The sequence below is a fragment of the Pseudomonas onubensis genome (assembly GCF_965653655.1).
GTDB lineage: Bacteria > Pseudomonadota > Gammaproteobacteria > Pseudomonadales > Pseudomonadaceae > Aquipseudomonas.
This window is the reverse complement of record NZ_CBFHAZ010000041.1, coordinates 1-49502: the sequence shown is the minus strand read 5'-3', so window position 1 is coordinate 49502 and position 49502 is coordinate 1. Positions and strand designations below refer to the sequence as shown.

Below are 49502 nucleotides of genomic sequence, written 5' to 3'. Positions count from 1 at the left end.
GGGGTAAACCGGCAGGGATGCCGGTTTAGCCGCGCTGGGCCAAGGATGGCCCATCGCGGCGGCCCCCCAAATCACTGGCGGATTGCGGGCATGCCGAGCCATAGCGAGGCACCGAGTGTTGGGGCGAAGACTTTTTGGTTACTTTTGTGTCTTTACAAAAGTGACCCGCTGTAAGAGCGGAACCATAAGCCGCCGTTACCGCAGCAACGGATATGCCCCCCGACCAATCACAGGCAACCCAACTCCCACACTTAAACCGCGTACCGCACAAAAACTCGCACTATCTCGCGTACCAACTAAGCTCAGGCTCCAACAAAAAAACCAGAGCTTGCCGCCATGGCCCATCCCACCGAGACCTTCCGCGCCCGCTACCGCGCCGCCGTGAGTGCCCGTTACAACCCTTGGCTGCATGCCAGTTTCGTGCTCGGCTACGGCGTTGTCTGCAGCGCCCTGGCCTGGTCCTCCACCGCGCACATCACCGCGCTCCAGTGGCTGAGCGTGCCGCTGACGCTGGTGTTCTTCAACCTGTGCATCTACCTCGTACACCGCCACCTCGGCCATCACAAACACAGCCTGGCCCGGTTGTTCTATGCGCGGCACACGGGTGACCACCACAGTTTTTTTACCCCCGGCCACATGACCTACGACAGCCCCCGAGACTGGCGCGTGATTCTGTTCCCGGCCTGGCTGATCGTGCTGCACAGCCTGGCGATCACCCTGCCCGCCTGGTGGCTGCTAAACCAGTTGAGCGCCAATGTCGCCGGGCTGTTTGCAGGGTGCATGATCCTTGGGTATTTACTTTACGAAGTGTTTCACGCCTGCGAACACCTGCCCGCCGAGCACCCGGTGGCACGCCTGCCATGGATTCGCCAGATGCACCAGTTGCATGCCCTGCACCACCGCCGTGAGCTGATGCAGGGGCGCAATTTCAATATCGTCCTACCACTGATGGATTACCTGTTCGGCACCCTGCACTGGGAGCCGAACGCCCACGACAACCAGGAATAGTCATGAGTACCCGCCCCAAAAAACTGCGCCATTTACTGTTCGTACTGCTGCTTGCAGTCATCGCTTTTCTGCTGCTGATGCCGACCAAAGTGCAACCGGTGAACTGGTCGCCACCCAAGGCGCCTTCACTCAAAGACGGCGCCTACGCCGAGAACCAGCGGCTCAAGGGCATTGAAAAAATCGGCGCCCCGGACATTGCTGGCCCCGAAACCTTGCTGCTCGACCCCCAGGGTTTTCTGATCAGCGGCCTGCAGGACGGGCGCATCATCCGCACCTCGCCAAACAGCCACACCCTGGAGGTGCTCGCCAACACCGGCGGCCGCCCGCTCGGCCTGGCGTTGCACCCCGATGGGCGTTTGATCATTGCCGATGGGGTCAAGGGGTTGCTTGCCTTGGATGCCAACCGCCAACTCAAGCTGTTGAGCAGCAGCGCTGACGGCGTGCCGTTTGGTCTCACCGATGATGTGACCGTCGACGCCGGCGGGCGCTATGCCTACTTCAGCGATGCGACGAGCCGCTGGGGCTATGGCCAGGACGGCACAGCGGTGATCGAACATGGCGGCGACGGGCGGTTGCTGCGCTATGACTTCAGCAACGGTACTACCGAGGTGTTGCTGGACCGGCTGCAATTTGCCAATGGCGTAACGCTCGGGCCGGATGAAAACTACGTGTTGGTGAACGAAACGGGCGCCTACCGCATCAGCCGTTACTGGCTCAAGGGCGAACGCAGCGGCACCCACGACCTGTTTATCGACAACCTGCCGGGCCTGCCGGACAACCTCAGTTTCAACGGCCGCGATCGCTTCTGGGTCGCGCTGTATTCGCCGCGCAACCCGTTGCTGGATGGTTTCGCCGGCTACCCGTTGTTGCGCAAGGTGATGGTGCGCGCATTGATGGTGGTGCCCAAGCCCATCGAGCGCAAAGCCTTTGTGCTGGGGCTGGACACCGATGGCAAGGTCATCGCCAACTTGCAGGATGGCACGGCGGGCAACTACTCGCCGATTACCACCGCACGCGAATACGGCGACTGGTTGTACCTGGGCTCGCTCACAAGCACCAGTATGGCGCGCCTGCCGTTGAAGCTGGCGTTGGCTGGCGAATAACAAAAAGGGGCAGCCTGTTCAGGCTGCCCCTTCTGATTTACATCACGGTATCAATGGATGATGTCTTGGGTGCAGATGTGCCCAAAGGTCACATACTGCACGTTATCACCGCCGACACCCACGCCCGGGAACTCGTCCAGCTCGATACGCCAGCCGCCGAAGTTGAAGGTGGTGTCCCAGGTGTACTGCACGCCGGTGCTGCTGTCCGGGTACTGCACGCGGTTTTCGCCAAAGCAGGTACCGAGCGCGGCACTGGCCTGGGATGTGCCGGCACTGTTGGTGGTGGCCTTGAAGTCGGTCCAATGGAACTCGGTGCCCTCAAAGCGCTTGTCGACACGCAGCACAGGTGTGACGCCCAGCAGCGGCGCACCCGTGGAATCGGACCAGTTGGTGGTCCAGTTCAATGTGCGCCCCGCCTGGGTCGCCATCCAGAATATGGATGCCGGTACCCGCACGATATTGTCGCCGGTTACCTGCGAGCTGTTCAGCCGTGGCGCAGAGCCGAGGCTTAGTTTGTAGTACTTGCTCGGGTCCTGCGTCACGGCCGGGTTGGCCCGCACACGTACCTTGACGGTGGTACCCGGCGTGACGCTCGGGTAAGTGGAGGTAGAACCGGCTGGCACGACGATCCAGTTGACGCCATCAAAGCGCTCGAAGATCCACTGGTTACGGCTGCCACTGTCATCGCCTGCCAGGTACATGCTCACGGCCTGGCCACGCACCGCCTTGAAATCGAAGTAATCGACGTCGTTGGCGTTGTCGAGGTTGCCGCTCACCTTGTTCATCGAGTCCGGCAGCGCAAAAGCGTCTTGCGGCGTGTCGTTGGGCTCGAAGGCATCAATGTTGGTGTCCGCTGCTACGCCAAAACTGAACTGCGCGTTGGTGGCGGTCTTGGCCACCATGTACCAGTAGTAGTCACCGGCCGGCAGCACGCCGTCGATGTATTCATCGGCATTGCCGGCGTTATCGGCGGTGGCCAGCAGTTGCAGGTTGCCTTGGCCGTCGTCGCGGAACAGGCTCAGCGACATGTCGGCGCCGGCACTCTGGTTGATCAACTGCACCAGCACCCGCGCGCTTTTTGGCAGGTTGAAGTGGTAAGGGAAATCCTGGCCCGTTTGCACTTCACTGATGGTGTAGAGGGTGTTGATATCCAGGGTCGGAAACAACGGCACAAAGTCGGCGACCGCTGCACTTTTCAGCTCGCTCTGACTCGGTTTTTTCAACTCACCGACAGCGCTGTTAAAGGGTACGGATTTGGCAGCCTTGGTAGCCGCCTTGGCCTTGCCGTCCCGCGCATCCAGCAGCTTTTGCCGCAACTCGTCCGGGATCGGCACCGCAGTGAGCGTGCCGCCAGGTTTGAGCGCGTCAATCTCGCCTTGGCTGACTGTGCCTGGGGTAAGTTTGGGAAGGGTCAGGTCGGCCAGGGCAGAGGCCGAGATAAAGCAGGAGGCCATCATGGCCGCGCCCAGCATAAAGGCTTTGGTTGATTTCATTTTTTATCCATCCATAGTTAAAAAATTGAAGCTCAGGTGAGCGGTGACATCCGGTCACCTGGGATGGAATGTAGAACAATACTGTATATCTGTACAGTATTTTTTAGGCGAATTTTCATGCTCTACCATTTCATCCAAATACACCAGGCGGTTGCACTGAAAAACCAAACCATTCCAGACAAATAGGGCCAAAGCGCCCAACGCTTCAAGCTCAAGGGAACTCCAGCCAGCTCTGCCCGGGTGACATAGCCCCTTCTCACGCACAGATTTGGCAAGAACAAAAAGCCTACGATCAGGCTCGTGCGCTTGAACCTGTCTCTGGCGCGATTTCGCCACCAATAACGCTTGTTGTCACATACCATTGTGTTACCGCTGAAACAGCTCTCCAGTTCATCTAGCTTTGTGTTCTCGACGAATACCATTAGGCCGTATGAAACGCCTGGTGATACTGCGAGAACAATCACACACACCGTGTAGAGGGTCGTGCTCATATACTCTCCGGTTGATAAATCAGATCACCGACCATTTCGCCCCCGAGCCCACCGATGCTCCCACCCACAGCACCTCCGGCAGCGCCCCCGAGAACCCCACAAATCAGTTCGCCTCTCCCTTTGAGCGCGATCCCCATGACCATCGAACATACACGGCGTGTCACCTTTGCCCCCAAGGCACCGCCGCGCGCAGCGCCTGCAACACTGCCCAGCAACTTCGCCGGTTCCACATATTTCGCTCGCCGACACAGCGCCTCCCTTCCCGTCATACACGCCTCCTTGACCTCCAATCCTGTCACCCCCACATCCATGGCCAACCCCACATAAGTCCCCTTCCCCAACCACTTCGACACCTGCGCCACGTCCCCGACCCGCTGCGCATACCCCGCAATCTCACCCTTATGCAGAAAGCTTTTGGTCGATATCCCCAACACTTTCTTCAACGATTGATTGCCTCGCAACCCCGTGCCAAACCGCGCCGCGCCTTGCAGTTGCGCGTCCAACTGCCGAAACAGCCCTTGGCGCTGGCGAGCAAACTCTCCCCGGTCCAACCCACCGCCCTTCAACCGCTGATGCAAGCGCTCAATCGCCTCCAGGGTCTGCGCCACTTCATCCAGATGCCGCGCCCACGCCGAAGTGGCGCTGCCGATACCAATCGAACCATTCGCCAGCAAGCTCTGCAGCAAGTCGTAGTTATTGATTATCGCCGAGCCGGCCGATGGCTCCAGCCGCCAGCGGATCTGCTCGCCATAACGCATCAACCAGGCTTCTTCACTGCGACAGCTGAAGCTGAAGTCGTCAGGGATAATCACCAGTTGCCCCGGAGTTACCAAGCCAGTACGCAAGTGCCGGTTCAACACGTCAAAGTGATCAGAACGCTGACGATTTGGCGCCCCGCCGATCGCCCTGGATTTCAGACTGTTGTAGTCCGTTGTGCGGTCATTGATGAATCCCTGCGCCATGCCTTACATCCCGGATGCAATTAAGATGGCGTCGGAATATAGGCAAGCGCAGGCAGCCCGCACACAAGGGCAGGCGCGGAATATCACATTTGGGAAGTTGCCTACTCGGCAGAGAAAAATCGCCTACAAAAACCCGCGATTAATACCCGGTCATCTCCAGATACCCCACACCACCGTCAAACTGCACCGGCCCTTCCCAGTACGGGATACTCAGGTTCATCCATGCCTTCGGGTTGACGGCCTGGGGCGTGATGTCCAGTTGTTTGCCGGGGATTTTCAATGACCAGCGCGTGGGGACAGTGCGCCCGTCAATCTCGGTGGTGGCCAGCGGTGTAAGTTGAATATCGGCGTTATGCAGGGTCTGGGTGTGCCCTTGTTGGTCGATCCAGGTGCCAGTCAGGTAACCCGCGCCGTCCTTTTGCCGCACGCGAAACAGCATCAACTGCTCGCCACGGTCCAGGTGCAGGGAGAACCAGTCCCAGCCGGTTTGGCTGGCGGCCAGGGGTTGGCTGCTCCATTCGCGGTCGAGCCAGGCCGGGCCGCTGACCTGGTAGGTGGTGCCGTCGAGGGTGACGTTGCCCGTTGCGGTAAAAAACGGCTGGCTGTAGTAGTAGGACGCCTGGCCTTGATCGGATTTACGGCTGTAGCCGTTATCGCCTTGCAGCACCAGCGGGCGGCTGGAGGTCAGGTGCAAATCGTAGGCAAACTGTGGGCCTGCGGCCTTGAGTTGCGTATCGGCCAAGGCGCTGGCGGCACCGGGCCGGGTGGCAAAGCTCCAATCGTCGAGCCAGGCAGTGAACGGCGCTGCCTGGGCGCCTGCCTGGCCCACGCCACCGCGAGCGTAGCGCTCAGCGGCGTAATGCCGGGTGGTGGACGTGACGGCGGCGTGGCCCAGCCAGATGGTCGAGTCGCGCCAGCCCGCGAGCACCGGCCCGGCCTTCAGCGCGTTGCGAAACAGTGTCCATTGCACGCCGAACACATGGCCTTGGGCATCCTTGAGGTTGGCGGTGACGTACCACCATTCGATGCGAAAGCCTGGGTGCGGGCCGTGGTCTTCGGGAAAGCTGAATACCTTGCCAGGCACCACCTGGGCAAAATCCGCCGCTTCGCTGCCAAGGCCGGCGAAGCTTTCCGGCGGCGCGGGGGCTTTGTCGCAGGCGGTCAATAGCAACACGGCGGCCCACCACCAGGCTTTAATCTTCATTGGCAAAGGTCCTCAACAAATCCGCCGGGCGGCTGCGGTACAACTGCCACAGTGGCCAGGCCGAGGCGAGCAGCGTGGCAAGCATAGCCAGCCCCAACAACTGCGCCAGCTGCCACGGGAACACTTGCAAGGGCAGGCGCCAGCCGAACGCCTGCACATTGATCACCGCGTCCAGGCACCAGGCCAGCAGCAGGCCCAAGGGTAAGGCCAACACCAGCGTCAACACCGCCAGCAGCCAGGTTTGGCCGAGGTTGAGCAGCATCAGTTGCCGGCGCGTCACGCCCAGTGCCCACAGCGGTGCGAGTTGGCCAAGGCGGCTTTGGCTCTGGGTCAGCAGGCTGATAAACAGCGCCACACCGGCAACACCCAGGGTCAGGCTGTTGAGTGCGGCGGTGGCGGCGAAGGTGCGTTCGAACACCTGGCTCGACCAGCCTTTGAGTTGCTGCTGATCGACGATACGGCTGTCCTCCAGGGCAAAGTCGTGCCGCACCTCCTGCACCAGTGCCGGTACATTGCCGGGCAGTACGCGCAGGTTGAAGCGCGCCGGTGCCAGGCCCGGCCAGTGCGCCAGCAAGTGTTGCGAATTCACCAGCAGATGGCCCTTGGGGTTGCCGTAGTCGGCATAAACCCCCACCACTGTTGGCGACCACACGCCTTGCGGCGTGGGCAGCTTGATCGCGTCGCCCAGGCCCACCTTCAAGCGGCGCGCCAATTGCTCGCTGAGCATCACGCTATCGCCCTGCAGCAGTTGGTCCCACGGTGCGCTGGCGGCTTGCAGCAGCGGCCAGTGCTGGCGATAGGTCGGGTCATCGACCACCCCGAACACATCCGCCGGCCAGCCCTGTAATTGCACCGCCACTTGCCAGGTAGGCAGCACCGCCTGCACCAGCGGTTGCTGCGCCAACCAGCTGGAAAGCTGCTCGGCCTGGGCCGGGTTTTGCGGGTTGAGGTACAGCTCGGCGGTAAGGCGTTGTTCCAGCCAGTTATTGAACGTCTGGCGAAACCCCGAAGTCATGGAGCCTGCACCAATATTCGCCGCCAGCGCCAACAGCAACGCCATCAACGCCAGACTCAGGGCCGGCAACTGCTGGCGGCAGTCGGCAAGGAACCACTGGCCCAATACTGAACGGCTACGCCCAAGCACCGCCGTCAACAGGCCATTGAGCACCACCGGCAGGCCGAGCGCCGCGCCCAGCAGCAACGTTGCCATCAGCACAAACCCGGCGGCGAGGCTGTTGCCCCACCACAACGCCAGCACGGCAATTGCCAACGCAGTAGCCGCCACCCAACCCTGACGTCGCAGCCAACGCCCGTGCGCCTCATGCCAGGCCTGGGCATTGGCCAGCGCCAGCAAAGGCAAACGCGCCGCGCGCCACAGGCTGCTGGCACCCGCCAGCAGCGCGCCGAGCAGGCTCAAGCCCAAGCCGGCCAACCACCACCACGGGCTGAGGCTCAACTGGCCCGCCACCTCGGCGCCATACAGGCCGCGCAGGCTGGCGGCCACATCCGGCAGTAACAGGCTGGCCAGCAGGTAACCACTGATCACACCCAGCACGCCGCCCAGCAACGACAACACCCCCAGCTCAACCGCCAGGCTGACGATCAGCAGACGCGCGCTGACCCCGCAGGCACGCAAGGTGCGCAGCAAGCCACGGCGTTGCTCCAGGGCCAGGCCGATGGCGGCGTGGACAATAAACAGGCCGACCACAAAGGATAAAAAGCCCAAGGCATCGAGGTTCAGGTGAAAACTCTCGGTCAGGCGCGAGAGGTTGTTGTCCTCGCCTTGCTTAAGTTGCAGCGCGGCGGGCGGCGTCGGCTGGGTGGCGGCAAAGGCCTTGTCCACCAGCAGGCGCGACAGGCGCCCCGGCATGTCCAACAACGGTTGGGCGAAGCCGATATCGGTCAGCAGCAGGCCGGGGGCCATGTCGGGTTGCACCTGCAACGGCGGCAACCGCAGCCCGCTCGCCGTCAACGGTTGCGCACCGGCCTGCAACCCCAACGCCTGCAAGGTTTGCGCGGCGATCCAGGTTTGCCCGGGCGGGTTGAAAAACCCGAGCATCTGCGCCTGGCTCAAGCGCTGCCCCGCCACCGCACCGCCACCGGGCAAGGACAACGGCTCGATGCCCATCAATTGCAAACGCAGGTCTTCATGCCCCTTGAGCTGCAGCCGCCCCTGCACCACCGGCGACACCGGCCAGCCGGCACGGCGCAATTCGGCAAACAGCGCCTGCGGGAAGCTCGCACCGTCCGGCGCACTCAGGCTGGCTTGCGGCTCACCGCCGATCAATTGGCTGGCACGTGCATAGCTGTCGCGCGCCTGGCTGTTAAGGGCTTGCACGCCGGTCAACAGCGCGGTGGCCAGCCACAAGCCGGTGAGCACGCTGAAGAACTGCACCGGGTGCCGTCGCCAATGGCTCAACAGCGCGCGCAGTGCCCAATAAAATACCCTCATCTCAAGCGACCACACGGCCACGCCGCAACACCACCTGGCGGTCCAGGCGCGCGGCGATGCGCGGGCTGTGGGTCACCATCAGCAGGCTGGTGGGGCTGTCTCGCAGCAGGTCCAGCAGCAATTGCAGCACGTCATCGCTGGTGGCCTCGTCGAGATTGCCGGTGGGTTCATCCGCCAGCAACAAGCCGGGGCGCGAAGCCAACGCACGGCCCACCGCAACCCGCTGCTGTTGGCCGCCGGAGAGCTGTTCGGGATACCGTTTGAGCAAGTCGCCCAGGCCCAGGCGCTCAACCAGTTGCGCCTGCCATTGCGAGTCGAAGCGCCCGGCCAGACGTGCCTGGAACGCCAGGTTGTCGTCGACACGCAAACTGCCGATCAGGTTGAACTGCTGGAACACCAGGCCGATTTCGGTACGGCGCCAATGCGCCAGTTGCGCCTCGCTCAACTGGTCCAGGCGTTGCTCACCCACCTGGACAGTGCCGGCGTCCACACGGTCGAGCCCGGCGACCAGATGCAGCAACGTGCTCTTGCCGCTGCCCGACTCGCCCATCAATGCCAGGCTGCTGCGCTCCCCAAGGTAAAGGTCGACACCTGCCAGCACTGGCAGTGGGCCTTGCGGGGTGGCGTAGCTTTTAACAACACCTTGCACCTGCAACATAAACACGCTCGTTTAAAGGACTGCAAACGAGCATAACGGCTGACTGACGAACCCATGCAAATTTTTCACATCGATTTCACTGCCTGCCCACCCTCGCCCCTCTAAATTGCCCGCCATGCGTCGATAGACGGCAACTTGTTAGTTACCGTCCACGGCAACTTTTAACCGTCGAATGTTCAGCCAAAAGACAGCAGCGCTATGACACGCTCCGCTTCAACTACGGGCATCCGTCAGTGCGTTGCGCCTATTTGAATAAAACACTGAAGACAGTGCCCATGGTGAATGATGTGGTTGACCTTACCCTGACCAAACCGCGCTCACGCCGGGGCTATCTCAAGCGTCTGCGAAAGTGGTGGGCGGGCCTTGCCGTTATCGGCTTGCTGCTCGCCGGTTTCCTGGTGTGGCCGTTCTCGCCGCGCGACCTGAGCGTCGGCAATCGACTGCTGACCTCGCAAGTGCTGCCGGCCTGGCGTGATGGCGACCTGATCGTGCTGGTGCGTCACGAAGAGCGCTGCGACCGCTCGGCCAATACCTGCTTCGGCGCACCTGAAGGCCTGACGACCGTCGGCACCCAGCGCGCCGAAGAAGCGGGCAAGGCCTTCAAACTACTGGGCCTGGAAAACACCGACATCGTTGCCAGCCCGGCCTTGCGCACGGTACAGACCTCGCACTTCATGTTCGGCAAAGCCGAGCTGACCCCAGGGGAAAAGACCATCTGCGGCGAGGACATCGATGAAGAACTGCTCAGCCGCAAACGACCGGGTCGCAACCTCGTTTTTGTCACCCACAGTGGCTGTATTGCCGACTTCGAAAGCGCCCTGGGCTATCCCCGCGCAACGTTTGCCGAATACGGCAGTGCCCTGTTTGTGCGCGTACTGGGCAATGGCAAATTCGAGACGCTTGGCATCATGAAAGGCCCCGCCTGGTCCGCCGTACTTAAAAAGCTATAGACACTTTTTTTACCTATAACTTTCTTCATGTTCAGCAAAACGACAGCCCTGTTCTGGCATGTTCAACTGCGCCCGCAACTATTGGACGTCATGATTTTTTTCATCGACTTAGTGAACTTTGTGATTCTTCCTACAAACTTTTACATATCTGCTTACTTCGCCATTAAACGTCAAGGAGTGACGTTTTCATGACACGTCTGCTTAAACCTTTGCCTCTATTGCTACTGGCCTTCGCGGTGTTTTATCTACTGCCCATGGGCCTGCACGGTTTATGGATCCCGGATGAAACCCGTTACGCCCAGATCAGCCAGGAAATGATCCAGAGCGGCAATTGGGTGGCACCGCACTTCATGGGTGTGCGCTATTTCGAAAAACCCGCCGCCGGCTATTGGCTGATCGCCCTCGGCCAGGCGGTGTTTGGTGAAAACCTGTTTGGCGTGCGTGTGGCTTCAGCCTTGACCACCGGCCTGAGTGTGTTGCTGGCCTACCTTATCGCTCGCCGCCTGTGGAACGACCCGCGCAAAAGCTTCGCCTGCGCCCTGCTCTACATGAGCTTCGGGCTGGTGGCCGGGCAAGCGGGGTATTCCAACCTCGATCCGCAATTCACCTTCTGGGTCAACCTCAGCCTGGTAGCGCTGTGGTTTGCCCTCGACAGCCGCACCTCGCGTGCACGTCTGGGTGCCTGGGCAGTGCTGGGTGTGGCCTGCGGCATGGGCTTTATGACCAAGGGCTTTCTGGCCTGGCTGTTGCCCGTGCTGATCGCCGTGCCCTACATCCTCTGGCAACGCCGACTGGGTGAACTGCTGCGCTACGGCCCGCTGGCGATTGTGGTCGCCGCGATCCTGTGTGTGCCGTGGGCCCTGGCCATTCACTTGCAAGAGCCTGATTACTGGCGCTTCTTCTTCTGGCACGAGCATATCCGTCGCTTCTCTGCCGACAATGCCCAGCATGCACGGGCCTGGTGGTTCTTCCTGCCGATCATGGTGGTTGCCTGCCTGCCCTGGGCGGCGTTGCTGCCGACCACACTGATCAAGACCTGGAAAGACAAAGCCCAGCCGGCCATCGTCTTCCTGGCCCTGTGGCTGCTGTTGCCCCTGGCCTTCTTCAGCATGAGCCGCGGCAAATTGCCGACCTACATCATGCCGTGCCTGCTGCCGCTGGCCTTGTTGATGGGCCATGCGTTGATCGACTTGATCAGGCAAGGCAAGACCCGAGCGATCCTGATCAACGGGCTGGTCAACGCCGTGATCGGCCTGGCGGCGATGGTGGTGTTGATCTACCTGCAAATCAGCAACCCGATGTACGGCAACAGCCACGCGGAGATGTTCAGCCTGTCGCTGGCGTTTATCGTATTGCTGGCGTGGATCCTCGCCAACCTGCTGCAAGCGCTGCGCCCGCTGACCCTGTGGGCAATGCCGGCGCTGGGCATCGGCTTGCTGGTGGCGTTACTGCCGGCGGGCATGCCGGCGATGATCACCGATACCGAAATGCCCGACCAGTTCGTGCTTGAGCATCTGGATGAATTGCAACAAACCCATGCTTTGATCAGCAACGAGCTGGGCTCTGCGTCGGCCTTGTCCTGGCGCCTGGGCCGCACGGAAGTGGCGTTTTACGACACCGAAGGCGAACTGCGTTATGGCCTCCAGTATGCCGACTCGGTGCACCGCAAGGTCGACCTGGACAGCGTGCAGAGCTGGCTTGCGCAGGCGCGCCAGCAAGGTTCGGTCGGTGTGCTGATGCGCGTGCGCAGCACCAGCGAACACCGCGAAGAAGGGCAACTGCCACCGGGTGGCAAACGCTATCGCAAAGGCGCCCTGCTCTTGATTATTTATCCGCAGCTTCCCTAACGTTACGCCTGCCTTGAGAGCCGCCCATGAGTTTGTTCAAAACCGAACGCGGCGCCCTGGTGCTGCTGCTGGGCGTCTCGGCGCTGCTCCTGCTGCTGGGCCTGGGCAGTCGTGACCTGTGGGGGCCGGAAACCCGCTGGGCCAATATCGCGTTGCAGATGCTGCAAAGCGGTGATTACTTCGACCCCTACCTCAAGGGCGCGCCCTACTACGACAAACCCCTGCCCTCCTACTGGCTGATCACCGGCTTCGCCAACCTGATGGGCGGGCTTGGCCCCTGGTCGCTGCGCTTGTCGTCAGTGATCTCAGCGTGGCTGAGCATCTGGCTGGTGTACTTGATCGGCGAACGCCTGTTTCGCAAAGGCACCGGGCTGATTGCCGGCTGGATGCTCGCCACCACCTTCTACTTTCTGTTCTGGGCGCGCGTGGCCACCGCCGACATCCTCACCGTATGCGGCGTGCTGGCGGCGGTGTGGTGGTATTGGCGCGGGCCGGAGGACACGCGGCTGGGGCGCTACACGGTGTTTTTCCTGCTGCTGGCCGCCACTTCGCTGTTCAAAGGCTTGATCGGGTTTGTGCTGCCGGGCCTGGTGCTGCTGCCGCACCTGCTCAGCGAGCAGCGCTACAAACGCCACCTCAACCTGCGCCTGCTGATGGCCATGCTGATTGCAGCGGCGTTTTATGCGATTCCCTTCGTGCTGTCCCACCTCTACGGCGCGCCGACTTACGGCGAGAGTGGCCTTGAACTGGTGTTCAAGGAAAACGTGGTGCGCTTCTTCGACCCGTTCGACCACATGGGGCCGATCTACACCTACCTGATCTACCTACCCGCCTACACCTTGCCCTGGGCACCGTGCTGGTTGCTGGGCCTGTGGCTGGCACTGCGCAACTGGCGCCACACGCCACCGAACGTGCGCTGGCTGGTGTGGGGCCTGGGCCTGCTGTTCGTGTTCTTCACCGCCAGCGGCAGCCGGCGCAGCTACTACGTGCTGCCGCTGGTGCCCTTTGCCCAACTCCTGGCGGCCTGGTGGTTGAGTGAACGCCTGGAGCAAAAAACCGCCAGTTGGCCACGTTGGCAAAAAGGCTTTGGCTTCACCGCAGGCTTGCTGTTGCTCGTGCTCGGCGGTATCTATCCCTGGGTCACCGGCAATGGCGGCGTGACCCGCTTCGCCGACGATGTACAAGCCGAAGCGACCAAAAGCGCACCGTGGAATCAATGGCAGATGGTGATGGTAGAAGTCGACAACAAGGTGCCGATGTACCTGCAAAATGGCGGCAAACCGTTCTACTACGTCAGCGAAACCCAAGACTTCCCGCGCCAGGGCGACAGCGCCGCCTTGATGGCCTGGCTGGAAAAAACCAGCGGCCAGGGCTTCGACCCGCAGCACACCATCATCGTCGCGCAGTATTCCAAGGAAGACCCGACACCGCTGGCCTACCTGGGCGCGGATCACACGGTGATCACCACACAGCCGGATAACGGCGAGCGGTTGTTCCAGAAGCGCTCGGGTGGCAGCGTGGCGTTTGTTCCAACGCCACGCTGACGGCATTATCGGCGTCACCCTGCCTGGAATGCCGCTAGCGCTTCTCAAACACGGCATAACCGACATAAGCAAAATCCGACAACCGCCGTGCTTCGGAACCGGGGTAAGTGAAATGCTCGCGCGTCAGGTAAGGCGCAGGAAGGTCAGGAACGTCCTCCACCCTTCCGTCTATTTCGCCGTTACTGGCCGTGGAATGGGCGCCGCCTTGCTGGTCGATGAATTCAAGGACGTGTTCAGCATTCGCGGCACTGGCTGCGCGAACATCGGCGGGTAAGCGGGGGTCGTTCCAGTCACCGCCTACGAGCGCTTTGAAGGCGAGCCGTTCGTTCGCGTCGAGCACGTTATCAAGTGCCTTGAACAAGGGATTCACCGTGATTGCCTGCACCGAGCGTCGGTTACCGGCTGCGCGGCCGTAGGGGGCAGGCCTTGGCCAGACGACTCCGCGACTGCCCTGCCCCAGTACGCGGTAGCCTTGCTCGGCGAACTGAGTCAGGCGGTCAACCTCGGACGCAAACCCCTTTATACCCTGCACGTCCAGGCGCCCATCACCGGGGTAACTGCCTTTGACCCTGCGCAGGCAGGGGTCGTTGTCAATGTGGTGAATCATCCGCGCCAGGCGATACATGGCGTTGGCACGCGACACGGGGTCTGGGTTGGCGGCGGTAAAGTCGCCGACCTGTCGCTTCAGGTGGGTGATCAAACGGGTTTGGCGTTCACGCCTTTGCGGGTTCCAGCCAAAGGCGCGTGACATGATGCCCGTGCCCAGCATGGGGTTGTCCTTGTAGATTTGCGTGGCTGAGCGCAGATCGTCCGCCGGCCGTGTTTGCCCGCGCGTCGGCAGGCTGGAGGCATCAGCCTCCGTGCGAGGAGCAGGCAGCGTCGGCAAGTGCGCCTGTCTGAAAGGCTGAAAGTGTCCAAACGTTTGGGTCATGAGCTGCGTTGTCCATCAAAATCCAACAGCGTCGAAAGGCTGAGGTTTCAGGCGAAACCGCACATTGTGTTGGTAGTGACGGCGCAAAAGGTTCCATCGGAGGCTGCGGTTGATGGCGTTGACGATCGTTCCTACGCGCAGCAAAGGAATGCCTCTTGGGACGCTCCGCGTCCCACCACTTTGGCCTTTGCGCACATGTGACGCGGAGCGTCAGGGGCTGCATTCCCACGCGGAGCGTGGGAACGATCAAATCGGGTCCGGCGGTTGATGGCGTTTGGTCATGGTTTGTAAAAGGCCAGCAAGGCGCGTCCCTTTTAATTGCAGGACGTTTCCTAGACAATCCCTGCCGCCTTGTGCCTGTTGGAATCGATGGCTAGTCTGCGATCCGTCACTGCTTATCAGTGATCGGGTTTAGTCGCCCGACCTTCCAACGCGTGCATGGTCCTCCATGAGGTTTTATGGTGGCTGTGCGCAGGGCACCTTCGGGTGCGCCGGAATTTTCGCGTTGGAGCCGGTCGACTAACCTGCGTACAGCCGCCACCCTCGTTTAGTCGCGAAGGGTGTCCGTCCCTTATCTAACGCGAAGGTACACCATGAAAAAAGTCGTCCCCGACCCACCCCGCAACGCCGACAAAGACCGCGCCGCTTTCAATCGCGCCATCGACCATTACCTGCCCTCCAAAGGTGTTCAAATCGAAGACCTGAGCTTCGAAGATGCCCTGCTCTACACCGCCAGCTTGCTCGACAGCGCTTCAGCGACCGCGCTCAATTGCGGCGATCTGCTGGCCAGCCCCCAGCGGGCGAAGATTCTGGCGGTGTGGCATTTGCTTGAGGTGGCCAAGACCACGGTGGACCGCTCTATCGAGTGCCTGAACCCTTCAAAACCAACTGCCTGACTGTGATCTAAAAGTGTGGGAGCTGGCCTGTCGGGTCGCCGCATCGCTGCGATAGCGGTGTATCAGCGACAGAGGCGTTGTCTGAAATACCGCTATCGCGGGCAAGCCCTAATGCCAGTCAGTTAAAGCTAGAACTGATAACCAGCGACCTGTGGCGAGGGAGCTTGCTCCCGTTGGACTGCGTAGCAGTCCCATGCTTTTAAAGCAAAGAGCAGGGGCCGCTTCGCGCCCCAGCGGGAGCAAGCTCCCTCGCCACAGTTACCGGCAATGTCTTAACTGACTGGCATCAGGGCAAGCCCGGCTCCCACATTACCCACCTCCAGGCTTCAGATCCGCCGGCGGCGGTTGAGTTGGGGGATGGCGGTTTGCGGTACTTCCACGCGCTGTACCTGGGCGGTGGTGCAGGCGGCCAATTGCGCCAACGTCGGCTGGCTGAACAGGGTGCGCGCATCCACTTCCAACCCAGCCTTGCGCATCCGCGCCACCAGGGTCACTGCCAGCAACGAATGCCCGCCCAGTTCGAAGAAGTGGTCGTGACGCCCTACCCGCGCAAGCTTCAATACGTCGGCCCAGATGCCCGCCATCAGGGTTTCCACCTCACCCTGCGGCGCCTCATACGCGCGACTCACCACCGCCTCCAACCCAGGCTCCGGCAGGGCCTTGCGGTCGAGCTTGCCAGCCGGGTTAAGCGGCAGTTCATCAAGCTGCACAAAGGCCGCCGGCACCATGTATTCAGGCAACTGTTCCAGTACATGCGCACGCAAGGCTTCCAGGCCTGGCGCTTGCCCACGCAGGGTAAAGTACGCCACCAAGCGCTCATCACGAATCAGCACCGCGACTTCCCGCAGCGCCGGGTGGGCGGCCAGGCGTGATTCGATTTCGCCCAGCTCCAGGCGCACGCCCCGCAGCTTGACCTGGAAGTCATTGCGCCCCAGGAACTCAAGGTTGCCATCGGGCAAGTAACGCACCAGATCGCCGGTGCGGTACAACCGATCACCGGCCACAAACGGGCTGTCGATAAAGCGCTCGGCGGTCATCTGCTCCAGCCCCAGATAACCCCGCGCAACGCCGACGCCGCCGATATGCAGTTGGCCGCTGACGCCCATGGGCACCGGCGTGTCATGTTGATCCAGCACATACAGGCGGGTGTTGTTGATCGCCCGACCAATCGGCAGTTGCACGGCCGGCACGGCGGCGCCGGGTTCCAGGGTCCAGGCACTGCTGTCCACCGTGGCTTCGGTGGGGCCGTAGACGTTATGCAAGCGCACGTTGGGCAAGCGCGCCTGCACGCCTCGGGCCAGGGCTTGCGTGAGTTCACCGCCACCACACAGCACGTCGGTGAGGCTGGTGCACAGCGCCGATTCTTCCAGTTCCAGAAACTGCTGCAACATCGCCGGCACAAACTTGATCACGCTGATCTGTTGCTCGCGGATCACCTGGGCCAGGTACGCCGGTTCACGGTGCCCATCGGGCCGTGCGAGCACCAGGCGCATGCCATTGGTCAGCGGCCAGAACAGCTCCCACACCGAGCCATCGAAGCTGAACGGCGCACGTTGCAACAAGGCGCCGCCTTCGGCATTCGGGCACAGTTTGGAGCCCCAGTGCATCAGGTTGCTTAAGCCGCGATGCTCGATCATCACGCCTTTGGGCGTGCCGGTGGAGCCGGAGGTGTACATCACGTAGGCCAGGTTGGCGACGCTCAAGCCGGGCACCAACGGGTTACCGACAGGCGCCTGGTTCCAGGCGCAGCGATCGAAGTCGATGACGGGAACCGACACCTCGCCGGGCAAGTCACGGGTGGCCGCATGCACCAATAACGCGACAGGCTGGCTGTCGTTGAGCATGTAGGCCAGGCGTTCGCGCGGGTAGCCAGGGTCCAGCGGCACATAGGCGCCACCCGCCTTGAGGATCGCCAACAAACCCACCACCAGCTCCAGCCCGCGCTCGACGCACAGCGCCACACGCGAATCCGGCCGGACGCCACGCTCACGTAGGTAAAAGGCCAACTGGTTGGCACGCTCGTTGAGTTCGCGGTAGCTCAACTGCCGATCGCCAGCCTGCACCGCAATGGCGTTGGGGATCTGCCGCGCGTGGGCTTCGAACAGAGCTTGGACGGTAAGAGTTTCGGGGTAGTCGGTGTGGGTCGCATTGAACTCCAGCAACAGCGTTTTCAGTTCACTGGCCGGCAGCACCTGTACCTCGCGCAGCGGTGTGGTCGGTGCCTGTTCAAGGGCATCCGCCAGGCCATTGAGCACCGTCTCCAAGTAACCCAGCAACCGCTCGGCACCGACCTTGCGCGGCGCCTTGGCCGTAAGGCGAAAGCCGCTGGCGATGTCGTCGACCGTCAGCATCAGCGGGTAACTGAGGATGTCTTCGCTGCTGAGCAGGGCAATGCCCGGCACCAGGTTCAGGTCTCTGTCCGCCGCCGTGTGCCGGTAGTTGAGCAGGCTGTTGAACAGCGGCGAGGCACCACTGCAACGCTGGGCCAGGGCCAGGGATGCCTGTTCATGGGCAACCAGCGCGCTCAGTTGCGCATGGGTGTCTGCCAGCGCAGCAACCACGCTTTGCCCGGCCAGGCGCACGCGCAACGGCAGGGTGTTGATGAACATGCCCAAGGCCCGGTCGGCGCCCTCGCCGGCTTGTAAACGGCCGAGCAACACGGTGCCGAACACCACATCATCGCGGCCCGCGACCCGGCTGAGTACCTGGGCCCAGGCCAGGTGAAACAGGCTCGCGGCACTCACCCCAAGCGCTCGCGCTAGAGCGCGCAGGCGCAGGTTGAGGGCGTCTGCCAGGGGCCGTTCGGCCGCTTCGATGTCGGCGCGATTGGCCTGACGCTCCTGCAAGCCGAACGCCAGGGTCGGCTCGTCAACGTCGGCCAGGCGCTCGCGAAAGAACGCCTCATGGGCTGCCTGGCGCGCCGCCGAACGCGCCTGCGCGACCACGTTGCGGTAAGGCACCGGCGCCGGTAATTGCGCCTGCTGGCCCAGCAAGTGGGCGCGAATTTCATCCACCAGCACGGTGGTCGAGGTGGCGTCGTTGACCAGGTGATGGAAGCGCAACCTGGCGACCCAGCGCTGGTTGTGCGGCTCCTCGGCGTAATCCAGTGCCATTAATGGCGCCTGGCGCAGATCCAGCGGTGGGTGCTGATCGTGCAGCGGCCCGACGCGCAACTGCACCTGGCGGCACACCACTTGCATCGGCTGTTCAAGTGCATCCCATACCAGGCTGGTGCGCAGGATATCGTGACGGTTGATCACCTGCTGCAACGCTTGGGCAAACGCCTCCAACTGCTCGCGAGTGGCAAAACTGAACAGCGCATGTTGCTGGTAAGGGTCGCGCTCATCCGTGAGGTGGTGGTACAGCAAGCCTTCCTGCAACGGCGCCAGCGGGTAGATTTCCTGCACATTGGCCGCGCCTCCGGGGATGCCGGCGACGATACGATCCAGGCTCGGCTGGTCGAGTTCGGCCAGCGCGAGCATGTCCGGGGTGATGTGGCTGCAACCTGGCGCAATACGATTGCCCGGCACCTGTACCTCACTGCCGCCACTGACCGCCGCCAGCGCGGCAAGCGTCGGCTGGCCGAACAACACCTGCACATCGGCATGCAAGCCGGCCTGGCGCATGCGCTGTACCAACTGCACCGCCAACAGCGAGTGGCCGCCCAGTTCGAAGAAATGGTCATGGCGCCCCACTTGCTGCACCTGCAGCAAGTCAGCCCAGATCTGCGCCAGCAGGCTCTCCGCGCCCTCCTGCGGTGCCTCGAACTGACGCGTGACAAAGGCTTGCTGCGTGGGCGCGGGAAGCGCCTTGCGGTCGAGCTTGCCGTTGGCGGTCAGGGGCATCGCGTGCAACTGCACATAGGCCGCCGGCAGCATGTAATCGGGCAGCGAGGCTTGCAGATGGGCACGCAACGCTTGGATTTCGACGTCGTGCCGGGCGACATACCAGGCCAGCAGTTGGCCCTCGCGACACTGCACCACGGCTTCCTGGACCGCCGGATGGCTGGCCAGCGCGGACTCGATTTCCCCCAGTTCGATACGCACCCCACGGATTTTCACCTGGTCGTCATTGCGGCCCAGGTACTCAAGGTTGCCCTCGGGCAGCCAGCGTGCCAGATCGCCGGTGCGGTACATACGGCCCTCGGTGGACGGGTCATCCACAAAGCGCTCGGCGCTCAGTTCAGGCTGGTTCAGGTAACCCCGCGCCACACCTTTGCCGCCGATATACAACTCCCCCGCCACGCCAATCGGTACCGGGCGCCGCTGTTCATCGAGCAAGTACACCGTGGCATTGTCGATCGGCGCGCCGATGTGCAGCGCATGGCCCGCTTCGACGCGCCCGGAGGTGGCAACCACCGTGGCTTCGGTGGGGCCGTAGTTGTTGATCACGTCATAGGTTTGTGCGCGGCTGAAGCTGCGCAGGCGATCGCCGCCGATCAACAGGGTACGCAAGGTCGGGTGCTGCAAGCGCTGGCTGAAGGCGTACTCGGCCACCGGGGTCGGCAAAAAGCACACGTCCAATGGCTGCGCACGCCACCAGTTGAGCAGCGCGTCAATGTCCTGGGCGTCGTCCTGTACCGGCGGCAGGTGCAAGGTCGCGCCCACGCACAACGCCGGCCAGACTTCCCAGGCCATCGCGTCAAAGCCGAAGCCGGCGACGCTGGCCGTATGGCTGCCCGCGTGCAGGTTGAAGGCGCGGCAGTGCCAGTCCACCAGGTTCGACACGGTGTGGTGCTCGACCATCACGCCTTTGGGCAAGCCGGTGGAACCTGAGGTGTAGATCACATACGCCAGGTTCGACGGCGTGACCGCCGCGGGGGGGCTGTCGCTGCGGCCATGGGTCGGCAGGTCCAAACGGATTATCGGCACGTCGAGCATCGGCAGGCGCGCCAGCAAGTCATGCTGGGTCAGCACCGCTACCGGTGAACTGTCGTGCAGCAGGTAGTTCAGGCGCTCGGCCGGGTGAGCCGGGTCCACCGGCACGTAGCTGGCGCCGGACTTGAGGATCGCCAGCAACCCGGCCACGGTGTCCAGCCCGCGCCGCGCCACAATCGCCACGCGGTCGTCCGGCTGCACGCCGTGTCCGAGGAGCTGGTGGGCCAGGGCATTGGCCTGTTGATCGAGCTGGGCGTAGGTCAATTGCCGGCCCTGATGCACCACCGCGATAGCGTCGGGCGTGCGCGCCGCTTGCGCCTCGATGCGCCGGTGCAAGGTTTGCGGGCTGGCAGGCGTTTGTGCGGTGGCATTCCACTGCTGCAACCGGGCCTGCTCGGCCGGCGTCACCAAAACGAATTCAGCCAGCGTCAACGCGGTATTTGCCAACCCCTGTTCCAGCAGCCAGGTAAAGCGCTGCGCCAGCCCCTGCACCTCGTCCTCGCGAAACCACGCCTCGTTGTACACGCAATGCAGGCAAGCGGTGTCCTGGTAACGGTTGCTGCGCAGGTGGAAGGCAATCGGCAGCAGCTCGTGGTGGTTGGAGACCTTGACCGCACGGGCCTGGACCTGGCCGTAGCGCAGGTCGTGATCGTCCTGCTCAAAGGACACTGACAGGTCAAATAACTGGCCGCGATCGGTACGACGCAGGCCCAGCTCGCGGTTCATCTCGCTCAAGGGAAAACGCTGGTGGCGAAAGTCCTGCTTGAGCTGGTCACGTACACCGCGCACCACGGCGCTGAACGGCAAGTGCGCAGCGAACTGGAAACGCACCGCACTGACCTGGGCAAACAAGCCCACGGTGGAGCGAAAACGGGCGTTGGAACGGTTGAGGATCGGCAGCCCCACCACCCACTCATCACGCTGGCTGGTGCGGGTGAAATACACGTACAGCGCCGCCAGCAACACATGGAACGCCGAGGCCTGGTAACGGTTGGCGACTTGTTCCATGCGGTTGAGCAGCGTCACCGGGAACGGCTCCACCCAGGTGTTGCTCGGCGCCGGGGCGTTGTGGCGCGGCGTCAGCAGCGGCTCGGGCAACACCTGGTATTTGTCCAGCCAATAGGCGCGGTCACGGGCGTAACGGGCCGATTCCTGGTAACGCTGGTCGGTGTCGATAAAGTCGATATACGACGGTGCATGCAGCTCCGGTGGCTGGCCCTGTACGAGGTCGGTGTACAGGCGGGCCAAGGATTGGAGCATCTGGCCAAAGCCCCAGCCATCGAGGATCAGGTGATGGGCCTGGGTGCCGAGGCGGTAGTGATCGTCATCGAGCTTGACCAGGAAAAACCGGAACAGCGGTTCGCCGCTCATCGCATAGGGCCGGGCCATTTGCGCTTGCATCAACGTATGGCTCGCGGCCAGTGGGTCTTGCAGCGCGCAGAAGTCGTGCCGTGCTACCTGCACCGTCAGCGCAGTGTCGAAGGTCTGTCGAGGCAAGCCGTCGGTGTCGGTGTGCAACTGGATGCGCAAGGCGTCGTGCTTGGCCACCAGCAACTCCACGGCGCGCTGGATCAGGTCCGGCACCAGGACGCCGGCAAAATCGACATAGCCGCCAATGTTGTACAGCGGCGAGTCGCCCGCTCGCAGTTGGTCGAGCCAGATGTCCTGCTGGGCGGCAGTCAGGGGGAAGCTTGGGGAATGCTTCATAAGATCCTTCTCAATAGGAGTCAGGCACGGCCGCGCAAAGGCCCATTTCGCCAAAATTGCCGGATTTGAGCATGCAGCTTCGAGGGTGTCTGTCACCCGAAACCCGGACATCCAAATGGGTGGAAACGGGCTTGGCTGATGGTTGACTGCTGGAACGATTAAAGCGCTGTAGGAAATTGGCTACATCTGGCCGTAGTCAGGTTTTTCAAACACGTTCGAATAATCAATTTTTATCTTAGATATCAGATAGATAAAAAACGCTAATGTTTAGCCATGGCTTTTCGTAGGCGGAAAACCTTGTGTGAAACGTCGAATTAATGACGTGGTTTTTATGGCAGCTTGTGTCCCTCGTTTCCGCTACATACGTAGGACAAATCGCTATGGCTAAATAAAATCTCGGACGCCGATGACGTTAAAGAAGAGTCACGTTCAAGGAGTACGGGCGGCCCCACACAGACCCAGGGCACCCGTTGACGGTTTTCGACATCAAGGATGAGATGGCTATGAGTCTGACTTCTAGTATTGGCGGCGCCCACAGCCCGCAGTTCTACGCCGAAATGGGTGAATTGATTTCAAACAGCGGCCAGGAAAATTTCGCCGCCAACATGCTGCAACTGGTGGACAAATGGGTGCCGATTCATTTGGTCGACCTGAGTGAATGGACCCTCGACGAACTGCGTGACAGCGCGGTCGATATCCAACTGCTGGGCAGCGCCGGGTTGAAAAAACACCTGCCGGCGCCCCAGCCTGTGCATGCGCTGAATGACCACCCGCTGCTGCGCGAAATGCTGCGCATGCAAGACCCGTTGCTGATCCAGATGAAGGCCAAGGCCAACAGCGCACACCCGCGCGGCGCCTCGCACCAATGCAACCTGGTGTCGCGCCAGGGCAACCGACGCTGCGTGATTTCGTTTTACCGCCCACCGACCCAACAAGGCTTTTCCCTGGCAGAACTGTCGTTTCTCAAATGCTTGTCGGACACCCTGTTGCCGTTGATGGAACGGCATGCGCAGATTCTGCGCCAGGCGTCGCACAGTCAGGCTGAGCCGGCCCACAACCAGCTGGAACAGTCACACTTGCAGCGCGAGTTCTACAAGCGCTTGTCCCTCAGCGACATCACCCTGTCGGCGCGTGAGCAGGAGGTGTGCCTGGGCCTGCTGACCGGCGGCACCGTGCCGCAAATGGCGGAAAAACTCAGCGTGAAAAACAGTTCGATCGAAACCTACCTCAAGCGCGCCGCCGCCAAGCTGGGCGTGAGTGGGCGCCATGGCCTGGCCAAATGGATGGTTGGCGCCTGATGAAAAAATTCACCCTCACCACCGTTGGCGTGGCCTGGATGCTCGGCGGCTGCTCGCTGATCCCCGAGTATCAGCGGCCCGCTGCGCCGGTGCCGGCGCAGTACCCACAGGGCGGGGTTTACAGCCAGGCCCAGGCCGGCACTGTGGCGGTTGAACCGGACTGGCAGCAGCTGTTCCACGACCCGGCGCTGCAACAACTGATTAGCGCAGCGCTGGCCAATAACCGCGACCTGCGGGTAGCCGCGCTGAATGTGCAGGCGTTTCAGGCGCAGTACCGCATCCAGCGGGCGGACCTGTTCCCTGCGATATCGGCCAGCGGCGCCGGCAAACGCCAGAAAGTGCCGAGCGATGTGACCGGCACCGGCAAGTCGGCGATTACCTCCAACTATTCGGCCACCCTGGGCCTGAGTGCCTATGAACTGGATCTGTTCGGGCGCGTGCGCAGCCTCAGCGAGCAGGCGATGCTCACGTACCTGGGCACCGAAGAGGCGCGACGCAGCGCGCAACTGAGCCTGGTGGCCAACGTCGCCAATGCCTACCTGACCTGGCGCGCCGACCAGGAGCTGCTGACCCTGGCCCAGCAAACCCTGACCGCCAACGACCACAGCTGGCAGCTCACCAGCCGCAGCAAAACCGCGGGCAAGGCCTCGGCCCTGGACGTGGTGCAAGCCCGCACAGCGGTAGAAAGCACCCGCGCCAGTGTGGCCCGTTATGAGCGCCAGGTCGCCCAGGATGTTAACAACCTGGCCCTGCTGGTGGGCGTCCCGGTGGATGAAAACCTGCCGTCGCGCCCGCTCGCCGACGACCTGGTGGCGCGCCTGCCCGCAGGCTTGCCCTCCGACCTGCTGCAGCGGCGCCCGGATATCCTCCAGGCCGAATACCAACTGCAAGCCGCCAACGCCAATATCGGCGCGGCGCGTGCGGCGTTTTTTCCGTCGGTGACGCTCACCGCCAACGCCGGCAGTACCAGCAAGGAACTGTCGGGGCTGTTCAAGGGCGGCGCGGGCACCTGGACCTTTCAGCCGCAAATCAACCTGCCGATCTTCAACGCCGGCAGCCTGCGCGCCAGCCTCGACTACGCCAAACTGCAGAAAGACATTACGGTGGCGCAGTACGAAAAATCGATCCAGACGGCGTTTCAGGAAGTCGCCGACGGCCTCGCCGCCCGGCAAACCTTTAACGACCAGTTGGACGCGCAACGGGATTTTGTCGCCGCCAACCAGGCCTACTACGACCTGGCCCAGCACCGCTACCGCAGCGGTGTGGACAGCAACCTGACGTTCCTCGATGCACAGCGTTCGTTATTCAGTTCGCAGCAGGCGTTGATTGTCGATCGGCTGGCGCAACTGGTGGCGGAGGTGAACCTGTACACGGCGCTGGGTGGCGCCTGGAGCGTCAACCCAAGCCCGACTGCCGCAGCCGGTATTCCCCCGGTGTCACCTGCGCATAACCAAGCAAAAACCGGCTGAAGTACACCGGGTCCTTGAACCCCAGCGGGTAGCAGATTTCATCCGCGCAGCTGCCGGTAAACAGCAGCAGGCGCGTGAGGCTCTCCAACACGGCGGCGCGACCCGCCCTTTGCGCGTTGATTTCGCTGACTGATCGTTCCCACGCAGAGCGTGGGAACGATCAGTTCTGCCAGCGCAACGCCAATGCTGCCGGGCGGTGTACTACCTGCTCCACGGTGACTGTCCACAGCCGTTGGGCGCCCTCGAACTTGGCCACTTCAGGCCCATCAAGAATCAGCGAAGTACGCCCGGCAACCTGCAACACATCGCCGGACTCGAAATCGATAAACAGCAAACCCGCCACCGGGTTGAGCTGTAAATTGCCCAAGGTATTGAAGAACAGGTTGCCGGCAAAATCCGGGATGGTCAGCAGGTTGCCTTCAACCCGCACAAACCCCGAATTACCGCCCCTGTGTGAAACGTCCACCGAGCGTGCGCCGTCCACGTCGGCGTAACTGGCGACGAAGAAGGTGTCGGCATTGCGGATCAGTGTTTGGGCCGCAGCGTCCAGATCGCTGAGGCGCTCGACCGTAGTGCCGGGCTTGCGAGCAATGCCGTCGACGGGGCGCAGCTGGATGTATTTGGGGCAGTTGCCATAGGTGTGCACCACGTCGACCGAAAAGCCTTCGTGGTCCAAACCACCGATGCGGCCGTTCATGCGGTTGCGCCGCCGGGTATTCAGGTCAATGCCGAGCAAACCTACGCTGGCGCCGGTGTGCAAGGCGGCAAGCGCCGGGTCGCTTTTGGACGGCAAGCTGTCGACCTGCAAGGTGTGTGGGTCGGGTGAATGCGCAAAGCCCGGCGCGCCTTCAAGCATGGTCGCCCAGGGAATGCCCTGGGCATCCACCACGCCGAGTATCAGGTAGGGCAATAGCGGGTAAAAGTCCCGATGCTGCTCCGGCAAGTGATCGCGAATCACCTTGAGCCCGACCACGGCCATACGCTCAGCCGCGCCGGCGCTTGCTTGCAAATGCCGTTCGCCGGCGTGCCAGGGAGATTGTTCGACTGGGTTCATGGTGAGCACCTCAGGTTGGATGTGCCAATGCTGCACCCTACCCGCCAACGTGAGAATGCCCACGTTTGGCAATCCACTGTTTCACCTACTGAAATGCCGGATGCTCACGCAGCGCTGCCACACAGTGGTCGACAAAACTGCGCACGCGCATCGGCGCGTTACGACCCTCGCGGTACACCACATGCACCGGCAACGGCGGCGGTTCAAAGTCAGGCAACACCCGGCGCAACTGGCCGTCCAGCAAGTGCTGGTGAACCGGGTAACTCAGGCAACGAATCACCCCTGCACCCTGCACCGCCGCATTGATTGCGCCTTGCACGGTGGCGCAGCTCAAGCGCGCGCGGGCCTTGAGCTGGCAGCCTTGAAAATCCCAGGCCACCGGGTCGGCACTGGCAATCAGCCGATGCTTTTTAAGCTCGCTCGGATGTCGGGGTTCGCCATGGACGGCGAGGTAATCGGGGCTGGCGCACAGGATATGCCGCACCTGCCCCACCGGCCGGGCGATCAGCGATGAGCTGGGCAATTCACCCACCAGGATCGCCACGTCCAGCCCCTCTTCGTGCAGGTTCGGGTAGTAGTCATGGTAGCGCGCCACCAGGCGCATGTCGGGATAGCTGTCCATATAGCTGGCCAATACCGGCGCCATCACATAACGGCTGAACAGAAACGGCAAGAACACCTGCAAATTGCCCTGGGCCTGCACGTGCAAGCCCTTGGCCGAAGCCTCGGCGGTATCGACGGCTGCCAGCAACCGCACGCAATCGGCCACATAGGCGCTGCCCGCTTCGGTCAGGCTCACGCCGCGTGTGCTGCGTTGCAACAACGGCACCCGCAGGCGGGCTTCCAGGCGTGCGACCGCGCGGATCAGGGTCGGCCCGGAGACGTGAGCGTGGCGCGCCGCTGAAGCCAGGCTGGGCTGGTCAGCCAGCGCTGCAAACAGCTGCATGTCGCGATAACGTTCCATCAACTGCGCTGCTTCATCGCCGGGTTCAAGGCTGCGTCTTGCCCGAGGCGATGGGTGAGGAAATCCACAAAGGTGTGGACCTTGGCCGGTACACGCCCGCTTTTCTGGAACACCACCTGGATCGGCAGCGGTGCTGGTTCGAAATCCTCCAGTACAATTTCCAACTCCCCCGCAGCCACCGCTGCCGCGACTTGGTAGGACAGCACACGCGTCATGCCCCAGCCCAGGCGCGCCAGGTTGATCGCCGCATTATTCGCCGTGACTACAAGACGCGGCTCGATGGGCACCGTCAATGGCTGCCCGGCATCGACGAACGCCCATTCACTCACCAGTTGGCTGGATGATGACGTGACGATCTTGGCTTCACACAGTTGCTCAGGCCGCTGCGGCCGGCCGTGCTGGTTGAGGTAACCGGGCGATGCACACACCACGCGGCGCACTTCCCCGACCTTTATGGCCTGCTGCCCCGGCGCCTGCAGATGGCCGATGCGCACGGCCACATCGACGCCCTCGTCGGTCATGTTGACCACGCGGTCGACCAGCAAGGCGTTGATATTCACCAAGGGAAAGCGGTCCAGGTAATCCCCCAGCACCGGCGCCACATACAGCTCGCCGAACAGCACCGGCGCGGTGACTGTCAGGTGGCCGCCGGGGATGGAGTAGCTGCCCGCCGCCGCTTCCTCGGCCTCATCCAGCTCGGCAAGGATGCGGCGGCAATCCTCCAGGTAACGCTGACCGGCTTCGGTCAGGTGCAGGCTGCGGGTGGTGCGTGCCAGCAACTGCGTGCCGATACGCTGTTCCATGGCGGCAATCGCTCGGGTGACGCTGGGCGGCGAAGTTTTCAGGCGCCGCGCAGCGGCTGCGAAGCCCTCCTCCTCGGCCACCGCCAGGAACACCTGCATCTCATGAAATCGATCCATCGGCACGCCTTCTCATTAGCTGACAAACTACTTACCTGTGGCGAGGGAGCTTGCTCCCGCTGGGGCGCGCAGCGGCCCCAAAACAACTCACCGCGTATTGCCTGAATCAGTGCGCTGCCCTTGATGGGGCTGCTGCGCAGCCCAGCGGGAGCAAGCTCCCTCGCCACAGGGGGTGCACATTATTGTGTGTGCAGGCCAACTGCGCTGCGCGGCATGCCGACAAACCCTGGCAACGCCTCGATGCTGGCAAGCCAGGCACGCACATGAGGGTAGTCGGCCAGCGATACATTGCCTTCCGGCGCGTGGGCTACGTAGGTATAGAACGCTACATCGGCAATACTCGGCTGCGCGCCGACCAAAAAGCGGCTTTGGCTCAGTTGCTCCTCCACCAGTTTGAGCAGCGCATGGGACCGGCTGATGGCCGTGACCGTATCCACTTCGGCACCAAACACCAACGCCAGCCGCGCAGCAGCAGGCCCGGCGTGCAGTTGCCCGGCAGCCGCCGACAGCCAGCGCTGTACGCGAGCCTGGCCGACAGGATCGGTCGGCAACCACTGGCCGTGGCCATATTGGTTGGCGAGGTACAGCAGAATCGCGTTGGAGTCCGCCAGCACTGTGCCGTTGTCATCAATCACCGGCACCTGGCCGAAGTGGTTGAGGTTGGCAGTAAAGTCCGGCGCTTTCTGCGCGCCTTGCTTGAGGTCGATCAGGATAAATTCACTGGGAAGACCCAGCAGCGACAACATCAGTTCGACCCGATGGGAGTGGCCGGACAAGGGGAAACCATAAAGCTTGATCGCAGGCTGGGACATGAGAGGCTCCGAAAGTGGGGTGTTGACGCCACGCATATTCCACCGCTGCCCGGATCGATGGAATCACCAGGATTTACAATCCAGCATTTCACCCAATGAAACAATCACTCGCCAAACAATTCCACAATCAGGTTAAACAAAGTGGTTTTCACCGCGCTGTCCAACTCGGTCCAGGCCAGCCCCGTGGTGGCCTCAAACCCACCCAATTGCAAAGGCCGCGACACGCAATTGACTGGCAACGCCCGCGCCGCCTGCTGCGGCAACACGCCGATGCCCAACCCGGCGCATACCAGCGCGAGCATGGTGGTGAACTCACCCAGTTCGCTGGCGATGTCCAAGGGCATGCCGACTGCCTGGATAAACTCATCGTAGAACCCCGGCGCGTAACGCCTGGCGAGGATGTACACCGGTAACGCGAGCAGATCGGCAGGCTGGATGGATTCCAGGGCCGCCAAAGGGTGATCGATCGGCAGCGCCACGCAAAAACTCTCACGCAATACCGCACGGGTCTGCACGCCAGGATGGGTGGCCGGCAGGCGCATCAAGCCGAAATCCAGCTGGCCGTTCTTTAACGCGACAGCCTGGTCTGGGCCAGGCATGTCCTTGAGTTCCAGTTCGATACGCGGGTAGCGTTGGTGCACGGCGCGGATAAGCTGCGGCAGCAATTGCGGCAATACCGAGGACACAAACCCCAGGCGCACCCGGCCGATTTCACCCCGGTTGGATGCCCGCGCCGCATCTGCCGCCCGCGCCGCTTGGTGCAAGGTGGCCTGGGCTTCAGGCAAGAATGCCCGCCCTGCTTCGGTGAGTGTCACTGAGTGGCGATTACGATCCAGCAGGCGCACGCCCAGGCCGCTTTCCAGCAACTTGATCTGCATGCTCAACGCCGGCTGCACGATCGACAGCTGCGCCGCTGCCCGGCCGAAATGCAGTTCCTGGGCGAGCACCACAAAGGCGCGCAAGTGCTTCAACTCCATCAAATTCCCTCAGCTATAAAACGGTTATCAAAAAATCTGATCACCCGATCACAAATGAAAATTGGACGCTTGACTGCGGCTGCGGTGAAGTAAGCGCAAGTCGTACACGATATGACAGGGTTTGGCCTATCACAATGAGAACACGGAGGCACCCTGTCCGGCAGGGCTAATCCCACGTATCTGCTGCTGGTCGCACTGGTCACGATTATCGGATAGATATTGTTGATCACTCACCTCAAGGTCCATTCCTTTGTCGCCCAAGCCTTCAGCATGCTGCTGTGGTTGGTAGTGTGAAGCGTTAGGAGAGGTAACCCATGCAAAGCGTTTTAGACAACTTCCGCCTCGATGGCCGGCTGGCGCTGGTCACCGGTTCCAGTGCCGGTATCGGCCTGGCGATTGCCCGCGGCCTGGCCCAGGCCGGGGCGCAGGTGGTGCTCAACGGGCGCAACCGCAGCACCTTGCACGATGCGGCGGCGCTGCTGGCGGCCGAAGGCTTGGCGGTGCATACCCAGGCGTTTGATGTGACCGACAGCGTGGCGATCCAGGCCGCCGTGGCGGATATCGAAGCGCGCCTCGGCCCACTGGAAATCCTGGTGAACAACGCCGGCATGCAACGGCGTGGGCCGCTGGAAGACTACAGCGAGCAGCACTGGCGCGAGTTGATCAGCACGAACCTGGACAGTGCCTTTCTGGTTGGCCAGGCCGTGGCGCGGGCGATGATCCCGCGCAAGCGTGGGCGCATTATCAATATCTGCTCGGTGCAAAGTGAGCTGGGCCGCCCCGGCATCGCGCCGTATGCGGCCAGCAAGGGTGCGCTGAAGATGCTCACCAAGGGCATGGCCATCGATTGGGGCCCCCATGGGTTGACGGTCAATGGCATCGGCCCCGGTTATTTCAAGACCGAACTGAACGCCAACCTGGTGGCCGACCCCGAGTTCAGCGACTGGCTGGTGCAACGCACGCCGAGTCGTCGTTGGGGCGACGTGGCCGAACTGGCCGGTGCCGCCGTGTTCCTTGCCAGTGACGCTGCCAGCTTCGTCAACGGCCATATTCTGTACGTCGACGGTGGTATCACCGCGTCGCTGTAAACCGGAGAATTGTATGCACGCTATCGTCTGTCACGCTTCCAAAGACCTGCGGGTCGACCCCCAGGACGAACCGCAAACCTTCGCTCCCGATCAACTGCGTGTGCGCATCGCCCGTGGCGGCATCTGCGGCTCGGACCTGCATTACTACCAGCACGGCGGCTTCGGCACCGTGCGCCTGCGCGAGCCAATGGTGCTCGGCCATGAGGTGTCGGCGGTGATCGACGCCGTGGGTTCGGATGCCGGGTTGTTCAAGGTCGGCCAGCGCATCAGCGTATCGCCGTCGCGCCCATGCGGCGGTTGCCGCTACTGCCATCAAGGGCTGCCGAATCATTGCCTGAACATGCGCTTCTACGGCAGTGCGATGCCGTTTCCGCATATTCAGGGCGCGTTTCGCCAGAGCCTGGTGATCGAAACTCACCAGGCGCATCGGCTGGCCGACCACGTGAGCCTGGCCGAAGGTGCGCTGGCCGAGCCATTGTCGGTGGGTTTGCACGCGATTCAACGCGCCGGCGCCGTGTTCGGCAAACGCGTACTGGTGACCGGTTGCGGCCCGATCGGCAACCTGCTGATTGGCAGTTTGCGTGCCGCCGGGGCCGGTGAAATCGTCGCCGTGGACCTGTCTGCCAGCGCCCTCGCCTGCGCCGAAAAAATGGGCGCCACACGCACCCATAACATTGCCAACGGTGCGGATGCACTTAAGCGCTACACCGCCGAAAAGGGCTATTTCGAGGTTATGTTCGAAGTCTCCGGCAGTGCCCAGGCCTTGCGCAATGGCCTGGAATGCATCGCGCCACGGGGTGTGCTGGTGACGGTCGGGCTGGGCGGCGATGTGTCGTTGCCGCTGAACCTGCTGGTGAGCCGCGAGATCGATTTGCGCGGTACTTTCCGCTTCCACAGCGAGTTTGCCCAAGCGGTGGATTTGCTCAACCGCGGGATCATCGATGTGAAACCGGTGATCTCCCACACCGTGCCGTTTGAGCAGGCGGTGCAGGCGTTTGAGTTGGCGGCGGACAAGACCCAGGCGATGAAGGTGGTGCTGGATTTTGGTGTGACTGACTGAGCCAGCTCCCACAGAAAAGCGCCATGTGAAGGACGGCTAGACCAACACCTGAAGCTCAAGCGCGCTCTTCAAGCCGATCGCGCAAGAACCGATGGCTGCTGGAAAACAACCGACGGTAGGTGAGCAGCACCGCACCTACCGTGCCCAAGGCCGAGGACGCGGCGATCAAGAACATGATCACGATCTGGTAACGCACCGCGTCCACCGGGCTTTCGCCGGCCAGTACCTGGCCGGTCATCATGCCGGGCAGGCTGACGATGCCGACCACGGTCATCTGGTTCAGCGTCGGAATCATCCCGGCGCGCACGGCCTGGCGGATCGCCTCCTGGGCGGCTTCCCAACGTGAACCGCCGAGCGCCAGGATCATCTCGATGGTGTTGCGCCCCGAGGTCAGTTCCTGGGTCATGCGCTCAATGCCCAAGGACACGCCGGTGAGGGTATTGCCGAGGATCATGCCGAGGATCGGAATCGCATACTGCGGCTCGTACCATGGGTGGATGCGGATCACCGCGAACAACCCCACCGCGGTGACCAACCATGAACTGCCCCACACCGACAGAATGCTGTCGACCCGTTGCCCACGGTAAGTGCGGCGCCCACGCCCCGCTGCGGATAACCCGGCGATCAAGGTCATCGCACACATCAGCGGCAGCACCACATACCAGTAGGCAAACTCGAACACCCAACCCAGCAGGTAACCGATGGCCAGCAATTGCACCACGGTACGCACGGCCGCCCACAACAATTGGCGGCCAAGGCCCAGGCGCAGCAACAGCGACAGCGCTCCGTTGATGAGGATCAGCGAGGCGGCAATGCCCATGTCCACTGCCGTGAGGTTTTGGTAGTTCATGGCTGGGCTGCTCCGCTCAGTACACCGGCGCTCATGTGCAGGTGGATGGTGCTCATGCGCCGGGCCTGGTCGAGGTCGTGGGATACCCAGATATAGGCGCGGGCGTTGTCGGCGGCATACCAGGCGCTGATCAATGCCTCCACATCACGCGAGGACGTGGGGTCGAGGGCGGCCGTCGGCTCGTCGAGCAACAGCACTTCGGGGTTCAGTTGCAAAGTGCGGATCAGTGACACCACTTGGGATTCACCACCGGACAGGTCGCCGGCATTTTTAGCCAAAAAGTCTGCGTTTTTACCGGCATGCTCCAACAGCCTGGTGACGGCCTGCAGGTCGAAGCTGCGCGTGCGCAGGGTCTTGAGGATGAACGGGAAACGCAGGTTGTCCTCCACCGTGCCCTCCAGCAGCGCCGGGCGTTGCGACAGGTAGCTGATGTGGCTGCGATAGTGGGGAATCTGCGCATTTGCGATCGGCTGGTTGTTCCACAGGATCTGCCCCGACGTGGGCGCATCCAGCAACGCCAGCGCGCGCAGGAACACGCTTTTACCGGAGCCGGAGGAGCCGGTGATGGACACACGGTCGGCGCGTTTCAGGCTGAAATCCGTGGGTTGCAGCAACGCCACTTGGCGCCGCTCGTCCCTGCGCGTGAGGGCGCGGGTTTCGATCAATACGGTGTCGGTCATCAACTCGTACTCGGCTTAACGGCTTGCAATCGACTACTCCACTGCCTATATTTCGTGCCTGGCGCACTCCACGCCACCTTCCGCGGAAAGGGCTGCGCCCAGGATCCTGACTGAATATCACATTTCTACGACTCCCAACCTGAAAGCGGAAAAGGTTTGTGCAAGGAGATCGTATGTCGCAACGCCTCTTATCCTCGACTACCGACGGCCGCCTCAACCTTGAGCAGCAGCGCAAGCGCGCCAAGGAACTGTTGCCGCGCCTGAAAAGCCAAGACCCGCACGCCACCCTGTCCCAAGCCCAATGGCAGGTTGCAAGACAGCTGGGTTTCAGCAGTTGGCCCAAGCTCAAGGCGCATGTCGACGCCATCGACTTCGCCGCCCGCCACCCGGACTTTGCTGCCAGCGATGAAGCCCGCACCACCCACTGGCGCTGTGGCAGTGACATTGCCCATAGCTTGCAACTGGCCGGGTTCAAAGGCCAGTTCCGCATGCTCACCGATCCGTTGTGCATGGGGCCGGTGCGCGATGTGCCCAGTGAAGATTTCCGCGCGATGCGCAGTGCCTTTATCAGCCAGGCCTTTGCCCTGGACGCTGCTGAAGTAACCCACCGCGTCGAGGATGAATACAACCACCTGCAAGCCCTGGCCAGCGCCGATCACAGCGTGCTGTGGTGCGAAGCGGACGCCTATGATCAGCTGTTTCTGGTGCGCGCGCTGGCCGGTCTTGAGCGTGCGCCGAAAAAGCTGGAGCTGATTGAGGTCGACCGTATCCCGGGTGTCGAACGCTTTATCGGCATCGGCCAACTGGCGCCCGATGTATTGGCGTGGTTGTGGCCCCAGCGCCGCCTGGTCGATGACGCAGCGGTGCAACTGGCCCGTCAGGCCTGGGCGGCTTACTGCGACAGTTCGCCGGTCAAGCTTGCGCAACTTGCCCACGGCAACCACCCATCCTTGCCCTTTCTCGCCCCGGCGCTACTGCGTCAGCTACAGGAATTACCAGGTGTTGAGGATGGCCTGTCACTGACTGAACGCTTGTCGCTGCGCTACATCGCCGAGGCCGGGCCGGTACCTTTCGGCCGGGTGTTCGCCGAACTGATGGCCAAGCGCGAGCCGCTGCCGTTCCTGGGCGACATGATGTTCCACGCGCTGTTGCGGCCATTGATCGATGGGCCAAACCCACTATTGCTCGAAACCGAAACCGAGCGCGACTGGCCGCGCCGCGAACTGGCATTGACGCCACTGGCGCACCACGTGCTGGGCGGCGAGGCGTATTGGTTGGACCACGCCGGGCATGAGCGTTGGGTCGGTGGTGTGTGCCTCAAGCCCGGCCAGCCGCATTGGGCACTGGCCCACGACCGCCTGCCGGTCTGGCGCACCTGAGGCCGGATCAGCGCTTGGGCGATAACCCGACGGCGCACGCCATCACCGCCGGGTCGCCCTGGTAAACGCTACGCGCAGCCGTCGAGGGCGCCGTGGCCCGACTGTCGACGGCGCGCAACAGCGGTCGTTCAATCGTCGGCAGGCTATGCTGGGGGTCGACAATCTCCATGCAGCGGCGCAGCGAGTTGAAGTCCGGCGACTGCGACAACGACAGGTGCAAGGTCTGGCTCACGGATACCGACACCACCGAGCTTTGCGCGCATTGCCCGTCGTAGATCAGCGTATGGCGAATCAATGGGTTGTCATGGCAGTACTTCAACAGGTTGACCTGCCGCGAACGCACCAGCGCGGTGTTGATGATCAACAGGTCGAACGCCACGCAACCGGCGCGCGTCAACGCCTGCAGCTCGTCGAACGAGCTCAGGGGGGCGATGCGGTGGTAGCCCAGCTGGTTGAGCATTTTCTCCAGCTTGATCCGCTGCAGCAGGTCTGCATCGGCAATCAGAAGGCGTAAGGCTTTATTGGACATAGGGTAAACCTGACAGTTGGGCATCAGCGTCGATCATTCAACGTTGAACACGGTAACTGTCGGGGCTCGAACATGACTTTAAGGCGATTCTGAAACGGTCACTGTGTGCTTTTAAGAATCGCCTCAAAGCCCTCGCACTCACCCGCCCCTACCATGGCTGCGTTCCCACACGTTGCCATGGAATTTTAGTGTTCATGTTTTTACTCAGAATGATGCTGCTGGCTGGCGGGCTGCTGGTGCTCGCGCCACCGCCGGCCAGCGCGGCGCTGAAGATCGAAGGCACGCGCCTGATCTATTACGGCCAGGACAAGGCCGCCGGCATCAGCGTGGTCAACCCGGCCTCACGGGAAGTGCTGGTGCAAACCTGGATCACCGGCGAGGACGAATCGACCGGCAGCACCGTCCCGTTTGCCGCCACCGAGCCGTTGGTGCAACTGGGCGCCGGCGAGCATCACATGCTGCGCATTTTGTATGCCGGCGAAGGCTTGCCCGCCGATCGCGAGTCGCTGTTCTGGCTCAATATCATGGAGATTCCGCTCAAATCCACCGACCCCAACAGCGTGCAGTTTGCGATACGCCAACGGCTCAAACTGTTCTATCGGCCACCTGCGCTCAAGGGTGGCTCGGCCGAGGCGCTGCAGCAGTTGGTGTGGAGCAGCGACGGGCGCAGTGTCAGCGTTTACAACCCCAGTGCGTTTCACCTGTCACTGGTCAACCTGCAAACCGACAGCCTGGCACTCAGTGATTATCTGTTGCTCAAGCCCCACGCGCGCAAAACCCTTAATGCGTCCAGCCCTGTGCCCAAAGGCACCACCCTCCATTTCACCGAAATCACCGATATCGGTTTGCAAGCCCGTCATAGCACGGCGCTCAACTGATAGATCGCGGGGTACTTGCACCAATGTCACTGATCAAACGTTTATTGCCGATGCTGGTATGGGCCTGCGCGGTGCTGCCCGCCACCAGCTATGCGCTGGCCTGCCGTGAAGACGGCACCGGTTCGATTATCACCCAGGAGGCGCTGGGCACCGCGCTGGCGGTTGCCGCCGATGCACCCAACGGCACGATTATCTGGGAGTCCGGGCCACGCTCGACCAATGTGATCTGCGCGGACGACTACAAAGTTGGCCGTGAGGAAGTGTACTTCTACGTCAACCCGGCCAGCGTGAGTATCGGCACCGGGATCCGCGTGGGCATTCGTTATAACAACCAGCCGATTACCCAAAGCACCGGCAAGGTCGGCACCGGATTTTTCTCCGACCGAGGCTGCACCTCCAACTGCATCGGCTGGGACAAGGCACGCTTTACCCTCAATTTCAGCGTGTTCATCGAGAAGTTCGACCCCACACCTCCCAGTGGCCAGGCCAGCACCTTGACCACCTACCGCGTGTTCCAGCTGGACGGCGTGCGCGGGCTCAACTCGCGGCCCAACAGTAACTTCAACTACGTGGTCACGGGCATGAACAACATCCGCTTCGTGCCCTGCAGCCCCGAACTGACCATCAGCCCCAGCGTGGTCAACTTCCCCACGCCGTCGCGCAAGGCGTCAATCGGTGAAGTCGCCAGCAGTGCGAATTTCAGCTTGAACCTGCGTAAAGGCTGCGACACGCCATATACCGTCAGCGCCAGTTTCGCCACCACGCCGGGCGGTGGCAGCGTGATCAATGGCTTGCTGGTGCCGGACAACAACAGCTCGGTGGGCATCGCGTTGTCACGCGCCGAAAGCCAGCAGCAGTTGCCCTTCAACAACTGGTTCACCCTGCAAGAGCTGATGGGAATGGGCCAGAGTCACGATGAGTTTCGCGCCGACCTCAAGTGGCGCACCTTGCCGATCCCTGGCGCGTTCGACGCCGCCGTGGTGGTGGATATGTATTACAAGTAAGCACTTGATCAAGCAGGCCATTTTTAAGGATCGTCTTATGCCAGGCACGAAGGCGCACGCTTAAAGTCTGCCGATGCGATTGAAAAGTTACCTGCTCCAGATCAACCCCGTCCTCTCCCGACCCGAAGCAGCCAGAAGGCTGCTTCGTATTTTTGCGAGCGTGCTGCTCGTGGGCATCCTGAGCGGGGTTTATACCTTTCTGCTGTCGACCTTCAACAACGACATCTCCCAGCGCCGCGGCTACATGAGCAGCGCCATCGCCGAAGCCCATACTTTTTTCACCAACCGCGAGGCGCTGCTGGAAAGCCTGAGCCTGTCGGCGGTGCGCAAACAGTCCAGGCTCTACCCCTCCTCCGAGGAAGAACAACACCTGGAACTGGGCAACACGCCAGGCAACCAGTGGAGCATCTGGCTGACCGCACGCATGCGCGACTACCTCAAGGCCAGGCAGCTCAACCTGCTGTATGTGAATGCCGGCCCCAGCCCACAGGTGACGCGGCTGTACGACGCCACCGCGCAGGTACTGCCGATTTCCAAGTGCATGCTCAACCGCCTCAAGGCCCTGCAGCACAGCGACCCGGCCACACTCAACGAGTTGTGGCTGAGCGACAACACCGAAGGCCATTCGCACCTGTACATCTTCATCCGCCTCGACGAGCGCGACCCTGAGTCCGGCTGGCTGGGCCTGGAGATGGAAAGCCGTGAAGTGTCTTCAACCCTCAGCGACCAGAGTGCCGGTGAGTTCATGATGCTCAACTCCCAGGGCATGCTGGTGTTTACCAACAGCACCGACACGCAGCTCAAACAGCAACACCTGCGGCCCGGCGAGGAGAGTTTTTTTGGCTTTGTGGGCAACGGGTTGCTGCCCGACCACCTGGTGATCCGCAAGCACTTGAAGTCTTCGGAATGGCAGTTGATGTATTCGATCGACCTGCGCGCGGTGGTCAACGGCCTGTGGAAGCAGCTGCTCGGCTCGTTGTTGTTCTGCCTGTTCAGCCTCACGCTGATCTGGCTGGTGATGCGCCGTGTCGACCAGCGTTTCATTATTCCGTCGATTCATCGCATCCAGGCGTTAATCGAAAGCGAAGCCTTTGGCCGCGATGTGATCCAGATCGCGCCCGTGGCCCTTTGCGTGCTGCGCCGCACCGACGGCCAGGTTGTGCTGGAAAATACCCTGGCCCAGCAATGGCTGGGCAATGGCCCGGAGCGCGAGGCGCTGCAGGCCGGCTGGATCGAGCAAGCGTTCGCCCAAGGCCCGTGCGAACGCAGTGATTACTTTGAAACCAGCGATGGCCGCCACCTGTACCTGAGCAGCGCGCCCACCCGCTATAAAGGCGAAGACGTGCTGTTTTGCGCATTCAGCGATATCAGTGCGCGCAAGCAGGTCGAAGCCGCGCTGGAAGAAGCACGCCAGTCGGCGGACGCGGCCAACGCCGCCAAGACCTTGTTCCTGGCGACCATGAGCCATGAAATCCGTACGCCGCTGTATGGGGTGCTCGGCACCCTCGAACTGCTGGCGCGCACGCAACTGGATGCCCAGCAAAGGGACTACCTGCACGCCATCGAAGGCTCGTCGTCGACCTTGTTGCAGCTGATCTGCGATGTGCTCGATGTGTCGAAGATCGAAGCCGGGCAGTTGGCGTTGGAAATGAGCGAGTTTTCACCGCTGGATCTGGTGCATGAAATCATTCAGGGCTATGCCGCAGCCGCCCAGGGCAAAGGCTTGCAGCTGTATGCCTGCTTCGACCCGAAGCTGCCCGAACGGCTGATCGGCGACGTGACGCGCATTCGCCAGATTCTGAATAACCTGCTCAATAATGCGGTGAAGTTCACCGACTACGGCCGCGTGGTATTGCGGGTCAAGGTGCTGGGTCGCGACGGCGAACGCTCCAGCCTGTTGTGGCAGGTCTCGGACACCGGCAAAGGCATCGCCCAGGAAGACCAGGCGATGATTTTCGAGCCGTTCTACCAGAGTGAAGGCAACACCAATGTGGTGGCCGGCACCGGCCTGGGCCTGCCGATTTGCCAACGCCTCACCGAGTTGATGAACGGCAACATCCGCATGGTCAGCGAACTGGGCCTGGGCAGCAGCTTCAGCCTGATCCTGCCGCTGGAGGAGGCGCCGACCACGCCGATGACCGCGCTGCTGGCCGAGACCATCTACGTGGCGTCGCCCATCCCGGAACTGGCCAACTCCGTCAGCGGCTGGCTACGCCGCTGGGGCGCCAGGGCCCAGGCCGGGCTGCCGACGTTGCCGGACACGCATCTGTTGCTGCAAGTACACCCCGGCAGCGTCGACCCGCTGCTGGTGCCCGAATGGCCGGGGCCGGTGATTCACGTGAGCAGCAATGCCTGCACCAGCGTGGAAGCCGGAGGCGGCGCCTGGCACGTCAACCTCAACCACCTGGGTGCGATTCATCAGGCCGTGAGCCAGGCACAAGGGCTGTGGGTGGCCCGCGCCGATGAGCACACGCGCCAGCGTGACCTGAACAAACTCAACCTGCACCTGCTGGTGGCCGAAGACAACATCATCAACCAGCTGATTCTGCGTGACCAACTCGAAGAACTCGGCTGCACCGTGGAGCTGGCGGCCGATGGTCAGGAAGCGTTGCAGCTGTACACCGCCGGTAACTTCGACGTGGTGTTGACGGACGTGAACATGCCCCACATCAACGGCTATGAACTGGCACGCGAACTGCGCCGCCAAGGCTGCCCGTTGCCAATTATCGGGGCCACCGCCAACGCCATGCGCGGCGAGGCCGACCTGTGCCTGGCCGCCGGCATGAACCATTGCCTGGTCAAACCCTTTGCGTTGCGGGCTCTATTCAACTCCCTGGCGCCTTATGCACGGATCACCCATGAAGCCCCTTAGTATTTTGATTGTTGAGGACCATCCCCTGCAGCACATCTACCTGCAGCATTTGCTCAGTGAGTTGGGGGATTTCAGGCTGGAAACCGCCGAGGACGGCAAGCAAGCGCTGGAGCGTTTGCGCCAGCGCGATTTCGACCTGGTACTGACCGACCTGCTGATGCCCGGCATGGACGGCGTGCAATTTATCCAGTGCCTGGCCAACCTGCGTAGCAAGCCGGCACTGGCGATCATGAGTGCGGCATCGCGGCGCATGCTGATGGCCGCCAGCCTGGTGGCGAAAAACCTCGATGTGGAAGTGATCGGGCTGATCTCCAAGCCAGTTAACGCCGACGCATTACGCAATCTGGTCGATCAGCTGAGGAACACAGTGCGCAAGCCCTCCCCCAAACTGCCCGAGCGTATGGACATCGACCGCCAAACGCTGGTGCAGGCCATGAGCAGCGGCCAATTGCAGGCTTGGTTCCAACCGAAAAAATCCCTCGCCAACGGGCGTATCGTCGCCGCCGAAGCCCTGGTGCGCTGGATGCATCCCGAGCAAGGCGTGATGCTGCCGGCCGCGTTCCTGCCGGCGATCAAGGCCTTCGAGCTGGAAGAACGGCTGTTGTGGCTGGTGCTCAAACAGGCGATTCACGCCCAGGAGCAATGGCGCCAGCGCGGCTATGAAATCCCGGTGGCGATCAACTTGCCCACCCACCTGCTCAACAGCCATGACCTGGCGGACCGCTTGCTGGAGTTCGTGCTGCACCACGACGGCATCCCGGGAATGATCTGTTTCGAGTTGATGGAATGCTCGGTGCCCCAAGACATCAGCAACTTCTACGCCGGTGCCTGCCGCTTGCGCATCAAAGGCTTCGGCTTGTCCCAGGATGATTTCGGCAAAGGCTACAGCTCCTACCTCAACCTGGTCTCCACACCGTTCACCGAACTGAAGATCGACCAGGCGCTGGTGCAGGGTAGCCACGACAACGAAGGCATCGCCCAGGCGTTGGCGAGCATCATCGCGCTGGGCCGCAAGCTCGGCCTCACGGTGGTCGCCGAAGGCGTGGAAACACCTGCGCAATTGGCGCTGCTGCGCAAAATAGACTGCAATCAAGTGCAGGGCTTCCTGATCTCCCACGCGGTGTCTTCAGACCAATTTCAGCAACTACTGAACAATGATGGCCCCGCGACATCTCACTAGCCGGAGGCCCCGGATTATTTGCCCTTTCTAAAGAGTAAGCTCCATCCAGTGCCGATTTGTCCTGCGCCTGCGGAAACCCCTGATGAAGCACAACAACGCGATACTCGAAGCCTTTACCCGCAGTTCCGTACGCCTGAACAAAGGCCTGATGGTGCTGATGGGAATCGCGTTGCTGCTGCTCCTTACCAACTACTGGTCACTGCAACGCGGAATCGAAACCCGGTATGGCGCAACGCGCTTTCATTTTGCGCGGCTGATGGAAAACCTCACCGAGCAGCAAACCTATCTCAAGAGCCTGGCGCATCCGGGCATCCAGGCCGAATTGCTGCGGGCCACCAACGTGCAGGTCAGCCTCAAGAGCCGTATGGTCGAGAACCGCCGCACGCTATACGTAGGTCAGAAGTACTCGTTTTCGGTGCCGTTCGATGTCAAATTCGATGAGCAACAGGTCGGCGTTGCTGCCCGGCCACCGATTTTTGCCCTGGGCGCGCACCTCACCAGCTACTACAGCGCCTTCTGGTCCTCGTCGCCGTATGAAGCGCCGCAAACGTTTCTAGTCAATCGCCAGACACACTACGCCATCACCATTCCTTCCGTGGGCTACCAGCGTCGCGAAAGCGCTGAAGAAACCGGCAACCAGGTGGCACTGGTCACAGCGGTACAACAAACCTTCGCGCAGACGCCGCAGCCGCTGGAGCAGGATTGGGTGTACTGGAAAGCGGGGCCGGAACCCGAGCACTTGCTGGCCTACATGGGCCTGGCACTCGACGGCCAGGGCCAGGCGGTGATCGGCACCTTGCTCGACCTGTCGCAAGTCGACGATGTGCAACGCGCGCTGGATCACTCGGCGTTTGATCGCTTCACCCTTATCGCACCCGACGGCAACCGCTTGATCGGTCCAGAGACCGAAGCGTCACTCCGTGATGGCGTGCACCTCACTGCGAATGGCTTTGACTTCAAGATTACCCAGGCCGGCGACCGGCCCTGGAGCGCGGTCTATGGCCTGAACTACTCGCACTTCTTCCACTCGGCGTTATGGCCATTGAGCACCCTCGCGCTGCTGCTGGTCAGCCTGGTCACCCTGGGCTGGGCCGGCAGCCGCTGGTACCGGCGCCAGGTGATCAATCCGGCGCGCCTGGCCCACGAACGCATCGCCGAAAGCGTGGCGTTCAGCCGCGTGATCATCGACACCGCGCCCACCGGCTTGTGTGTGGTGCGCCGCAGCGACGGCAAGGTGCTGATCGAAAACCAGCGCGCCCAGCAATGGCCGGGCACCGCACGTCTGGTGGCGGCCATGGCCGGTCAACACGACAGCGTTGAGAGCGGCGAAAGCCATTTGGAGATCGAAGGCCGGCACCTGCAAATCGGCTTTGTGTCGACCCGCTATCAAGCCGAAAACGTGCGCCTGTATGCCTTCAACGACATCACCCGGCACATCGAAGACGCCCAGGCGCTGGAAGAGGCACGTCACGCCGCCGATACCGCCAACGAGGCCAAGACGTTGTTCCTGGCAACCATGAGCCATGAGATCCGCACGCCGCTGTATGGCGTGCTCGGCACCCTGGAGTTACTCGGCCTGACCGACCTGGACGCGCCTCAGAAAACCTACCTGCACACCATTCAACGCTCGTCCGCGACGCTGTTCCAGCTGATCAGCGATGTGCTGGACGTGTCGAAGATCGAGTCCGGGCAAATGGCGATAGAAGCCGTGGACTTCTGCCCGCTGGACATGCTCGAAGACACCTTGCACACCTACGCCGCTTTCGCCCAGCGCAAAGGGCTGCAACTCTACAGCTGCATCGACCCACAGTTGCCGGACTGCCTGATGGGCGACCCGATGCGCATTCGCCAGATCCTCAATAACCTGGTGAGCAACGCGATCAAGTTCACCGACATCGGGCGTGTGGTGATTCGTGCCCGGGTGATGGCGCTGGACGCCGAGCATGTCGACCTGGAATGGCAAGTCACCGACTCCGGCGTCGGCATTCCCGAAGCGCAGCAGGCCAAGCTGTTCGACCTGTTCTACCAGGCGCCGGACACCGCCGGCGAAGGCGGCGCCGGGCTGGGGTTGCCGATTTGCCGCTGGCTGGCGCAGATGATGGACGGCGAAATCCGCGTGGTCAGTGAGCCGGGCCTGGGCAGCAGCTTTACCCTGAAAATGCGCCTGCCGCTGTGTTGCGGCGCGCTGACCAACCTGCCGCTGATCGAACCCAGCCCGACGCCGGTGTACGTGCAGGCGCCGGTGCGCGAACTGGCGCAGTCGATGAGTGACTGGCTCAATCGGCTGGGCATCGCAGCCGCCTTGGCGGCAACCACCCAGGAAAAAGACAGCCGCCATGCGGTGCTGGTGGACCTGCTACCCAGCGAGCCCGCCAAGCCGTGGGCCGGCCAACGCGTGCTGTGCCAACCGGGCGCACACAGCCCGCCGCTGCACACGGCGCAAGGCTGGGTGGTCGACCTGCACGATGTGCGCAGCATCGCCAGCACCGTGTCGCTGGCGCAGCATGGCAAGCATGAGCAACCCGCAGCGGCCCGGCCACAAAGCGCCGGGCAGTTGGGGTTGCGCATCCTGGTGGCCGAGGACAACCCCGTCAACCAGGCGATCATCAAGGAACAGCTCGAAGCGCTCGGCTGTTCAGTGAGCCTGGCCGCCAACGGCGAGCAGGCACTGCAACTGTGGCAACCGCAGGCCTTTGACCTGGTGCTGACTGACGTAAATATGCCGTTGATGAATGGCTATGAACTGGCCAGGACGCTGCGTGAGCACGACCCGCACCTGCCGATTATCGGCGTGACCGCCAATGCCATGCGCGAGGAAGGCGTGCGCTGCCTGGCGGTGGGCATGAACGCCTGGATCGTCAAGCCGTTAAGCCTGCAAACCCTGCGCGGCCAATTGATCAAGGTGTGCAAGGTCAAGCCCGCGCTGGAGCCTGCCGCTGCATCTTTTGACGACAGCGTGCAACTGTCGGACAAGATGCGCCCGCTGTTCATCAGCAGCGTGCAGCAGGACTTGCAGCGTATCGGTGCCGCCCTGGCGCAACGTGATGCCCACGGCCTGGGCCAATTGCTGCATTCGGTCGCCGGCGCAATGGGCGCAGTCCAGGCACTCAGCCTGGCCCAGGCGTGCATCGAACTGGAAAGCGCACTTAACCGCGGCAGCCTCGACACGGCACTTGAGCTCAAGGTAAAGGCGGTGATGCAGCGTCTGTCGGCCGTTCTGGAAACTCTTCAGCCCGGGCACTCTTCACTCACTTGAACAGGCACTACGGACGGCCCTTTATGAAAAAATTCAACGTGGTAATTGCGGACGATCACCCGATCGTATTGCTGGGCGTTCGCGAACTGGTGGAGCGCGACACACGCTTCCAGGTGGTCGGCGAGGCCGTGTGTTCGGCCGGCCTGATCGCACTGTTGCAGCACCAAGGTGCCGACATTGTGATCACCGACTACAACATGCCGGGCGACTCGCCCTACGGCGACGGGCTCAAATTGGTCGAGTACCTCAAGCGGCATTTCCCGCAGGTGCAGATCCTGATCCTGACGATGATTTCCAACCATCTGATCCTCACCCGCCTGCAAGAGCTGGGTGTGGTCGGCATCATCCAGAAAAGCCAGTTGCACACCGAGATTCAACTGGCGCTCAAGGCAATTGCCCAGCAGAGCGCCTACCGCAGCCTGGAACCGCCAAAAACCTCGGTGATCGAGACCCTTAAGGCGATTGACGAGCGCTTTACCAGTTTGTCGCCCAAAGAGTTCGAGATCCTGCGTTTATTTATTTCCGGGATGAGCGTCAGTGATATTGCGCGCAGTCAGAACCGCAGTTCAAAGACCATCAGCGCGCAAAAGATATCGGCCATGCGCAAACTTGAAGTGAGCAGCGACCAGGACCTGCTCGCTTATTGCCTGGCGCGCAATATCTTCAACTAACCCACCACCAGCAAGCCATTTAAAACAATGGCTTCGCCCTTTATTTGCTGAGTCTTCACGCGCCTGCCCGCCGTTCTAAACCGCCTGTTTCCCGACTTATAAGAATCGTCTTATTCGCTCGCCCGCCTTCGCCGCTTATTCTCCTCTCGCAGTTCAACAACAGCATTTTCCAACTAACACTAACGGACATCATCATGAAGAAGTTCTCCCTGGCTGTTATCGCCTCGGCCATTATCGCTGCTTCCGGCAGTGCATTTGCAGACGACACGGCGACGCCGACCCTGGGCGGCAGCGGTAAAATCACCTTCACCGGCGTGATCAACAACGATGCCTGCTCGGTCGACGGCGCCAACTCCGACCGCACCATTTCGGTAGACATGGGCAACGTGTCGATCAAGGACATGGGCACCGCCGAAAACCCAACCGCAGGCCGTGTCACCGCCAAAGACTTCAACCTGAACGTCAACTGCAACCAGGGCACCAAAGTCGCGATGATCTTTGACGCCAACAACGGCGGTTCGGGCCTGGTCACCGGCAAAAAAGTCCTGGCCCTGAACCCGGGTTCGGCCACTGCACAAAACGTCGGTATCGCCCTGCTCGACAGCAACGGCAGCCTGATCGACCTCAGCTCGCCAAGCACTGCGCGCATCGAAAGCACCATGCACGGCGCCGGCACGGCTGGCGGCGACGCCACCCTGAGCTTCGCAGCCGCCTACGTCACTACCGCAGCCGCCGGTTCGTCCACCGCCGGTCGTGGTGATGCCACCCTGCCGTTCATCCTGCAATACGAATAACTCGGCGCCCCAGGCACCGAACGCGCGAGGCCCTGCGGCCTCGCCATTGTCTTTTGATTACACCGGATAACCCTCATGCCGCCTCGTTCTATCGCCGCATGCTTGGGGCTGCTGGGCTTGCTTATGGCTGCCCAGGCCGCCGCCAGCATTTCATTGAATGCCACCCGAATCGTGTTTGATGGCGACCACAAGGAAGCCAATATCACCGTGCGCAACGGCAACCAGGATGTGTTGATTCAATCCTGGGTCGACATGAACGACGCCAGCGCCAGCCGCGCGCCGTTTGCCGTCACGCCGCCGCTGGCGCGGGTGTTCGCCAAGGAGCAACAATTGCTGCGCATTCTGTATGAAGGCAAGGGCATGCCCACGGACCGTGAGTCGGTGGTGTGGCTTAATGTGCAGGAAATCCCCAAGGCCAGCGACGCCGAGAACACTTTGCAGTTGGCCATCCGCCAGCGCATCAAGATTTTCTACCGCCCTGCCGGCCTCACCGGCAGCGCGCTGCAAGCCCCTGCGCAACTTGAGTGGACACTGGCCAAACACGCCGGCCAGACCCTGTTGCAGGTGAAAAACCCGACGCTGTACCACGTGTCCATGGCCGACATCAAAGTGCAGGCACAACTCGCCAGCGACTCCACCATGATCGCGCCCGGCGAACAAAAACAGTTTGCGCTGAGCGCGGCAATTGCCAACGGCCCGGTGCAGCTGTCGTTTTCCAGCATCAACGACTATGGCGCGCAAAACCACTACAGCGCGCCCCTGTCGAGCGGCGCTGCGTTACCTGCGCACGCGACGGAATCGCGCCTCAAACCCTAAATCGTTTAGCTAACCCACAAGCTCACTTCGCGTGCGTGTTTGCGTGCCCGGCTGTCCGTCAATCAGGGATGTCATAGGTCTTCGCATGTCTTTTCTTTCCAGCAACAGGCCCGCACGAGGCGTACTGAAGTTGAAGACGCTGTCGCTCGCGATTGCCACCAGCCTGCCCACCTGGGCGATGGCCGATGATGCAGCGCAAAGCTTCAACACCACGTTCCTGCAAGGCTCGCAGTCGCCCGTCGATTTGCAGCAACTGCTCTCGGCCAACAGCGTGCTGCCGGGCAACTACCGTGTCGACCTGTACAGCAACGAAGTGCTGGTGGGCCGACGTGACATCGACTTCAAGCGCAACCCGAAAAACGGCCGGGTCGAAGCCTGCCTCACCCTCGACCTGCTCAAGCAACTGGGCGTCGACATGAGCCGCTTGCAGGCCGAAGGCAAACTCGACCCGCAGCAACCGCAAGAGTGTTATGCCCTCGCGGACATGATCGAAGACGCCAGCGTGCGTTACGACAGCAGCCGCCTGCGCCTGTTGGCGAGCATTCCGCAAGTGGCCATGCAACGCGGCTTGCGCGGGTATGTCGACCCGCAGTTGTGGGACGACGGCGTGCCGGCCGCGTTCATCAACTACCAGCTCAACAGCAGCCGCACCGCCGGCGACTATAAAACCCGCATCGCCAATAACCTCGGGCTGCGCAACGGCATCAACCTGGGCGCCTGGCGCCTGCGCAACGAATCGAACATGAGCAGCGGCACTGACCGCTCGAACACCTTCACCAGCAACCGCACCTACGTGCAGCACGACATGACGGCGATCAAGGGCCAGTTCAGCGCCGGCGAGATTTTCTCCGACACCGACCTGTTCGACAGCGTGCGTTATCGCGGCCTCAAACTGGCCTCCGACGACGGCATGCGTGCCGACAGCGAACGCGGCTACGCGCCGGTGATCCGTGGCGTGGCGCAGACCAACGCGACCGTAGAGATCCGCCAGAACGACTACATCCTCTACACCGCCAACGTCGCGCCGGGGCCGTTCGAGATCAACGACATCTACCCCAGCGGCTCCAACGGCGACCTGCAGATCACCGTGATCGAAGCCGACGGCAGCCGGCGGGTGACGATGCAGGCATTTTCCAGTTTGCCGATCATGGTGCGTGAAGGCCAGGTCAAGTACAGCCTCTCGGCGGGTACGTTCAAGAGCAATGCCGACGGCCTGGGGACCCCGCGCTTTCTGAGCGGCACGCTGGCGTATGGCTTGACCAGCAACCTCAGCGGCATCGTCGGCCTGCAAGCCAGTGAGGACTACAGCGCGCTGTCGATCGGCGCCGGCAAGAACACCGCGTTCGGCGCCTTCTCCCTGGACACCACACACTCGTCCAGCAAGGCGCGCGGGCAAACCAGCCAGGGCAGCAGCGTGCGAGCGTTGTACGCAAAAACCTTTGCCGGCACCGACACCAACTTCACCCTGGCCGCCTACCGTTATTCCACCGAGGGCTACCGCACCCTCACCGACCATGTGGAAGACAACAGTGAAGACGTGCGCGTGCGCACTGGTCATTCAAAAACCCGCACCGACCTGACCATCAACCAGAGCCTGGGGCGTAACAGCGAATTCGGCAGCCTGTACGTCAACGCCAGCGACCAGCGCTACTGGAACCGTGGCGGTTCGCGCAGCTTGTCCGCCGGCTACACCGGCAACTGGGGCGACCTGAGCTATAACCTTGGCGTGACGCGTACCCAGCAAATCGTCACCTATGGCGAGCCCAGCAGCGACACCCAGGTGAACCTGTCCGTCTCGTTCCCACTCGGCAGCCAGGCCCGCGCGCCACGGGCCTTTGTGACCACCAGCCATCAGCGCGGCGACACCACCACGCAAGCCGGTATCAACGGTTACGTTGCCGATACCAGCGACACCTTCTATTCGGTGCAGGCCGGCCATAGCGATGCGAGTGGCGACTCCGGCTCGGTGAATATCAACAGCCGGACTTCCATGGCGGATGTGAGCCTGGGCTACAGCCAGGGCCAGGGCTATAACTCGCAGAACCTTAACCTCGCGGGTTCGGTGGTCGCGCATGCGGGCGGCGTCAACCTGGGCCAGACCGTCAGCGAGACGTTTGCGCTGGCCGAAGTGCCGGGCATCTCCGGGGCCAAAATCGGCAGTTACAGTGGTGTAGAGACGGGCTATAACGGCTATGCGGTGATTCCTACGGCGCAACCTTACCGGGTGAACTGGATCAGCCTGGACACCCGTGATCTGGGCGGCGATGTGGAAATTACCAACGCCACCCAGCAACTGGTGCCGCGCCGGGGGGCTATCGTGGTGGCGCGTTACAGCGGCACTACCGGGCGCAGGGTGTTGTTCGAGTTGTTTGATGCGCAGCACAAGCCGTTATCGTTCGGGGCTTCGCTGGAGGACTCGGCGGGTAAGCAACTGGCGATTGCGGACCCGAATGGGAATGCGCTGGCGTTGGTGGAGCAGGATCGAGGGACGCTGGTGATCAAGTGGGGCGAGCAGCAATGTAACGCCAGCTATGCGTTGGCGCCGCAGAACAAGGCGTTGAACTATGAGCGGCAGGTGTTGGTGTGTGGGCCTTAGGGGTGGGCGGGGTGTTTGTCGGTGTACATATCCGTTGCTGCGGTCACGGTGGTTAACGGGGCGCCTCAGATCAAAAGCCGACCTGAGTGGTTAGGCAAGAGCCGGATCAAGTGCAAAGCAAAAGCCTGTCTACCTGATGCAACACGGTCTAAATGTGGGAGCGGGCTTGCTCGCGAATGCGGTGTGTCAGTCAATTCATCTGTCACTGACCCACCGCATTCGCGAGCAAGCC

35 protein-coding genes and 1 pseudogene are annotated in these 49502 nt (G+C 62.0%); 20 read left to right on the top strand and 16 right to left on the bottom strand.

The genetic code is table 11. The annotated features are described in order from the left end of the window. Nucleotides 1-336: 336 nt before the first annotated feature. Both ACTD9P_RS15495 and ACTD9P_RS15490 read left to right on the top strand, forming a co-directional pair. Entirely contained in the window at nucleotides 337-1008 is a 672-nt protein-coding gene (locus ACTD9P_RS15495) for a sterol desaturase family protein (protein ID WP_438868346.1), read from the top strand. A gap of 2 nt (nucleotides 1009-1010) precedes the next feature. Then, on the top strand, nucleotides 1011-2111 hold the full coding sequence (locus ACTD9P_RS15490) for an SMP-30/gluconolactonase/LRE family protein (protein ID WP_438868345.1): 1101 nt from the start codon (nucleotides 1011-1013) through the stop codon (nucleotides 2109-2111). 50 nt (nucleotides 2112-2161) lie between these two features. Here the strand turns inward: ACTD9P_RS15490 and ACTD9P_RS15485 are convergent, their stop codons facing one another. The 5 genes from ACTD9P_RS15485 to ACTD9P_RS15465 form a co-directional block, all read right to left on the bottom strand. Beyond that, a complete protein-coding gene (locus ACTD9P_RS15485) occupies nucleotides 2162-3604 on the bottom strand; it encodes a hypothetical protein (protein WP_438868344.1) in 1443 nt (480 codons plus the stop codon). A gap of 487 nt (nucleotides 3605-4091) precedes the next feature. Continuing rightward, nucleotides 4092-5057 (bottom strand): hypothetical protein, encoded by a 966-nt coding sequence (locus tag ACTD9P_RS15480; protein WP_438868343.1) that lies wholly within the window; start codon nucleotides 5055-5057, stop codon nucleotides 4092-4094. A 139-nt stretch (nucleotides 5058-5196) separates the two neighbouring features. Then, a complete protein-coding gene (locus tag ACTD9P_RS15475; protein ID WP_438868342.1) occupies nucleotides 5197-6261 on the bottom strand; it encodes a lipocalin-like domain-containing protein in 1065 nt (354 codons plus the stop codon). Continuing rightward, nucleotides 6251-8713 (bottom strand): ABC transporter permease, encoded by a 2463-nt coding sequence (locus ACTD9P_RS15470; RefSeq protein WP_438868341.1) that lies wholly within the window; start codon nucleotides 8711-8713, stop codon nucleotides 6251-6253. Before ACTD9P_RS15470 ends, ACTD9P_RS15475 begins: the two co-directional genes overlap by 11 nt. A gap of 1 nt (nucleotide 8714) precedes the next feature. Next, complete coding sequence (locus tag ACTD9P_RS15465; RefSeq protein WP_438868340.1) at nucleotides 8715-9371, bottom strand: ABC transporter ATP-binding protein; 657 nt, start codon at nucleotides 9369-9371, stop codon at nucleotides 8715-8717. 275 nt (nucleotides 9372-9646) lie between these two features. Between ACTD9P_RS15465 and pmrG the strand changes: the two genes are divergently transcribed. The 3 genes from pmrG to ACTD9P_RS15450 all read left to right on the top strand — a co-directional run bounded on the left by pmrG (nucleotide 9647) and on the right by ACTD9P_RS15450 (nucleotide 13712). Then, nucleotides 9647-10321: a lipopolysaccharide core heptose(II)-phosphate phosphatase PmrG gene (gene pmrG, locus ACTD9P_RS15460; RefSeq protein WP_438868339.1), complete on the top strand. Its 675-nt coding sequence runs from the start codon at nucleotides 9647-9649 to the stop codon at nucleotides 10319-10321. Between the two features lie 188 nt (nucleotides 10322-10509). Then, nucleotides 10510-12168 carry a lipid IV(A) 4-amino-4-deoxy-L-arabinosyltransferase gene (arnT, locus tag ACTD9P_RS15455; protein WP_438868338.1) on the top strand — a complete coding sequence of 553 codons (1659 nt, stop codon included), beginning with the start codon at nucleotides 10510-10512 and terminating at the stop codon, nucleotides 12166-12168. Between the two features lie 26 nt (nucleotides 12169-12194). Continuing rightward, complete coding sequence (locus tag ACTD9P_RS15450; protein ID WP_438868337.1) at nucleotides 12195-13712, top strand: ArnT family glycosyltransferase; 1518 nt, start codon at nucleotides 12195-12197, stop codon at nucleotides 13710-13712. A 34-nt stretch (nucleotides 13713-13746) separates the two neighbouring features. Here ACTD9P_RS15450 and ACTD9P_RS15445 read toward each other — a convergent pair whose 3' ends face one another. Beyond that, on the bottom strand, nucleotides 13747-14643 hold the full coding sequence (locus ACTD9P_RS15445; protein WP_438868336.1) for a hypothetical protein: 897 nt from the start codon (nucleotides 14641-14643) through the stop codon (nucleotides 13747-13749). 593 nt (nucleotides 14644-15236) lie between these two features. Here ACTD9P_RS15445 and ACTD9P_RS15440 point away from each other — a divergent pair. Continuing rightward, nucleotides 15237-15539: a DUF6124 family protein gene (locus ACTD9P_RS15440; RefSeq protein ID WP_438868335.1), complete on the top strand. Its 303-nt coding sequence runs from the start codon at nucleotides 15237-15239 to the stop codon at nucleotides 15537-15539. Between the two features lie 326 nt (nucleotides 15540-15865). Here ACTD9P_RS15440 and ACTD9P_RS15435 read toward each other — a convergent pair whose 3' ends face one another. Then, nucleotides 15866-22123, bottom strand: coding sequence for a non-ribosomal peptide synthetase (locus ACTD9P_RS15435; protein ID WP_438868334.1), 6258 nt, complete (start codon nucleotides 22121-22123; stop codon nucleotides 15866-15868). A gap of 503 nt (nucleotides 22124-22626) precedes the next feature. On the opposite strand from ACTD9P_RS15435, the gene ACTD9P_RS15430 reads away from it, so the two are divergent. Together ACTD9P_RS15430 and adeC are read left to right on the top strand one after the other, a co-directional pair. After that, nucleotides 22627-23421: a helix-turn-helix transcriptional regulator gene (locus tag ACTD9P_RS15430; RefSeq protein WP_438868333.1), complete on the top strand. Its 795-nt coding sequence runs from the start codon at nucleotides 22627-22629 to the stop codon at nucleotides 23419-23421. Beyond that, entirely contained in the window at nucleotides 23421-24890 is a 1470-nt protein-coding gene (adeC, locus tag ACTD9P_RS15425; protein WP_438868332.1) for an AdeC/AdeK/OprM family multidrug efflux complex outer membrane factor, read from the top strand. The genes ACTD9P_RS15430 and adeC overlap by 1 nt, the downstream gene beginning before the upstream one ends. On the opposite strand, the pseudogene ACTD9P_RS15420 reads toward adeC, so the two are convergent. The 6 genes and pseudogenes from ACTD9P_RS15420 to ACTD9P_RS15395 form a co-directional block, all read right to left on the bottom strand. Beyond that, nucleotides 24823-24966, bottom strand: a pseudogene (locus ACTD9P_RS15420) (4-hydroxyphenylacetate catabolism regulatory protein HpaA); the annotation flags it as partial. The gene adeC and the pseudogene ACTD9P_RS15420 sit on opposite strands and share 68 nt — an antisense overlap. An 84-nt stretch (nucleotides 24967-25050) precedes the next feature. Then, a complete protein-coding gene (locus ACTD9P_RS15415) occupies nucleotides 25051-25944 on the bottom strand; it encodes a flavin-nucleotide-binding protein (RefSeq protein ID WP_438868331.1) in 894 nt (297 codons plus the stop codon). Between the two features lie 85 nt (nucleotides 25945-26029). Then, a complete protein-coding gene (locus ACTD9P_RS15410) occupies nucleotides 26030-26908 on the bottom strand; it encodes a LysR family transcriptional regulator (protein ID WP_438868330.1) in 879 nt (292 codons plus the stop codon). After that, complete coding sequence (locus tag ACTD9P_RS15405; RefSeq protein WP_438868329.1) at nucleotides 26908-27828, bottom strand: LysR family transcriptional regulator; 921 nt, start codon at nucleotides 27826-27828, stop codon at nucleotides 26908-26910. Before ACTD9P_RS15405 ends, ACTD9P_RS15410 begins: the two co-directional genes overlap by 1 nt. A gap of 179 nt (nucleotides 27829-28007) precedes the next feature. Then, on the bottom strand, nucleotides 28008-28640 hold the full coding sequence (locus ACTD9P_RS15400; RefSeq protein WP_438868327.1) for a glutathione S-transferase family protein: 633 nt from the start codon (nucleotides 28638-28640) through the stop codon (nucleotides 28008-28010). Nucleotides 28641-28744: 104 nt separating this feature from the next. Continuing rightward, nucleotides 28745-29617, bottom strand: coding sequence for a LysR family transcriptional regulator (locus tag ACTD9P_RS15395; RefSeq protein WP_438868326.1), 873 nt, complete (start codon nucleotides 29615-29617; stop codon nucleotides 28745-28747). Between the two features lie 314 nt (nucleotides 29618-29931). Here ACTD9P_RS15395 and ACTD9P_RS15390 point away from each other — a divergent pair, with 314 nt between their 5' ends. Next, nucleotides 29932-30705 (top strand): glucose 1-dehydrogenase, encoded by a 774-nt coding sequence (locus tag ACTD9P_RS15390; protein WP_438868325.1) that lies wholly within the window; start codon nucleotides 29932-29934, stop codon nucleotides 30703-30705. A 13-nt stretch (nucleotides 30706-30718) separates the two neighbouring features. Then, nucleotides 30719-31765 carry an L-idonate 5-dehydrogenase gene (locus tag ACTD9P_RS15385; RefSeq protein ID WP_438868324.1) on the top strand — a complete coding sequence of 349 codons (1047 nt, stop codon included), beginning with the start codon at nucleotides 30719-30721 and terminating at the stop codon, nucleotides 31763-31765. A gap of 55 nt (nucleotides 31766-31820) precedes the next feature. On the opposite strand, the gene ACTD9P_RS15380 is transcribed toward ACTD9P_RS15385, so the two are convergent. Continuing rightward, complete coding sequence (locus ACTD9P_RS15380; protein WP_219268878.1) at nucleotides 31821-32615, bottom strand: ABC transporter permease; 795 nt, start codon at nucleotides 32613-32615, stop codon at nucleotides 31821-31823. Then, entirely contained in the window at nucleotides 32612-33295 is a 684-nt protein-coding gene (locus tag ACTD9P_RS15375) for an ABC transporter ATP-binding protein (protein ID WP_438868322.1), read from the bottom strand. The genes ACTD9P_RS15380 and ACTD9P_RS15375 overlap by 4 nt, the downstream gene beginning before the upstream one ends. 173 nt (nucleotides 33296-33468) lie before the next feature. Between ACTD9P_RS15375 and ACTD9P_RS15370 the strand changes: the two genes are divergently transcribed. Continuing rightward, complete coding sequence (locus tag ACTD9P_RS15370) at nucleotides 33469-34674, top strand: DUF1835 domain-containing protein (RefSeq protein WP_438868321.1); 1206 nt, start codon at nucleotides 33469-33471, stop codon at nucleotides 34672-34674. 7 nt (nucleotides 34675-34681) lie between these two features. Here ACTD9P_RS15370 and ACTD9P_RS15365 read toward each other — a convergent pair whose 3' ends face one another. After that, entirely contained in the window at nucleotides 34682-35203 is a 522-nt protein-coding gene (locus ACTD9P_RS15365) for an ANTAR domain-containing protein (protein WP_438868320.1), read from the bottom strand. A 194-nt stretch (nucleotides 35204-35397) separates the two neighbouring features. Here ACTD9P_RS15365 and ACTD9P_RS15360 point away from each other — a divergent pair, with 194 nt between their 5' ends. The 9 genes from ACTD9P_RS15360 (at nucleotide 35398) to ACTD9P_RS15320 (ending at nucleotide 49270) form a co-directional block, all read left to right on the top strand. Beyond that, nucleotides 35398-36081 carry a fimbrial biogenesis chaperone gene (locus ACTD9P_RS15360; RefSeq protein ID WP_498371981.1) on the top strand — a complete coding sequence of 228 codons (684 nt, stop codon included), beginning with the start codon at nucleotides 35398-35400 and terminating at the stop codon, nucleotides 36079-36081. Nucleotides 36082-36104: 23 nt separating this feature from the next. After that, nucleotides 36105-37085 carry a fimbrial protein gene (locus ACTD9P_RS15355; RefSeq protein ID WP_438868317.1) on the top strand — a complete coding sequence of 327 codons (981 nt, stop codon included), beginning with the start codon at nucleotides 36105-36107 and terminating at the stop codon, nucleotides 37083-37085. Between the two features lie 73 nt (nucleotides 37086-37158). Then, a complete protein-coding gene (locus tag ACTD9P_RS15350) occupies nucleotides 37159-39957 on the top strand; it encodes an ATP-binding protein (RefSeq protein WP_438868316.1) in 2799 nt (932 codons plus the stop codon). Beyond that, nucleotides 39944-41137: a response regulator cyclic di-GMP phosphodiesterase PvrR gene (gene pvrR, locus ACTD9P_RS15345; RefSeq protein WP_438868315.1), complete on the top strand. Its 1194-nt coding sequence runs from the start codon at nucleotides 39944-39946 to the stop codon at nucleotides 41135-41137. Before ACTD9P_RS15350 ends, pvrR begins: the two co-directional genes overlap by 14 nt. An 82-nt stretch (nucleotides 41138-41219) precedes the next feature. Beyond that, complete coding sequence (locus ACTD9P_RS15340; protein ID WP_438868314.1) at nucleotides 41220-44393, top strand: response regulator; 3174 nt, start codon at nucleotides 41220-41222, stop codon at nucleotides 44391-44393. A gap of 23 nt (nucleotides 44394-44416) precedes the next feature. Further along, complete coding sequence (locus ACTD9P_RS15335; protein WP_438868313.1) at nucleotides 44417-45064, top strand: response regulator; 648 nt, start codon at nucleotides 44417-44419, stop codon at nucleotides 45062-45064. Nucleotides 45065-45258: 194 nt separating this feature from the next. Next, a complete protein-coding gene (locus ACTD9P_RS15330; protein ID WP_438868312.1) occupies nucleotides 45259-45858 on the top strand; it encodes a fimbrial protein in 600 nt (199 codons plus the stop codon). A 75-nt stretch (nucleotides 45859-45933) separates the two neighbouring features. Then, nucleotides 45934-46674 carry a fimbrial biogenesis chaperone gene (locus tag ACTD9P_RS15325; RefSeq protein WP_200434472.1) on the top strand — a complete coding sequence of 247 codons (741 nt, stop codon included), beginning with the start codon at nucleotides 45934-45936 and terminating at the stop codon, nucleotides 46672-46674. Nucleotides 46675-46759: 85 nt separating this feature from the next. Further along, nucleotides 46760-49270, top strand: coding sequence for a fimbria/pilus outer membrane usher protein (locus ACTD9P_RS15320; protein ID WP_438868311.1), 2511 nt, complete (start codon nucleotides 46760-46762; stop codon nucleotides 49268-49270). Nucleotides 49271-49502 lie beyond the last annotated feature (232 nt).

What these genes read in the sequence shown, in the direction of transcription:
- ACTD9P_RS15325 (WP_200434472.1), top strand. Translation starts at nt 45,934, where the DNA reads ATGCCGCCTCGTTCTATCGCCGCATGCTTGGGGCTGCTGGGCTTGCTT.
- ACTD9P_RS15470 (WP_438868341.1), bottom strand. Translation starts at nt 8,713, where the DNA reads ATGAGGGTATTTTATTGGGCACTGCGCGCGCTGTTGAGCCATTGGCGA.
- pvrR (WP_438868315.1), top strand. Translation starts at nt 39,944, where the DNA reads ATGAAGCCCCTTAGTATTTTGATTGTTGAGGACCATCCCCTGCAGCAC.
- ACTD9P_RS15385 (WP_438868324.1), top strand. Translation starts at nt 30,719, where the DNA reads ATGCACGCTATCGTCTGTCACGCTTCCAAAGACCTGCGGGTCGACCCC.
- ACTD9P_RS15490 (WP_438868345.1), top strand. Translation starts at nt 1,011, where the DNA reads ATGAGTACCCGCCCCAAAAAACTGCGCCATTTACTGTTCGTACTGCTG.
- ACTD9P_RS15440 (WP_438868335.1), top strand. Translation starts at nt 15,237, where the DNA reads ATGAAAAAAGTCGTCCCCGACCCACCCCGCAACGCCGACAAAGACCGC.
- ACTD9P_RS15360 (WP_498371981.1), top strand. Translation starts at nt 35,398, where the DNA reads ATGTTTTTACTCAGAATGATGCTGCTGGCTGGCGGGCTGCTGGTGCTC.
- ACTD9P_RS15445 (WP_438868336.1), bottom strand. Translation starts at nt 14,643, where the DNA reads ATGACCCAAACGTTTGGACACTTTCAGCCTTTCAGACAGGCGCACTTG.
- adeC (WP_438868332.1), top strand. Translation starts at nt 23,421, where the DNA reads ATGAAAAAATTCACCCTCACCACCGTTGGCGTGGCCTGGATGCTCGGC.
- ACTD9P_RS15415 (WP_438868331.1), bottom strand. Translation starts at nt 25,944, where the DNA reads ATGAACCCAGTCGAACAATCTCCCTGGCACGCCGGCGAACGGCATTTG.
- ACTD9P_RS15370 (WP_438868321.1), top strand. Translation starts at nt 33,469, where the DNA reads ATGTCGCAACGCCTCTTATCCTCGACTACCGACGGCCGCCTCAACCTT.
- ACTD9P_RS15430 (WP_438868333.1), top strand. Translation starts at nt 22,627, where the DNA reads ATGAGTCTGACTTCTAGTATTGGCGGCGCCCACAGCCCGCAGTTCTAC.
- ACTD9P_RS15365 (WP_438868320.1), bottom strand. Translation starts at nt 35,203, where the DNA reads ATGTCCAATAAAGCCTTACGCCTTCTGATTGCCGATGCAGACCTGCTG.
- arnT (WP_438868338.1), top strand. Translation starts at nt 10,510, where the DNA reads ATGACACGTCTGCTTAAACCTTTGCCTCTATTGCTACTGGCCTTCGCG.
- ACTD9P_RS15340 (WP_438868314.1), top strand. Translation starts at nt 41,220, where the DNA reads ATGAAGCACAACAACGCGATACTCGAAGCCTTTACCCGCAGTTCCGTA.
- ACTD9P_RS15390 (WP_438868325.1), top strand. Translation starts at nt 29,932, where the DNA reads ATGCAAAGCGTTTTAGACAACTTCCGCCTCGATGGCCGGCTGGCGCTG.
- ACTD9P_RS15355 (WP_438868317.1), top strand. Translation starts at nt 36,105, where the DNA reads ATGTCACTGATCAAACGTTTATTGCCGATGCTGGTATGGGCCTGCGCG.
- ACTD9P_RS15405 (WP_438868329.1), bottom strand. Translation starts at nt 27,828, where the DNA reads ATGGATCGATTTCATGAGATGCAGGTGTTCCTGGCGGTGGCCGAGGAG.
- ACTD9P_RS15450 (WP_438868337.1), top strand. Translation starts at nt 12,195, where the DNA reads ATGAGTTTGTTCAAAACCGAACGCGGCGCCCTGGTGCTGCTGCTGGGC.
- pmrG (WP_438868339.1), top strand. Translation starts at nt 9,647, where the DNA reads ATGGTGAATGATGTGGTTGACCTTACCCTGACCAAACCGCGCTCACGC.
- ACTD9P_RS15495 (WP_438868346.1), top strand. Translation starts at nt 337, where the DNA reads ATGGCCCATCCCACCGAGACCTTCCGCGCCCGCTACCGCGCCGCCGTG.
- ACTD9P_RS15465 (WP_438868340.1), bottom strand. Translation starts at nt 9,371, where the DNA reads ATGTTGCAGGTGCAAGGTGTTGTTAAAAGCTACGCCACCCCGCAAGGC.
- ACTD9P_RS15395 (WP_438868326.1), bottom strand. Translation starts at nt 29,617, where the DNA reads ATGGAGTTGAAGCACTTGCGCGCCTTTGTGGTGCTCGCCCAGGAACTG.
- ACTD9P_RS15380 (WP_219268878.1), bottom strand. Translation starts at nt 32,615, where the DNA reads ATGAACTACCAAAACCTCACGGCAGTGGACATGGGCATTGCCGCCTCG.
- ACTD9P_RS15320 (WP_438868311.1), top strand. Translation starts at nt 46,760, where the DNA reads ATGTCTTTTCTTTCCAGCAACAGGCCCGCACGAGGCGTACTGAAGTTG.
- ACTD9P_RS15485 (WP_438868344.1), bottom strand. Translation starts at nt 3,604, where the DNA reads ATGAAATCAACCAAAGCCTTTATGCTGGGCGCGGCCATGATGGCCTCC.
- ACTD9P_RS15400 (WP_438868327.1), bottom strand. Translation starts at nt 28,640, where the DNA reads ATGTCCCAGCCTGCGATCAAGCTTTATGGTTTCCCCTTGTCCGGCCAC.
- ACTD9P_RS15375 (WP_438868322.1), bottom strand. Translation starts at nt 33,295, where the DNA reads ATGACCGACACCGTATTGATCGAAACCCGCGCCCTCACGCGCAGGGAC.
- ACTD9P_RS15335 (WP_438868313.1), top strand. Translation starts at nt 44,417, where the DNA reads ATGAAAAAATTCAACGTGGTAATTGCGGACGATCACCCGATCGTATTG.
- ACTD9P_RS15410 (WP_438868330.1), bottom strand. Translation starts at nt 26,908, where the DNA reads ATGGAACGTTATCGCGACATGCAGCTGTTTGCAGCGCTGGCTGACCAG.
- ACTD9P_RS15475 (WP_438868342.1), bottom strand. Translation starts at nt 6,261, where the DNA reads ATGAAGATTAAAGCCTGGTGGTGGGCCGCCGTGTTGCTATTGACCGCC.
- ACTD9P_RS15435 (WP_438868334.1), bottom strand. Translation starts at nt 22,123, where the DNA reads ATGAAGCATTCCCCAAGCTTCCCCCTGACTGCCGCCCAGCAGGACATC.
- ACTD9P_RS15350 (WP_438868316.1), top strand. Translation starts at nt 37,159, where the DNA reads ATGCGATTGAAAAGTTACCTGCTCCAGATCAACCCCGTCCTCTCCCGA.
- ACTD9P_RS15330 (WP_438868312.1), top strand. Translation starts at nt 45,259, where the DNA reads ATGAAGAAGTTCTCCCTGGCTGTTATCGCCTCGGCCATTATCGCTGCT.
- ACTD9P_RS15480 (WP_438868343.1), bottom strand. Translation starts at nt 5,057, where the DNA reads ATGGCGCAGGGATTCATCAATGACCGCACAACGGACTACAACAGTCTG.